Source organism: Candidatus Enterococcus murrayae, from assembly GCF_017315985.1.
In the GTDB taxonomy this organism is placed as follows: domain Bacteria; phylum Bacillota; class Bacilli; order Lactobacillales; family Enterococcaceae; genus Enterococcus_A; species Enterococcus_A murrayae.
Genome location: NZ_JAFLVR010000060.1, coordinates 1 through 41736 on the forward strand (window position 1 = coordinate 1; position 41736 = coordinate 41736).

44 protein-coding genes and 1 other annotated feature are annotated in these 41736 nt (G+C 39.8%); of the genes, 28 read left to right on the forward strand and 16 right to left on the reverse strand.

Annotation, left to right across the window (positions count from 1 at the left end):
• Nucleotides 1-125: 125 nt before the first annotated feature.
• Nucleotides 126-1496 carry a magnesium transporter gene (mgtE, locus tag JZO85_RS19320; protein ID WP_207110152.1) on the forward strand — a complete coding sequence of 457 codons (1371 nt, stop codon included), beginning with the start codon at nucleotides 126-128 and terminating at the stop codon, nucleotides 1494-1496.
• Between the two features lie 3 nt (nucleotides 1497-1499).
• Complete coding sequence (locus JZO85_RS19325) at nucleotides 1500-1985, forward strand: NUDIX hydrolase (RefSeq protein ID WP_242550451.1); 486 nt, start codon at nucleotides 1500-1502, stop codon at nucleotides 1983-1985.
• Nucleotides 1986-2006: 21 nt separating this feature from the next.
• Here JZO85_RS19325 and JZO85_RS19330 read toward each other — a convergent pair whose 3' ends face one another.
• Nucleotides 2007-2642, reverse strand: coding sequence for a copper homeostasis protein CutC (locus JZO85_RS19330; protein ID WP_207110153.1), 636 nt, complete (start codon nucleotides 2640-2642; stop codon nucleotides 2007-2009).
• 134 nt (nucleotides 2643-2776) lie between these two features.
• On the opposite strand from JZO85_RS19330, the gene JZO85_RS19335 reads away from it, so the two are divergent.
• From JZO85_RS19335 to recD2, 4 genes are all read left to right on the forward strand, one after another.
• Complete coding sequence (locus JZO85_RS19335; protein ID WP_207110154.1) at nucleotides 2777-3604, forward strand: methyltransferase domain-containing protein; 828 nt, start codon at nucleotides 2777-2779, stop codon at nucleotides 3602-3604.
• A gap of 383 nt (nucleotides 3605-3987) precedes the next feature.
• Nucleotides 3988-4494 carry a tRNA (uridine(34)/cytosine(34)/5-carboxymethylaminomethyluridine(34)-2'-O)-methyltransferase TrmL gene (gene trmL, locus JZO85_RS19340; protein WP_207110155.1) on the forward strand — a complete coding sequence of 169 codons (507 nt, stop codon included), beginning with the start codon at nucleotides 3988-3990 and terminating at the stop codon, nucleotides 4492-4494.
• A gap of 28 nt (nucleotides 4495-4522) precedes the next feature.
• Nucleotides 4523-5179, forward strand: coding sequence for a histidine phosphatase family protein (locus tag JZO85_RS19345; protein WP_207110156.1), 657 nt, complete (start codon nucleotides 4523-4525; stop codon nucleotides 5177-5179).
• 19 nt (nucleotides 5180-5198) lie between these two features.
• Nucleotides 5199-7604 carry an SF1B family DNA helicase RecD2 gene (gene recD2 / locus JZO85_RS19350; RefSeq protein ID WP_207110157.1) on the forward strand — a complete coding sequence of 802 codons (2406 nt, stop codon included), beginning with the start codon at nucleotides 5199-5201 and terminating at the stop codon, nucleotides 7602-7604.
• A 34-nt stretch (nucleotides 7605-7638) separates the two neighbouring features.
• Here the strand turns inward: recD2 and JZO85_RS19355 are convergent, their stop codons facing one another.
• Nucleotides 7639-8628 carry a diacylglycerol/lipid kinase family protein gene (locus tag JZO85_RS19355; protein ID WP_207110158.1) on the reverse strand — a complete coding sequence of 330 codons (990 nt, stop codon included), beginning with the start codon at nucleotides 8626-8628 and terminating at the stop codon, nucleotides 7639-7641.
• A gap of 122 nt (nucleotides 8629-8750) precedes the next feature.
• Nucleotides 8751-9050, reverse strand: coding sequence for a hypothetical protein (locus tag JZO85_RS19360; protein ID WP_207110159.1), 300 nt, complete (start codon nucleotides 9048-9050; stop codon nucleotides 8751-8753).
• Nucleotides 9051-9247: 197 nt separating this feature from the next.
• On the opposite strand from JZO85_RS19360, the gene JZO85_RS19365 reads away from it, so the two are divergent.
• Nucleotides 9248-9748: a QueT transporter family protein gene (locus JZO85_RS19365; protein ID WP_207110160.1), complete on the forward strand. Its 501-nt coding sequence runs from the start codon at nucleotides 9248-9250 to the stop codon at nucleotides 9746-9748.
• Between the two features lie 47 nt (nucleotides 9749-9795).
• On the opposite strand, the gene cbpA is transcribed toward JZO85_RS19365, so the two are convergent.
• Nucleotides 9796-10437: a cyclic di-AMP binding protein CbpA gene (gene cbpA, locus JZO85_RS19370; protein ID WP_207110161.1), complete on the reverse strand. Its 642-nt coding sequence runs from the start codon at nucleotides 10435-10437 to the stop codon at nucleotides 9796-9798.
• A gap of 278 nt (nucleotides 10438-10715) precedes the next feature.
• Between cbpA and rpmG the strand changes: the two genes are divergently transcribed.
• The 8 genes from rpmG (at nucleotide 10716) to efaA (ending at nucleotide 16733) form a co-directional block, all read left to right on the forward strand.
• Complete coding sequence (rpmG, locus tag JZO85_RS19375; protein WP_207110162.1) at nucleotides 10716-10868, forward strand: 50S ribosomal protein L33; 153 nt, start codon at nucleotides 10716-10718, stop codon at nucleotides 10866-10868.
• 24 nt (nucleotides 10869-10892) lie between these two features.
• Nucleotides 10893-11063 carry a preprotein translocase subunit SecE gene (secE, locus tag JZO85_RS19380; RefSeq protein ID WP_207110163.1) on the forward strand — a complete coding sequence of 57 codons (171 nt, stop codon included), beginning with the start codon at nucleotides 10893-10895 and terminating at the stop codon, nucleotides 11061-11063.
• Nucleotides 11064-11159: 96 nt separating this feature from the next.
• Nucleotides 11160-11702 (forward strand): transcription termination/antitermination protein NusG, encoded by a 543-nt coding sequence (gene nusG / locus JZO85_RS19385; protein ID WP_207110192.1) that lies wholly within the window; start codon nucleotides 11160-11162, stop codon nucleotides 11700-11702.
• A gap of 210 nt (nucleotides 11703-11912) precedes the next feature.
• A complete protein-coding gene (locus tag JZO85_RS19390; protein ID WP_207110164.1) occupies nucleotides 11913-12776 on the forward strand; it encodes an alpha/beta fold hydrolase in 864 nt (287 codons plus the stop codon).
• A gap of 121 nt (nucleotides 12777-12897) precedes the next feature.
• Complete coding sequence (locus JZO85_RS19395) at nucleotides 12898-14004, forward strand: lactate oxidase (RefSeq protein WP_207110165.1); 1107 nt, start codon at nucleotides 12898-12900, stop codon at nucleotides 14002-14004.
• 135 nt (nucleotides 14005-14139) lie between these two features.
• Nucleotides 14140-14889 carry a metal ABC transporter ATP-binding protein gene (locus JZO85_RS19400; RefSeq protein ID WP_207110166.1) on the forward strand — a complete coding sequence of 250 codons (750 nt, stop codon included), beginning with the start codon at nucleotides 14140-14142 and terminating at the stop codon, nucleotides 14887-14889.
• A complete protein-coding gene (locus JZO85_RS19405; protein ID WP_207110167.1) occupies nucleotides 14879-15745 on the forward strand; it encodes a metal ABC transporter permease in 867 nt (288 codons plus the stop codon). Before JZO85_RS19400 ends, JZO85_RS19405 begins: the two co-directional genes overlap by 11 nt.
• A 58-nt stretch (nucleotides 15746-15803) precedes the next feature.
• The gene (gene efaA, locus JZO85_RS19410) at nucleotides 15804-16733 is read left to right on the forward strand and encodes an Mn/Fe ABC transporter substrate-binding lipoprotein EfaA (protein WP_207110168.1); all 930 of its coding nucleotides are present in this window, start codon (nucleotides 15804-15806) and stop codon (nucleotides 16731-16733) included.
• Between the two features lie 39 nt (nucleotides 16734-16772).
• On the opposite strand, the gene sdaAA is transcribed toward efaA, so the two are convergent.
• Both sdaAA and sdaAB read right to left on the reverse strand, forming a co-directional pair.
• Entirely contained in the window at nucleotides 16773-17657 is an 885-nt protein-coding gene (gene sdaAA / locus JZO85_RS19415) for an L-serine ammonia-lyase, iron-sulfur-dependent, subunit alpha (protein WP_207110169.1), read from the reverse strand.
• A 58-nt stretch (nucleotides 17658-17715) separates the two neighbouring features.
• Nucleotides 17716-18390 (reverse strand): L-serine ammonia-lyase, iron-sulfur-dependent subunit beta, encoded by a 675-nt coding sequence (gene sdaAB, locus JZO85_RS19420; protein WP_207110170.1) that lies wholly within the window; start codon nucleotides 18388-18390, stop codon nucleotides 17716-17718.
• A 457-nt stretch (nucleotides 18391-18847) separates the two neighbouring features.
• On the opposite strand from sdaAB, the gene rplK reads away from it, so the two are divergent.
• The 4 genes from rplK (at nucleotide 18848) to rplL (ending at nucleotide 21217) form a co-directional block, all read left to right on the forward strand.
• Complete coding sequence (gene rplK, locus JZO85_RS19425) at nucleotides 18848-19270, forward strand: 50S ribosomal protein L11 (RefSeq protein WP_207110171.1); 423 nt, start codon at nucleotides 18848-18850, stop codon at nucleotides 19268-19270.
• A gap of 111 nt (nucleotides 19271-19381) precedes the next feature.
• On the forward strand, nucleotides 19382-20071 hold the full coding sequence (gene rplA, locus JZO85_RS19430; RefSeq protein WP_207110172.1) for a 50S ribosomal protein L1: 690 nt from the start codon (nucleotides 19382-19384) through the stop codon (nucleotides 20069-20071).
• Between the two features lie 55 nt (nucleotides 20072-20126).
• Nucleotides 20127-20253, forward strand: a sequence feature (ribosomal protein L10 leader region).
• A 44-nt stretch (nucleotides 20254-20297) separates the two neighbouring features.
• Complete coding sequence (gene rplJ, locus JZO85_RS19435; protein ID WP_207110173.1) at nucleotides 20298-20798, forward strand: 50S ribosomal protein L10; 501 nt, start codon at nucleotides 20298-20300, stop codon at nucleotides 20796-20798.
• A gap of 50 nt (nucleotides 20799-20848) precedes the next feature.
• Nucleotides 20849-21217: a 50S ribosomal protein L7/L12 gene (gene rplL / locus JZO85_RS19440; RefSeq protein ID WP_010781344.1), complete on the forward strand. Its 369-nt coding sequence runs from the start codon at nucleotides 20849-20851 to the stop codon at nucleotides 21215-21217.
• A 110-nt stretch (nucleotides 21218-21327) separates the two neighbouring features.
• Here the strand turns inward: rplL and JZO85_RS19445 are convergent, their stop codons facing one another.
• On the reverse strand, nucleotides 21328-21933 hold the full coding sequence (locus tag JZO85_RS19445) for a hypothetical protein (protein ID WP_207110174.1): 606 nt from the start codon (nucleotides 21931-21933) through the stop codon (nucleotides 21328-21330).
• A gap of 189 nt (nucleotides 21934-22122) precedes the next feature.
• On the opposite strand from JZO85_RS19445, the gene JZO85_RS19450 reads away from it, so the two are divergent.
• Nucleotides 22123-22524 (forward strand): organic hydroperoxide resistance protein, encoded by a 402-nt coding sequence (locus JZO85_RS19450; protein ID WP_123863975.1) that lies wholly within the window; start codon nucleotides 22123-22125, stop codon nucleotides 22522-22524.
• Between the two features lie 235 nt (nucleotides 22525-22759).
• Nucleotides 22760-23413 (forward strand): MIP/aquaporin family protein, encoded by a 654-nt coding sequence (locus JZO85_RS19455; RefSeq protein WP_429957190.1) that lies wholly within the window; start codon nucleotides 22760-22762, stop codon nucleotides 23411-23413.
• 169 nt (nucleotides 23414-23582) lie between these two features.
• Here JZO85_RS19455 and JZO85_RS19460 read toward each other — a convergent pair whose 3' ends face one another.
• The 3 genes from JZO85_RS19460 to JZO85_RS19470 form a co-directional block, all read right to left on the reverse strand.
• Nucleotides 23583-24011, reverse strand: a complete 429-nt coding sequence (locus JZO85_RS19460) for a hypothetical protein (RefSeq protein ID WP_207110176.1) — start codon at nucleotides 24009-24011, stop codon at nucleotides 23583-23585.
• Nucleotides 24008-24211: a helix-turn-helix transcriptional regulator gene (locus JZO85_RS19465; protein ID WP_207110177.1), complete on the reverse strand. Its 204-nt coding sequence runs from the start codon at nucleotides 24209-24211 to the stop codon at nucleotides 24008-24010. The genes JZO85_RS19460 and JZO85_RS19465 overlap by 4 nt, the downstream gene beginning before the upstream one ends.
• A gap of 139 nt (nucleotides 24212-24350) precedes the next feature.
• Complete coding sequence (locus JZO85_RS19470) at nucleotides 24351-25685, reverse strand: amino acid permease (protein WP_207110178.1); 1335 nt, start codon at nucleotides 25683-25685, stop codon at nucleotides 24351-24353.
• Nucleotides 25686-26140: 455 nt separating this feature from the next.
• On the opposite strand from JZO85_RS19470, the gene JZO85_RS19475 reads away from it, so the two are divergent.
• Nucleotides 26141-26383: a GlsB/YeaQ/YmgE family stress response membrane protein gene (locus tag JZO85_RS19475; protein ID WP_016181535.1), complete on the forward strand. Its 243-nt coding sequence runs from the start codon at nucleotides 26141-26143 to the stop codon at nucleotides 26381-26383.
• A gap of 38 nt (nucleotides 26384-26421) precedes the next feature.
• Here JZO85_RS19475 and JZO85_RS19480 read toward each other — a convergent pair whose 3' ends face one another.
• Entirely contained in the window at nucleotides 26422-27363 is a 942-nt protein-coding gene (locus tag JZO85_RS19480; protein WP_207110179.1) for a 2-dehydropantoate 2-reductase, read from the reverse strand.
• Nucleotides 27364-27577: 214 nt separating this feature from the next.
• Between JZO85_RS19480 and JZO85_RS19485 the strand changes: the two genes are divergently transcribed.
• From JZO85_RS19485 to JZO85_RS19495, 3 genes are read left to right on the forward strand one after another with little or no spacing between them, the layout of a single operon-like run.
• Complete coding sequence (locus tag JZO85_RS19485; protein ID WP_207110180.1) at nucleotides 27578-28636, forward strand: DUF871 domain-containing protein; 1059 nt, start codon at nucleotides 27578-27580, stop codon at nucleotides 28634-28636.
• Nucleotides 28629-29519, forward strand: coding sequence for an N-acetylmuramic acid 6-phosphate etherase (gene murQ / locus JZO85_RS19490; RefSeq protein ID WP_207110181.1), 891 nt, complete (start codon nucleotides 28629-28631; stop codon nucleotides 29517-29519). The genes JZO85_RS19485 and murQ overlap by 8 nt, the downstream gene beginning before the upstream one ends.
• 12 nt (nucleotides 29520-29531) lie before the next feature.
• Entirely contained in the window at nucleotides 29532-31481 is a 1950-nt protein-coding gene (locus JZO85_RS19495) for a glucose PTS transporter subunit IIA (protein ID WP_207110182.1), read from the forward strand.
• Between the two features lie 210 nt (nucleotides 31482-31691).
• Here the strand turns inward: JZO85_RS19495 and JZO85_RS19500 are convergent, their stop codons facing one another.
• Nucleotides 31692-32543, reverse strand: a complete 852-nt coding sequence (locus tag JZO85_RS19500) for a MurR/RpiR family transcriptional regulator (RefSeq protein ID WP_207110183.1) — start codon at nucleotides 32541-32543, stop codon at nucleotides 31692-31694.
• A 142-nt stretch (nucleotides 32544-32685) separates the two neighbouring features.
• Between JZO85_RS19500 and JZO85_RS19505 the strand changes: the two genes are divergently transcribed.
• The gene (locus JZO85_RS19505; RefSeq protein WP_207110184.1) at nucleotides 32686-33321 is read left to right on the forward strand and encodes a VTT domain-containing protein; all 636 of its coding nucleotides are present in this window, start codon (nucleotides 32686-32688) and stop codon (nucleotides 33319-33321) included.
• Between the two features lie 48 nt (nucleotides 33322-33369).
• Here the strand turns inward: JZO85_RS19505 and JZO85_RS19510 are convergent, their stop codons facing one another.
• The 4 genes from JZO85_RS19510 to JZO85_RS19525 all read right to left on the reverse strand — a co-directional run bounded on the left by JZO85_RS19510 (nucleotide 33370) and on the right by JZO85_RS19525 (nucleotide 38220).
• Nucleotides 33370-34164 (reverse strand): metallophosphoesterase, encoded by a 795-nt coding sequence (locus JZO85_RS19510; protein ID WP_207110185.1) that lies wholly within the window; start codon nucleotides 34162-34164, stop codon nucleotides 33370-33372.
• 84 nt (nucleotides 34165-34248) lie between these two features.
• Nucleotides 34249-35256, reverse strand: coding sequence for a LacI family DNA-binding transcriptional regulator (locus tag JZO85_RS19515; protein ID WP_207110186.1), 1008 nt, complete (start codon nucleotides 35254-35256; stop codon nucleotides 34249-34251).
• 26 nt (nucleotides 35257-35282) lie between these two features.
• Complete coding sequence (gene pgmB, locus JZO85_RS19520) at nucleotides 35283-35942, reverse strand: beta-phosphoglucomutase (protein WP_207110187.1); 660 nt, start codon at nucleotides 35940-35942, stop codon at nucleotides 35283-35285.
• The gene (locus JZO85_RS19525; RefSeq protein ID WP_207110188.1) at nucleotides 35935-38220 is read right to left on the reverse strand and encodes a glycoside hydrolase family 65 protein; all 2286 of its coding nucleotides are present in this window, start codon (nucleotides 38218-38220) and stop codon (nucleotides 35935-35937) included. Before JZO85_RS19525 ends, pgmB begins: the two co-directional genes overlap by 8 nt.
• Before the next feature lie 222 nt (nucleotides 38221-38442).
• Here JZO85_RS19525 and JZO85_RS19530 point away from each other — a divergent pair, with 222 nt between their 5' ends.
• Together JZO85_RS19530 and JZO85_RS19535 are read left to right on the forward strand one after the other, a co-directional pair.
• Entirely contained in the window at nucleotides 38443-40626 is a 2184-nt protein-coding gene (locus JZO85_RS19530) for a PTS transporter subunit IIBC (RefSeq protein WP_207110189.1), read from the forward strand.
• A gap of 48 nt (nucleotides 40627-40674) precedes the next feature.
• Nucleotides 40675-41466 (forward strand): endonuclease/exonuclease/phosphatase family protein, encoded by a 792-nt coding sequence (locus JZO85_RS19535; protein ID WP_207110190.1) that lies wholly within the window; start codon nucleotides 40675-40677, stop codon nucleotides 41464-41466.
• Nucleotides 41467-41736 lie beyond the last annotated feature (270 nt).

Below are 41736 nucleotides of genomic sequence, written 5' to 3' on the forward strand. Positions count from 1 at the left end.
AACCGTCAAATAATTTAAATGAAAAAAAGAGTCGGGCAGAATAGCAGAATGATATCCGAATCGATAATAAACTATTTTTTTGCTTTATAAAAAAATAGTACATAATTCAGAGGTAGGTGAGATTGATGGATGAAAACCAAGAAGAGCTAGAGATACATTTCCAACAATTACGGGAGGAGCTGGATCAGAATGATTTGCCAGCGTTTCGGGATCATTTTTTGGAGATGCATTTTTACGATCAGGGACAATTTTATCAATCGCTGAATCAAGAAGAACGGCAGCTCGTTTATTCTTATTTATCACCCAAAGAAATTGCGGACATGTTTGATGTCATCGAAGAAGACGATGAGCACGTGGACGAATACCTAAATGAGATGCGTCCACAATATGCAGCAGACATGTTGTCTGAGATGTATACCGATAACGCAGTGGACTTGCTGAATGAGTTGGATAAAAAGCCGGTAGCCAAATATTTAAGCTTGATGGATTCTGAACACGCCAATGAAATTCGCGATTTGCTTCACTATGAAGATGATACTGCCGGATCATTGATGACGACGGAGTACGTCTCGATTGTAGCGAATCAAACGGTTCGTTCTGCGATGTATGTTTTGAAAAGAGAGGCCCAAATTGCGGAGACGATCTATTATACTTATGTAGTGAATGATGACAATCAGCTTGTAGGTGTTATTTCCCTACGTGATTTGATCGTTAATGATGATGATACGATGGTCTCTGATGTGATGAGTGAACGGGTGATCTCTGTCCACGTTGGTGATGACCAAGAGGATGTGGCGCAAACCTTTCGTGATTATGATTTCCTTGCGTTGCCAGTAACCGATTATGACGATCATTTATTGGGAATCGTGACTGTTGATGATATCATTGACGTAATTGATGATGAAGCTGCCAGCGATTACTCTGGTTTGGCCGGTGTTAACGTGGAAGAAGTCAATGAAAATCCTGTCAAAGCTGCTTCGCGGCGGCTGCCTTGGCTGATTACGCTGCTCTTTCTGGGGATGACGACAGCAACGCTAATCAATCATTATGAGGAATTAGTCAGCAAGGCAAGTATTTTAGCTGTTTTCATTTCTCTGATCACTGGGACTGCCGGCAATGCAGGAACACAATCTTTGGCCGTAGCGGTGAGACGTTTAGCCGTTTCAGATGACAACGAAAAGAATTTCGGGAAATTGATCATTGGTGAAGTGCTGACCGGATTAGTGACGGGTTTAGTGACAGGTGTAACGATCTTTTTCATCGTTGGTATTTGGAAGCATAATTTTATATTAGGATTCGTTATTGGTGCGGCTATGATGGCGGCGATCACGGTCGCAAATCTAGCTGGAAGTTTTATTCCGATGCTGATGGAAAAATTAGGTTTTGACCCGGCTGTTGCTAGCGGACCATTCATTACCACCTTGAGTGATTTGACTAGTGTGCTGATTTATTTCAATATTGCCAGTCTCTTTATGGAACGTTTTATTGGACAATGATCGATGCTTCAAAAGACATATGCTGAAAGTAGTGAGAAAATTTTGAAAAAAGCTTATGCCGTTATTATCCGCAATGGATTGATTCTTTTAGTCCGGCGTCAGGGAATGCCTGTATGGGACTTGCCTGGAGGAGAACTTCTTCCAAATGAGAACGAACGTGAGGGAATGCAGCGCTTGATTAAGGAGTTGCTTTCTTTCGATAGCAAAGTAGAGGATCTAATTGGAATTTATACAAAAGAGTATCATGATGAGATCACCTATGTTTACAAGGTACAAGAAACGATTTCGCAAAGTAAAATGGAATCACAGGATTACGTGGCCTTCAATTTCTTTGATATTCATAATCTGCCGCTGAATGTTTTTCCAGATCGACATCGTCAGATCAAAGACTATAAAACTGGACGTTATCCAGTACGTTTGCGGTTTAAACAAAATCGAATTCTGATTCGAATTGAAAATTTCATCAAGCAACGAAAAAAAGAGAAGTGACTCAAATGAGTCCTTCTCTTTTTATAATGGAACGATTTTTGTGCCATGAAGTTCATTTACACCCAAGGCCGCAGCAATGCTTTCGGCGTTTTCTGCATTGATCCCACCACCAGGTAAGATGATGATCCGCCCAGCAGCGTAATCGATCAATTCCTTTAGGTGAGTCAGGTTGTCTTCAATGGTGGTAGATAATGGACCACCGTGGGTTAAAATCCGATCAATTCCTAGTTGAACGAACCAATCAATAGTTTTAAATTGTTCCTCTTTTGACAATTCATCGAAAGCCATATGGAAAGTTGTCATTATTCCTTCGCTATTTCCTACCAGCATTTCTAAGGCTTCTTCATCTACTTCGTTATCTTCCGTCAAGCAGCCAAATACGACACCATCAGTTCCGGCATTTTTCGCATGAATCAAATCATTCTCCATGATTTTCAGCTCAATATCATTATAGACAAAGTTTCCGCCACGAGGACGAATCATCGTCATGATTGGGACATGTTTTTCATTGGCGTATGCCAAGGTTTCTTCAATCACACCCATACTTGGTGTTGTACCGCCCACAGCTAAGTTGTCACATAGTTCAATCCGCCCGGCCCCAGCTTGGATTGCTTTTGGAATATCCGTATAATTTTCAGCACAAAATTCTTTAATCAAGCGTTTATCCTCCAATTTCATAGTAAGTTTTAAATGAAATAAATAGTGATCTCGACGTATAGTTTAGCATATCTTGGCAATAGTAGGAATAGAAGAACTATGCTATGATAAGATAGCGAAAAAGGGGTGAAAAGATGCTAAAAAAAATTGATCGGAGCGCGCTATTTTTGGTTGAGCAGCAACAACTCTTTCGCTGTCCGAAATGCCACCGTGAAATGACACAACAAGAAAAAAGCTTGATTTGTGAGAATGGGCACCGTTTTGACTTAGCGAAGAAGGGGACGCTTTATTTTTTAGATCATCAAATCAAAACGGATTATGATAAAGAAATGTTTGTACCACGAGGTCGAATGATCCGCTCAGGGATGTATCAGCCTGTGATTGAGAAAATAGCCAGTTTGATGCAAAACGGCAATGTATTGGACGTTGGTTGTGGTGAGGGCAGCTTTTTGCAGCAACTTAATCAAATAAACGAAAATCCTGTCTCAATCGGGTTTGATATTGCTAAAGAGGGCATCTATCTGGCTAGTAATCAACCAATTGAAGCATTTTGGTGTGTCGCGGATTTGACCAATCTGCCGTTTGCCAACGAGTCTTTTGATACGATCCTAAACATTTTCTCACCGTCACAGTATCGGGAGTTCAAACGTGTGATGAAGCCAGACGGTTGTGTAGTAAAAGTAGTTCCTCAATCGGGTTATTTACAGGAATTGCGTGCAATCTATCATCCAGATGGCGATACTTATTCAAACGAAGCAGTCATTCAACGTTTCACAGAGGAGCTTTCCCTCGACTATCGTGAACGAGTGACGTATGATTTTGAAATACCGGAAGAAAATCGATTAGATCTTTTAGAGATGTCTCCGCTGGAATGGAAGGTTCCAGCAGATATAAAAGCCAAATTGGCCGAGAATCCTTTGAAGAAAATAACGATTGATATCGAAATATTAAAAGGGCATTAGAGTAATCGTTTTCATTCAAATTCCTGAAAAGAGAAGGTTGCATTTGTGACTTCGTGATGTTATAGTACTAACAAGTTGTTTTTCATTGGTTTTTATCAGGTTCCTGTTCTGATAAAAGTTAGTGAAAAGTGCTTCACTAACGTAGCGACTCGCCGTGCTAGACACCGAGTTGGTACGTTTTTTTTTTGCGAGTTCTGCCGTGCGGACTATAGGGCCATTCGTGAAAATCATATGTGAGGCTAGAAACAAGCATTTTTTCAATTTTAGAAAAAACGAACTTTTATAATGAAATAACTGTCTGTTTTCATCCTGCGCTGCAGCAGGTTAGAAAAGTGAATAGGCTGTGTAAAATAAATATTGAAATAAGAACGAGGGAAACTATCATGACAAACCATATCGTATTATTTGAACCGCAAATCCCGGCAAATACGGGAAACATTGCACGAACTTGTGCGGCTACGAACTCTCCGCTGCATTTGATTGAACCATTAGGTTTTTCTACCGATGATAAGCATTTGAAGCGAGCAGGCCTTGATTACTGGAATGATGTAAACATTACCTATCATGAGGATTTAGCTGCGTTTTTAGACTATTTAGGAGATCAACCGCTGCATCTGATCACTAAGTTTGCCAATGCGACTTATTCAGAAGTGGATTATACTGATGATGGGAATCATTTCTTTATGTTTGGCAAAGAAACAACAGGGCTGCCGGAAGAATTTATGCGGGAAAATGAGGATAAATGTTTACGCATCCCGATGAATGATGAACATGTTCGCTCATTAAATCTATCCAATACAGTGGCTTTAGTTGTTTACGAAGCGCTGCGTCAACAAAATTTTCCTAAGTTGGAATTGACGCATCACTACGAACACGATAAGTTAGACTAGACACTACGTACTTGGAGAGGGATTTTTTATGAAACTTTATTTTACTCGTCACGGAAAAACTCGCTGGAATCAAGAAAAACGTTTCCAAGGCATGATGGGAGATTCGCCATTACTGCCTGAAAGCTTGGAGGCGATCAGCGCTTTAGGAAAAGAAATAAAGGATGTGCCATTTGAAACAATTTACACCAGCACGTTAAAACGGGCGTATTTAACGGCGGAGGGAATCAACAAGCAATTAGCACATCCAACTGAAATCGTTCGTTCAGAAGACTTGCGGGAACTTGGGTTAGGAACACTAGAGGGACAATTGATCCCTGTAATTGAAGAGCGTTATCCTAAAGATATGGTCAACTTGCGTCATCATTTAGAATCATATGATCCAACACCGTTTGAGGGAGAAAAAATCGAAGACATGCTGAAACGAATCAATGATCTAGTTGAAAAAGCGGTGGCTGATGCCAAGGAAGGTCCGCTTCTTTTTGTCGGTCACGGAGCAGCGTTGACTGCAGCTATTCAAGCATTAACCGGGAAGCCCTTGAGTGAGCTAAGGGAGATGGGCGGATTATTCAACAACAGCTTAACGATTTTAGAAGCGGAAAACAGCAAACCGCCGTATCGAATGATTCAATGGAATGATGTCAGCTTTTTAGAAGGAACAGGCTCGAAGCCGGATTCATTACTTTAGTAGAGGAGGGAGGAGCGAAATGTCAGAAGAACAGTTATACATCGTAGGAACATTAAAGGTGATCTTTTTTCAAAACCCTAGTAATTTTTATAAGGTTCTGCTGATCAAGGTCAGCGAGACAAACAGTGATTATCTTGAACAGGAAATTGTTGTCACGGGAAGCTTTGGCGATATGCAAGAAGATGAAGACTATCGCTTCTTCGGACATTTTGTCGATCATCCTCGTTATGGCAAGCAATTCTTAGTGGAAAGCTATGAACAAGCCCATCCAACATCAGCGAATGGGTTGATCAATTACTTGTCCAGTGAAAAATTTCCTGGAATAGGCAAGATAACCGCGGAGAAGATAATTGAAGTGCTGGGGGAAGAAGCGATTGATCAAATTATGGAAAATCCCGCGGTGCTGGCGAAGGTACCCAATCTAAATGTGAAAAAGCAGAAGGTGATTGTGGAGACGATCCGGCAAAATCATGGGATGGAGCAAATCATTGTCGGCTTAAGCCGTTATGGCTTTGGCAGCCATTTATCCTTTGCGATTTTCCAAACATACCGAAATGAAGCATTGGAGATCATCGCTGAAAATCCCTATCAGCTGGTGGAAGATATTGAGGGAATCGGCTTTAAAAAGGCGGATAGTTTAGCAGAACAATTAGGGATTGCAGCAGATAGTCCACAACGAATTCGGGCAGCAATTTTTCATCAGGTCAATGAAGATGCAAATCAAAGCGGTGATACCTATGTGGAGGCACAACAGCTGTTGACCGAAGTCTTGCAGCTTTTAGAAACAACCAGGCCAGTTGAAATTGCTCCTGATCAAATCGCAAATATGATTATCCAATTAGTCGAAGAAGAAAAAATTCAGCAAGAAGCAACAAAAATCTATGAAAACACATTGTTTTATAGTGAATGGGGGATTGCTTCTTCGATTGAGCGATTATTGGCTCGAAAAAAGGAAATCAACTACCCGCAGGAAGCAATTGATAAGAAGCTGCGAATCATTGAGAAGCAATTGAAGATTACCTATGGTGATTCCCAAGATCAAGCAATCAAAGAAGCCATTCGTTCCCCGCTGTTCATTTTGACTGGCGGACCCGGAACAGGGAAAACAACGGTGATCAACGGAATCGTTAAACTATTTGCAGAGTTGAACGATCTGTCATTAGATCTGAAAGATTATACGAAGGCCATCTTTCCCATTTTGCTGGCAGCGCCAACTGGTCGAGCGGCTAAACGCATGAATGAAACAACAGGATTGCCAGCTAGTACGATCCACCGATTATTAGGTCTCAATGCCAATGATGACACGCCTGATATTGAGGCGAAGGAGTTAGATGGCGGGTTACTGATCGTTGATGAAATGTCGATGGTAGATACTTGGTTGGCGAATACTTTGCTGAAGGCTATTCCTGATAACATGCAGGTGATTTTTGTAGGAGACAAGGATCAACTGCCATCTGTTGGTCCGGGTCAAGTTTTCCATGATCTGCTGCAGATTGAAGAGATACCAAAGATGGAGCTGACAGATATTTATCGGCAAGGCGACGGCTCATCTATCATTCCGTTGGCGCACGAAATCAAAGATGGAAAACTACCGCAAGATTTTAGAAAAAATCAAGAGGATCGGTCCTTCATTGCTTGTCACGCTTTTCAAATGGAGGAGGTCGTGAAGCAGATTGTTGAGCGGGCGAAGAAAAAAGGGTACACCGCTCAAGATGTTCAGGTTTTAGCACCGATGTATCGCGGTCCGGCAGGGATCGATGCGATCAATAAAATGATGCAGGAAATTTTTAATCCCAATGATGGACGGAAAAAGGAAGTTCAGTGGAACGATGTCGTTTATCGAATTGGAGATAAGGTTCTGCAATTAGTCAATAATCCAGAACTAAATGTTTTTAACGGGGACATGGGGATTATTGTTGGGATCATTCCAGCGAAAGAGTCGGAAGATAAAGTGGATGAATTGGTAATCCAGTTTGACAGCAATGAGATCAGCTATAAACGCTCAGAATGGAATAAGATAAAACTTTCCTATTGCTGTTCGATCCACAAGGCGCAGGGGAGCGAATTTAAAATGGTCCTTTTGCCGATGGTCAAGCAGTATTCCCGGATGCTTCAGCGAAATCTCTTGTATACAGCGGTGACACGAAGCAAAGACCTGCTGATTCTATTAGGCGAAGAAGAAGCGTTCCAGGCCTGTGTAGATCGTGAATCAGCAGTGCGGAAAACAACATTGATTGAGCGTATCATGAAGGGAACGGATGATGTTGGGCCTAAGCGGCCTAAAGTAGAACCCTTTAAAGCCGTTGAAGAAAAACAAAAACCAGCAGCTAATGAACCAACTATTTTGACTCCAAAATTAATTGCGGCGCAATCGATCGATCCGATGATCGGAATGGAAGATATCACGCCAGCGATGTTTATGTAATAGCTTAAAAGGACTGAAAAATAAATCCGCGGATTTATTTTTCAGTCCTTTTGTCTGCATACCAGATATATTGCGTCGCAGTGGAGAAGCTCATATCAAATGATCGTTCGCCCATGTTTTCGCCATCAGCTTGACCATGCTGCGGAACAACCGAAACAATCCGGATTTTACTGCTGGTAAAATGCTTGTAGTGCTTGTTTTCAGTATGTTTCTTTCGAAGAAGCTGAATCAGAAAACGTAAAATCGCTGCCAGATTCGGCTTTTCTACAACAACAAGATCGATCGTCTCTTTTTTTGGATCAGCCATTGGTGCGATCGCTATCCCTCCGCCAAAATAAGGAATATTTGTGGTAGTACATAAAAAAGTTCGTTCAAAGCTCAATGATTGTCCATTTAACTCAACAAGAATTGGAAAAGTTTTTTGAGTAAAGATGGCCTTCACCAGGTATATCGCGTAAGAAGCTGAACCCAAATGATACTTATTCAATACTTTTTTCGAAGAAGATGCATTTGTCGTTGCAACAATCAAGGCATCCAAACCGATCCCAACATTGTTCAAAATGACTCCGCGCTCTTCACGGATTTTTTCATCGTAGTGAAAAACATTGATCGGCTGTGGTCTTAAAGCAGAGGTAATCTGCTCAAAGGCCTTTTCCGGGTCTCGGGACAGACCGATCCCCCGAGCGAAATCATTTCCTGATCCGGCAGGAATATAACTAACGGGAAACTGACGATCCAAAACATAAAGCTGATTGACCACTTCATGCAGCGTTCCGTCACCGCCAATCACTACTAGCAGGTGAAATGAATTATCGACATGGTCCTTTTCGCAGGTTTCTGACCAAGGGCTAAGCAGATCTACCAGGCGTTCCACAATTTCTCTTTCGTCGCCAGGCTGCTCAGTGTAATAAGGTGTGTATGTATAGTCACCGTCATCCAGTAATTGAATGATTGTTTCTGCTGTTTTCGCCGCGTTGCCGCTGCCGGCAGCGGGATTGATTAAAATATGATAATGAAAATTCATGTCCTCGATCCTTTCAAAGACTGATTATAACAGAGTGACAATGGGAACTGTAGAAAATTGTTTGATTGCACGAATAAAAAATCCCTCTTCTATGCAGGGAGGGAGATGATTTTATTAATAGATTAGAGATTAATTGCTTTCTGGATAAACCAATCAATCGTTTTTTGGTCATAATTTGAGGCCCGATAGTCCTTGTTTATACTAGCGGATCGGGAGGACCGATCCATTGAAACAGCTAGGAACCCCCAAATATAAAAGAGGCATTCACGATCGTTTATTTCGATTCTGTATTTTTCCACTAGCGGCGCACGTGTACTACAGCACCCGTAGTTTCCGCGAGCCCACCGATCCTTGATGACAGCCTGACCATTCTGCTGAGCTTTTAGAAATAATTGCTCTAATTCGTTGTCGATTCCTATCATGCTCAAACACCTTTTCTTTTGATAAAGATACTTAATACAAAAGAATTATATCACTAGAAGTTCTGGTGGTTCAATGTTGAGGTGTTTGCTGAAAAACTTGAGTTGACTTACATTCTGAAAAAACGTATGCTGTAAAAGGTTCACAGCGGTTCATCAACCATCCCGCTTTAAAAAAACTCGGAGAAAGAAGGACAATTATGAATATGGTAGAAGGAAAACGAGTCAATGTCGTAGTGACCAATGGAATCATCATGGCGCTTTATTTGGCTCTAACGATTTTAGTTACACCTGTAGCATCAGGAGCGATCCAATTTCGTATTTCGGAAAGCTTGAATCACTTAGTTGTATTTAATCGAAAATATTTGTGGGGGATCTTTGGCGGAGTCGTTGTCTATAATGCGATTTTCGGAATGGGTTGGCTCGATGTCGTTTTTGGCGGAGGGCAGACGCTGCTGGCTTTATCTTTGACAGCGATCTTGCAAAATGTCGTAAAAAATACAAAGGTTCGCCTAGCTTTGAACGTGGTGTTCTTTAGTGCAAGTATGTTTCTGATTGCACTGATGCTGAATTTAACAGCACAATGGCCTTTTTGGCCAACTTATGGCTGGACAGCATTGAGTGAGGCGATTATTATGACCGTTTCAGCACCGATCATGTATTACCTAAATCAACGTTTGCATTTTGCAAAACAAATATAAAAAATGGCGGGCCTAATTATTTAGGACCGCCATTTTTGCTAGAGCGATTAGTCTTGCATTGAGAGCGATTCGACTTCTTGAATCTCAAAATGTTTCCGTTCAAGATAGTCAATGATTTGATTCAGCTTGTTTTCATCAACACCGGCCGGCAGGGTAAATAGTGTACGACGCCCTTTGAGATCGTGACCGACATCTAAGGTGATGCAGCTGGCGATAGTGGTGAATTTAGAAATGATCTTCGACATTGCAGCTAAATCACCGCGTTTTCCAGTTGAAACAACCGTTATCACGTAGCTGCCAGTTTGGATATTCCAAGATTGAGATAACATATTCAATAAAGTACTGTGAGTCAAGATACCATAAAAATGGTGATCCTCATCTAAAACAGTAATGTATGGTAATTCTTTAATCGTAAAAAAGATCTTAAAAAAAGAAGTATCTAATGAAATGAATTTTGTTGCATTTTTCAGCAAATGAGTGACTGGTAAATCCATGTCTCCGCCATTCGCTTTGTGCCGGTAAATATGCATTTTGTAGATATTGCCTCGGAAAATTTGGTCGCTTTCATCAAGAATCGGAACACAACGAAAACCTGTGCCTTCTAAAATATCCAACGCCTCTTGCAATGTCGTCGATTCATTGATCGTCGTCAAATTCTCTTTGGGATAAACGAGACTTTTTAATAACATCCAATAACCCTCCAATAAAGCTATTCATTCTTTCATCATATTATCATATTCTCTAGGATAAAGAAATTCATTTTAGAAACAATTCAAATTGATTGCCTAAGTACTAAAGAAAGAATTACAGCCTCTGACAAATGTTGACAGTTAAACGGATTGATGATAATGTTAGTCTGTGACTTTTTGAGGTTGTTCATTCGCTTTTAGCGAAGAGTAAACAATATGAAGTTTTTCGCGAGAAAAATGAATACATTAATATTAATAGGAATTAGGAGTAGATCGCTATGGCATCAAAAAAAGCGGCTCTGGCCTGCACGGTTTGTGGTTCAAGAAACTACACAAAATCAGTGAGCGAAGGCAAACGCGGCGAGCGTTTAGAGATCAATAAGTTTTGCAAACATTGTAATCAGTATACGATACATAAAGAAACAAAATAATTAACAAACTAGGGGGATAATCAATTGAACTTTTTACGCAGTGTCAGAGAGGAAATGAAGCTTGTTTCATGGCCTTCAAAAAAACAATTGCGCCATGATTCGCTAGTCGTAATCGAAACAGCAATCATTTTTGCTTTGATGTTTTTCATCATGGATACAGCGATTCAAGCATTGATCAATTTGGTCATTCGCTAGTAGCCAATTCAAAAAAAGCATGTTATACTATTTGAGAGAAAAAACCTTGGTACTGCTGAGGTTTTTTTATTTTAGAACGAGGAGCCGATGGCAAAAATGGAATCTTTTGAAAAACAATGGTATGTATTGCATACTTATTCCGGCTATGAAAACAAAGTAAAAGCAAACATAGAATCACGTGCACAAAGTATGCGGATGGAAGACTACATTTTCCGTGTAGTTGTCCCGGAAGAAACAGAAATGGAAGTTAAAGGCGGTAAAGAAAAAGAAATCGTCCATAAGACGTTTCCTGGGTATGTGTTAGTAGAAATGGTCATGACAGATGATTCTTGGTATGTTGTTCGTAATACACCAGGTGTAACTGGTTTCGTCGGTTCACATGGTGCCGGAAGCAAGCCAGCGCCATTGATGCCTGAGGAAATCAACCATATCTTGCGTTCATTAGGTATGAGCACTCGTCAACACGAGCTAGAAGTAGAAGTTGGAGAAACAGTGAAAATCATCGAAGGGGCTTTTGCCGGTCTTGAAGGTGTGATCACTGAAATCGATGAAGAGCGCGATAAGATCAAGGCGAACATCGATATGTTCGGTCGTGAAACAAGTACCGAATTAGATTTTGATCAAATCGATAAAATTTAATTTGCTAAGCATGCCGAGACGAGCTGTCTCGGTTTTTCTTTTGCATTTTTCTCGAAGTGAAAGAAACGGTGCAGAGTTGGTAAACAGCTTTAAAAAAAGTTCATACGCTTTTGTTGAGTTACCGATCATCTGTGACTATAGTAGAGGATATAAAATCAAAAGTGAGCTTGACTCATTTGAAAAGAAGTTAAGAAGCGGAGAGTACAACATATGAAAAAAATAATTTTAAGCTTATTTTTCATGACGGCAATTTTTGCACTGATTGGATGCGGATCAGGTGAGTCAAAGCAAACAGAAAAAACGGAAAAATCCCCTGCAGCGGCGACGTCCAAGGAAAAAAATGCCTTGACAAAAAGTGCGGTACCGACCGTGTTCATTCATGGATATGGCGGGACGGTCAATTCTTTTGGTGGAATGATCCAGCGCTTTTCCAATGAGTGGAAAACCAAAAAAGAAATGCTGATTACCGTTCAAGCAGATGGCACATTAACTGTCGATGGTCAACTTAGCAAAGAAAAAAGCAACCCTAGTGTGCAAGTTTTATTTGCGGCAAATAAAGACAATGAATGGAATCAAACTGAATGGATCTATACTGTTTTAAAATATTTGAAGCAGCAGGGTGTGGCGCAAGTGAATTTAGTCGGACACTCGATGGGTGGAGTCAGTTCATTACGATATTTGACGACATACGGCCAACCAAGCGATGCATCGAAAATCAATAAGTTCATTTCTATCGGTGCACCGTTCAATGATTTTACCGAATCATCTGAATCTATTGAGGACGTATTAAAAAGCGGTCGAGAAACAAAAGCTAGTCGTTACGTAGATTACGAGAATGGTATTTCCAATGTACCGAATGACCTTCCCATCTTTTTAGTTGCAGGGAAATTAGATGAAAAGACTGATTCGGACGGTACAGTGCCACTTAACAGTGCATTAGCTACTTATTCCTTATTAAAAGATCATGGTAATCCAATCAGCTACCAAATTTTTACTGGTTCAAATGCTCAACATAGCCAACTGCACGAAAACACAGGTGTTGATCAGGCAATTGCAAACTTTTTGTGGAAGTAAGACGACATAGGATTTAAACAGCGATTTCGTCTTTGCAGGAAGATTAGAAGACAATTTGCTTGCTTACTTTTTGTAAGAGTATTAAGATAACTCATGTATTCAAAAGAAAGAAGGATTTATCATGACTTATCAGGCAAGTAACGAAGAGCATCCAATTGAAATTATAAATATTGCTTCATTAGAAGGACGCGTAAAAGAGCGCATGGAAAAAGGAGCGTTCGGTTACATTCGCGGCGGTTCTGAAGACGAATGGACAATGAAAGAAAATACTTCTTCATTTCATAATAAAACGATTATGCCGCGTGTATTAAGAGGAATCGATCATGCTGATCTCCACACAAAGCTTTGGGATATTGATTTAGCCACACCGATTATTCAAGCCCCATCCGCTGCTCAAGGCTTAGCTCATGAAAAGGGTGAAGCCGATACAGCTAAGGGTGTTGCTGCTGCCGGATCGATTTTTTCAATCAGTACGTATGCCAATACAACGATCGAAGATGCCGCAGCAGCTGCACCAAATGCACCGCAATTTTTCCAATTGTATATGAGTAAAGACGACGGATTTAATGCATTTATCTTAGAAAAAGCAGTTAAAGCCGGAGCGAAAGCCGTCATTTTGACTGCGGATTCAACACTTGGCGGTTATCGAGAGGAAGACATCGTCAATAAATTTCAATTTCCGCTGCCAATGCCAAACTTAGCCGCTTATAGTGCAGAAAGCGATAGCGGCGATGGTGAAGGAAAAGGAATTGCGGAAATTTATGCGGCAGCCAAGCAAGGCTTAGTTCCTGAAGATATTAAGAAAATCAAAGATTTAACGAGTTTACCTGTTTTTGTTAAGGGAATCCAATCACCTGAGGATGCTGAAGTTGCGATTGCAGCAGGTGCCGATGGTATCTGGATATCAAACCATGGTGGTCGTCAGTTAGACGGCGGCCCAGCATCATTTGATGTACTGCCATTAATTGCCGGTGTTGTGAATAAACGTGTGCCGATTGTTTTTGACAGCGGTGTACGTCGCGGTGAACATGTTTTTAAAGCTTTAGCTAGTGGAGCTGACTTGGTCGCAATTGGACGGCCGGTAATTTACGGGTTAAACCTTGGGGGCGCTGAAGGAGTTACTTCTGTTTTTAATCATTTAAACAAAGAGCTCTCAATCACAATGCAGCTTGCCGGCACAAGGACCATTGATGAAGTGAAGAATACAAGACTATATGACGCTAAATAATTAGATAATTGATACTGCACTAAGAAGATTTTTTTCTTGGTGCAGTTTTTTTGCGTTTTTCTTGCACACGGTTTCTTTTTAGTTTATTATTAACTAATAAATTAGGTGAACCTAAAATAAGAAAGAGGGGTATCTATGCAAACAATTCGTGTAGAAAATTTATCGGTTGCTTATCGTGGAAAAATCGCTTTGCAACGGGTTAATTTGGAACTATCTGCAGGGAAATTGACTGGAATCGTTGGTCCTAATGGTGCTGGTAAGTCCACGTTAATGAAAGGAATAATGCAGCTGATAAAAACACAATCAGGAAAAATTTTTTATGGCGAACAGCCGCTTAATAGGCAAAGGCAAAAAATTGCTTATGTCGAACAACGACAAGACATCGATTTGAGTTTTCCAATAGATGTATTTGGTGTTGTGTTGTTTGGAACATATTCGCATCTTAAGCTGTTTCAACGACCAGGGAAAAAAGAGAAAAAACTTGCGTCCAAGTGCTTGGAGGAAGTGGGACTGTCAGAATTTGCTAATCGGCAAATAAGCGAATTGTCTGGAGGACAGCTGCAGCGTGTGTTTATTGCACGGGCATTGGCGCAGCGAGCAGAGTGGATTTTACTGGATGAGCCCTTTGCTGGTATCGACGCCGCAAGCGAAAAAATCATTATTGAGTTATTGAAGAAATTACGAGATGAAGGGAAGTCAATCGTGATCGTCCATCATGATCTTCATAAAGTCACGGATTATTTCGATGAAGTGATTTTATTAAATAAAGACCTAATTGCTTCAGGTCCAGTTGCTCAAACATATACAACGAAAAATATGGAAAAAACTTATGGCAGCGAAATTACTCAGATGTTGGGAGTAGGAGGTGCTGGCTTTGCTACATGATTTTCTTCAAGGGTTAATCGACTATCAGTTTTTACAAAATGCCTTAATCACTTCTGTCATGGTAGGAGTATCAGCTGGTGTAATAGGTTCCTTTATCATTTTACGCGGGATGTCGTTGATGGGAGATGCCATCTCTCATGCGGTACTACCTGGGGTGGCGATCTCTTACATGTTAGGAAGCAGCTATATTATCGGAGCAACTTTTTTTGGGCTATTTTCCGCGGCTTTGATTGGTTTTATCAGCAAACACAGTCGCTTAAAAAATGATACAGCGATTGGGATCGTGTTTAGTTCCTTTTTCGCACTAGGGATTATATTAATTTCATTTGCTCGCAGTGCAACGGATCTTTATCATATCCTTTTTGGAAATGTTTTGGCGGTTCGCGATTCAGACATGTATTTAACGGCGATCGTAATGGTTATTGTCGTATTCGTTGTTTTACTTTTTTATAAACAATTGAAATTGACATCATTTGCGCCAACGATGGCTCAGTCGTACGGCTGGAATATTGGTCTAATTAATTATGGCTTGATGTTTCTATTGACGCTAGTAGCAGTGACCTCCTTGCAAACTGTAGGGACAATTCTTGTGATTGCTATGTTGATTACCCCTGCGGCTGCAGCCTATCAATTAACTAATAAGCTGTCAGTCATGGTGGGATTGTCCACATTATTTGGTGTGTTAAGTGCGATTATCGGTCTGTATTTTAGCTATAGTTACAATCTTCCTTCAGGAGCGACGATCGTGATGACGGCGGCAGTAATTTTCATTGCAGCCTTTCTTTTTTCACCTACTAAAGGGCTGATTCAACAGCTGCGAAAGGATGCTCAGTCTGCTGCTTCAAGTGTGAAGTAGACGAGATGTATAAATATGACAGCTAACGAGTAATTATAATCGAAAAGGAAGTGAAGGCATGAAGCGTAAAAAACTGATTATTGCAGGGATCATCGGATTAATCATGCTCACAGGTTGTGGGGCAAAAAGCAAAGAGTCATCTGACACCAAGACTTCAAAGAAAGTAGAAGTGGTTGCGACCAATTCAATCATTGCAGATATGGTCAAGGAAGTAGGAAAAGATCAGGTGAGTATTCATAGTATTGTGCCGGTTGGGACAGACCCCCATGAATATGAGCCATTACCTGAGGATATAAAAAAAGCCAGTGAAGCGGAAATCGTTTTTTACAATGGCTTGAATTTAGAGACTGGTAACGGCTGGTTTAACAAGCTGATGGAAACGGCAAAGAAGAAGGAAAATGAAGATTATTTTGCAGTGAGTAAAGAGGTTGAACCGATTCATCTGATCAGTAACAGCAAACAAGCAGATCCGCATGCATGGCTGGATATTTCTAACGGTGTTTTATATGTACATCAGATTCAGTCCATTTTAAGTAAAAAAGATCCAAGTAACAAAGAAAATTATCAGAAGCATGCAGAAACATATATCAATAAACTAAAAAAATTGGATGCTTCAGCAAAAAAAGAATTCGCCGATATTCCAATTGAGAAAAAACTATTAGTAACAAGCGAAGGAGCCTTCAACTACTTTTCTAAGGCATATGACATACCAGCTGCGTATATCTGGGAAATCAATACGGAAAGTCAAGGAACACCAGAGCAAATGAAACAGATAATTAAAAAGGTTCGAGCATCACAAGTTCCTTCTTTGTTTGTTGAGACAAGCGTCGACAAACGCAGTATGGAGCGCTTATCTAAGGAAGCAAGTCTGCCGATTTATAGTGATTTGTTTACCGACTCACTAGCAAAAGCGGGAAGTAATGGTGACAGCTATTACAAAATGATGAAGTGGAATCTCGATAAGATCCATGAAGGTCTGACGAAATAATAAAAGCAGCTGACTTCTGATCAGCTGCTTTTTGTTCGATTAAACGGTAGCTTTTTTTGGTTCGCCGAAGACCTGCTTTTGCAAACGCAAACCAGTTGGAGTAGTGGCTACACCGCCTTCTGCCGTTTCTTTGAAAATTTGCGGCATTGCGCGGCCTACTTTATACATTGCTTCCACGACTTCATCTGGCGGGATGACACTGCGAATTCCGGCCAAAGCCATATCTGCTGAGATAAACGCTTGTGAAGCTCCCATCGCGTTACGCTTCACACAAGGCACTTCAACTAAACCAGCAACAGGATCACAAATCAGTCCCATGACATTTTTTAAAGTAATGGCCAAGGCATTTGCGGCCATTTCAGGAGTACCGCCGTTTGCCGAAACCAAGGCAGCCGCTGACATTGCGCTAGCAGAACCAACTTCAGCCTGACAGCCGCCTTCAGCGCCAGATATTGAGGCATTATTTGCCATTACTAAGCCAAAAGCGCCTGCAGTAAATAAGAAATCAATCTGTTCCTCATGCGTTAAATCCAATTTTTCACGGGCAGCCATCAAGACGCCGGGTAATACGCCGGCACTACCAGCAGTAGGTGTAGCACAAACCAATCCCATTTTGGCATTGACTTCATTTACAGCGATCCCATTACGTACCGCCTTTAAAATCGTATCGCCACTCATAAATTTGCCACTTTCGATATAATCGTTCATGCGCTTAGCATCTCCGCCAGTGATTCCTGTAACAGAGGTGACTCCTTGAATCCCTTCTTCAATTGAGCTTTCCATTACTTCCAAATTGCGTTCCATCAACGCAATGATTTCTTCACGAGTACGATCAGTTAATTCCATTTCAGTCGTGATCATCAATTCACCGACAGTGGGATAATCCTTTGCTTGTTCTACAAGCTCTTGGATTGAGTAAAACATGACAATTCCTCCTCATTAATAATACGTAGCAGTGTGAGTATCTTCATTTAAGCAACAGCTATTTGAAATAAGTCACACTCAAGACATCGTCTTCGCCTTTGATTTCTTGTCTCAAACCTTCTGGATCATCTGGTGTATCATCGATCTCTAAAAGTACAATCCCGTTTTCACCTCTAGTTTTACGAGTCATGGTTACTTTACCAATATTTAGGCCATGCTTCATAAAAATAGTAGACACACGAGAGAGCAGACCAGGAACGTCTTTGTTAATAATGATGTATGTTGGATTTCCCATACCAAGTGAGATACTATACCCATTCATTTCGGTGATCTGAATATTTCCGCCGCCAATTGAGACACCGGTGATCGACATTTCTAGATCCCCCTTAATCATACGCAGGGTCACAGTATTTGGATGATCCGCAATTTCTTTTTTCGGCACAAAGAGTACTTCCATGCCTTGTTCGTGAGCGATCTTCAAAGAGTCGGATAAACGTGGGTCATCAGGTTCCATCCCTAGAATACCGCCAACTAAAGCAATATCTGTTCCATGTCCACGATATGTCTTGGCAAATGATTCGTACAGATCAAACTCAACTGAATCGGGGCGTTCCCCGAAGATCATACGGCAAACTTTACCGATTCGTGCAGCACCGGCTGTGTGTGAACTGCTTGGCCCCACCATTACTGGACCAATAATGTCAAAAACACTTCGATATTTTAAAACTTCCATTATTTTAAACCTCCCCAATTTATCCGATGAAAATCCTCATCAAGTCGACCATAGTGTAACATATACGCTTTCTGAAAATAGTAAGATTAATAATTTATTTTGTTATTCTCATAGTAGTTAAAGAGATTGTGAAGCGTTTTATTATTGTTGGAAAAGCATCGTGAGCGAGTCCTGCTTTTGAGCACCAGACAGATACTTGAAGAAAACTGGCTGTGTGTGCCAGCAGCCGTGCCAAAATTTGATAAAATACTTTCCCAATGTAGCTAGCTCTTGCTGATTGTTGGAAGAATTAGCTCCCTAAGCTGGACTGCAAATTTTTTCAATATTAAGAAAACCATCTTGCATTCAGACAAATATTCTGCTATGATACCAAGGTGTGTTTTGTTCACACGGTTTTAGTGGGAGGAGAAATTTTGATCTCCAATTAACCACATCACGGACCAAGGAGGTATGTCTCGTGGCAAAAAAAGTAGAAAAATTAGTTAAACTGCAAATTCCTGCAGGGAAAGCAACACCAGCTCCCCCAGTAGGTCCTGCACTAGGTCAAGCGGGTATCAACATCATGGGATTCACGAAAGAATTCAATGCTCGTACAGCTGATCAAGCAGGTTTGATCATTCCAGTTGTGATCTCTGTATATGAAGATCGTTCATTTACATTCATCACAAAAACACCGCCAGCTGCAGTATTATTGAAAAAAGCGGCTAAAATTGACAAAGGTTCTGGCGAACCAAACAAAAACAAAGTTGCAAAAGTTACTAGCGATCAAGTAAAAGAAATCGCTGAGTTGAAAATGCAAGACCTAAACGCAGCTAACGTTGAGTCAGCAATGCGCATGGTTGAAGGAACTGCACGAAGCATGGGTATCACTGTCGAATAATTTTTTGAATTTCGATGACCCAAGAAAGTAGCTTCTCAGTTGGCTCCCTATCTAAAGATACGGAACACGTGGGAGGTTCTACCGTTATAACCACATCAAGGAGGAAACAAAATGGCTAAAAAGAGCAAAAAAATGCAAGATGCATTAAAAAAAGTTGATACTACTAAAGCTTACCCAGTTGCGGAAGCAGTAGCACTAGCAAAAGAAATTAACTTCGCGAAATTTGACGCAACTGTAGAAGTTGCATACAAATTGAACGTAGACCCTAAAAAAGCAGACCAACAAATCCGTGGAGCAGTTGTGCTTCCAAACGGAACTGGTAAAACTCAAACTGTTTTAGTATTCGCTAAAGGCGAAAAAGCAAAAGAAGCAGAAGCTGCTGGCGCTGACTTCGTTGGTGATGACGACATGGTTGCAAAAATCCAAGGCGGATGGTTCGACTTTGACGTTGTTGTAGCGACACCTGATATGATGGCTACAGTTGGTAAATTAGGACGTGTGCTTGGACCTAAAGGTTTAATGCCAAACCCTAAAACTGGTACTGTGACAATGGATGTTACGAAAGCTGTTGAAGAAGTAAAAGCTGGTAAAGTAACTTACCGTGTTGACAAAGCTGGTAACGTTCATGTTCCAATCGGTAAAGTATCATTTGATGATGCTAAATTGGTTGAAAACTTCAACACTATCAATGAAACTTTAGTTAAAGCAAAACCTGCAACAGCTAAAGGTCAATACATCAAAAATATTTCTATGACAACAACATTTGGACCTGGTATCCATGTTGAACAATCTGCTATCTAATTAATTTTTAGAAAAGCACTTGACTCGGCTAGCTTATCTATGGTAAGTTAGTCGAGGTTAAATATTAACTGTACCGAAGACAGTAGGTGGCGCAAGTCTTAATTTCCTACCGAGGACGTTTATTGAGAACATTCAATAGTCCCTCTATGTCTACGGTGGCATAGGGTATTTTTTTGCTTTTTGCAAAAAGATTCTCTTCCATCAAAATCAGGAGGTGAAATATATAATGAGTGAAGTAGCAATCGCTAAAAAAGCCGCTATCGTTGAGGAAGTCACTGAAAAATTCAGCGCAGCAGCTTCAGCCGTTATCGTCGATTACCGTGGTTTAACTGTAGATCAAGTGACTGAATTACGTAAACAATTACGCGACGCTAACATTGAAATGAAAGTTATCAAAAATTCTATCTTAGTTCGTGCAGCTGAAAAAGCTGGTTTGAATGGATTAGAAGAAGTCTTCACAGGACCTACTGCTGTAGCGTTCAGTAACGAAGACGTTGTTGCCCCAGCTAAAATTATCGACGAGTTCGCTAGTAAAGCTGACAAACTAGAAATCAAAGGCGGTATCATTGAAGGAAAAGTAGCTTCTATCGAAGAAATTACTGCTCTTGCAAAACTACCGAACCGCGATGGACTTCTTTCTATGCTATTATCTGTTCTTCAAGCGCCAGTCCGCAACGTGGCTTACGCTGTGAAAGCAGTCGCAGAAAAAGAAGAAGAAGTAGCTTAATTGCTGCATAATATAAAATAAAAAACTTACCTAAACGGAGGAAATTTAAAATGGCATTGAACATTGAAAACATTGTCGAAGAACTTAAAGGCGCGACAATCTTAGAATTAAACGACTTAGTTAAAGCTATCGAAGACGAATTTGGCGTAACTGCTGCTGCTCCTGTAGCTGCTGCTGGCGCTGCTGCAGGTCCTGCTGCTGAAGAACAAACTGAATTTACAGTTGAATTAACAGCTGTAGGTGACCAAAAAGTTAAAGTTATCAAAGCAGTTCGTGAAGCAACTGGCTTAGGCTTGAAAGAAGCTAAAGCTGTAGTTGATGGCGCTCCTGCACCAGTTAAAGAAGATGTATCTAAAGAAGACGCTGAAGCACTTAAAGCTGCTTTAGAAGAAGTTGGCGCATCTGTAACATTAAAATAATCATTTTTGATTATTCAAACAAGGATCTGATTTCAGATCCTTGTTTTTTGTATTTTTTAGATAAATAAAATCCCGAGCAAATGACACTTGTTCGGGATTATTTTTTTATTCTATTGTAGTACTTCTAGCATGACATCTGTTTCGTTCTCAGAAACATTTCCAGCATAATTCGGGGTCGCTAAGGATAAGCCGCCTTGCTTGTTATGGAATAAATAGAGATCTCCGGATTGATTATTTGAATTGAATGTGCCAGAGAGTTGGTCACCAATAGAAAGCTTCGTGCTTACTATAACCGTGCGGATTTCATTCGTATGAGCTGAAAAAAATCGAATAGTTTTAGCTGGTATATTTTGCATTGAGAGAGTGTAAATGGCTTCGTTTGAAGTGTCGACATTAAAAGTAATCTGGTCAGTGTTTGTGTTGATATTTATCGAATCTGGTACATTCATTCCATTAAAATAGAAAGTTGCATAACCACCAAACTCACTGCTTGAGACTGTATCAGCAGTTTGCTGTTCAGTCGGTGAGGTAGAGGAATGGTTGGATGATGATAAAGAAGAGGTTTGTGTGCTACTTGATAGATCTTCGTAAGGTGTTGAACTTTCTTCAATAGTTGAATCACTAATTGGTGTATCTGTTGAATTATCTGATGAATCACTATGACATCCCGCTAGTAAAAAAGATGCAGCTAAGCAGATCATAAAGATTTTTTTCAATGACAATTCCTCCTTTGGAATAAATTATAGCAAAATAACAGCCTTTTGTAATCGGTTACAAAAACTTGTTGGCTTGCATATCAGAATGCTTGAATCAAGCAATCCGATTTTTTTGTGAGCAATATCTTTGTATACTTAATTGATAACGCGTAGACTATTAATCAAGAAGAAGAAAAGGACTGATTTATTTTGAAGAAAATGTATGAAACAGCGATGATCAATCACGGTGGGCGTACTGGTGATGTACAGGCACCGAACGGAAGTATGAAAATGAAGATTGAGCCACCTTCAATTCATGCGGAAGGAACGAATCCAGAACAACTATTTGCAGCTGGTTATGCTTCATGTTTCAACGGTGCAGTTCATCATATGCTAAAAGAGCATAATTTAGAATCTGATGCGGAAGTTAAAGCACGTGTCTCATTGTATCAGCTTGATGATGGCGGCTATCAAATCGGAGTGATTCTAGAAACGTCACTGCCGGGAGTCGAAAAAGAAGAAGCACAGAAGATCGTTGAAGAAGCACATGAGTTCTGTCCATATTCAAAAGCAACACGCGGAAACATCGATGTAGAAGTTGAATTGGTATAGTTGGTAAAACCCTCAAATTTTTTGAGGGTTTTTCTTTTCAGTGGTTTTCATCATAATATGAAAATTAATGAAAATGACAAATTGAAGATGATGATAGCACTCGTTATCCAAAAAAATATTTTTGTCAATTAGCAAAAAAGAGAGGAAAATAAGAGAAATTGCATATCACTTTACAAAAAAAGAAGAGTTAAATAAACTGAAAACTCAATCATTTTGTAAAGGATGTGCAATGAAAATGAAAAAATATTTAGCAGAATTTCTAGGTACCTTTATGCTTGTTTTTCTTGGAACTGGTACAGTGGTTGTTGCTAAAGGTGATACGTTAACAATTGGTTTAGCGTTTGGTTTAGCGATCACGATCATGGCTTATGCAGTGGGAGGTATTTCTGGAGGAAACTTCAATCCAGGCGTATCCATTGCAATGATGATCAATAAGCGTTTAGAAGTAAAAGATGGGATATTTTATATTATCGCCCAAGCATTAGGTTCAATCGCAGCTTCAGCTATTTTATATGTTTATATTCATGCGTTAAAATTACCTAGCGACGGCTTTGGCCAAAATGATTTTCCTGCTATCAGTGCGGCTCAAGCATTTGGTGTAGAAACATTGATCACATTTCTATTTGTATTCGTAATTTTAATGGTTACTAGCAAAAAATACGGCAATGCACAAATGGCTCCACTTGCAATTGGTGTTACATTAGCGTTCTTGATAATAGTAGCGTTAAATTTGACTGGCGGCTCATTAAATGCAGCCCGCAGCTTGGGTCCAGCAATTTTTGCTGGCGGTAGTGCACTCTCTCATTATTGGGTCTACTTGTTAGCTCCAACATTGGGAGCCATTATCGCTGCGTTTGCTGCTAAGTTTATGGGTAGCGAAGAAAAATAAATTTTTTACTGGGATGGACGTTAGACTCATCCTACACTGTAGACAAATCCGGATTGACTTTCAACAAGCGAGAGTCAATCCGGATTTTTTTAAATGAAATGAGAAATATAGGTGATAGCACAAAGAAGCAGAACCTCGTTGTTCTGCTCCTTTATTATTTGAAAGATGATTAAAATGTTTTTTCGATTTTCGAACGATAATAGATAGAGTAACCAACGACGAAAAGATAAGCGATCACCATCGGAATTAAGATATTAAAGGAAGTACCCATCAGTGAAAAGGTTAATAATAAAGCTGCGTACACATACAGCATCATATCGAAACCTTTGGCTTTTGCCATATTTCCAATCATAACGTTTCGTTCATCCTTCGTATCGATTTCAATCTGCTTAGCCAGTTTAGGATTGTTTTCAATCGATTTTTTACTTAAATATTCTCCAAGACCATTTCCAAATAACCCGCATCCTAAACCAATACAAAGATAGGGCAGAGTTCTCAAATTATTATGCGGATCCTCGATGACTTTTATCAAGTAAAAACCTACAAGTATTAATACTATGCCAAACAGGATAATAAACAAATCTTTTGTTTTTTTCATTGTTCTTCCTCCTCATAAATAAATATCTCTTCGATCGTCATATTGAAATACTTGGCAATTTTAAATGCTAATAAAATAGATGGATTATACCGATCATTCTCCAAAGATCCGATCGTCTGACGGGATACTTCTAGGGCAGCAGCTAAATCTTCCTGTTTAATGCCTTTTTCCTTGCGAATTTTTTCTAAACGATTTTTCATGTGGACCTCCCGAAGGAAAGTTTACTTTCCATCTATAGTATAAATGGAACCGTCATATATGTAAAGCGTACTTTCCTTTTTTGGACAAAATACCTAAAAAACAGCCGAATCAATACACTGTACGAATCCGGCTGTTTATCTATAACAGTTCGCTAACTGTATCAGCTTGTTTTTTACGATAGCTGATGAGGATAATGAGATATACACATGCAGTGAAAAGCGTTACTCCGATCGGGTTATTCATAAGAATTCCCACGAAAATCAATCCTAATACTAGAATGACTAGTCCGCTAAAAAATTGTTCCACTTTGCTTCCTTTTTTCAATGCTAAGACAAATGCTGCTATGCTGATCAACAGCCAAGTCAATAATACAGAGTATGACAGTGAGCCAACTAAATAGTTGAATAATTTATTCCCTAGGAAATAGGACAAGACGACTCCAAGATACAGTGTACCGGTACAAAATAATACTGCTCGTTGCGGAACCTGATGTTTGTTTAAAGCAGCAAGCTTAGAGGTGAAGCCGTTATTATTTTTTACACGGAAGTACAATGTTCGAGAGGAAGCATAGACACCAGAATTAATAGAAGAAAATAGAGCCAATACAATAACGAAATTCACAATATCCGTAGCAAAGGGAATATGCATTTTTTGAAAGACCATTACAAATGGACTAGCAGTTGTTGCAGCTAAGGTATCCCAACGGTAAATGATCAAAAGCAAAGCCATTGGTACGATATAAAATGAAATGATTCTGCCCATAACGCCTTTGATAGCTTTTGGAATAGCTGTTTTAGGATCTTCTGCTTCACTGACTGTAATAGCAATTAGTTCAGAACCGCCGTAAGAATAAATTACAACTAAAAGAGAATTTACCAGTCCGTGAAGACCATGGGGAGTAAAGCCGCCATGGCTGTTCATTCGAGAAATGGTATCAATAAAGCCGATAGCAATGATTTCATGTCCAACGAGATAAGCGCTAAAAATAATCAAGACAATGATGACAGCAATTTTAATAAATGCCAGCCAATACTCTGTTTCGGCGAATAGACGAACGGAGTATAAATTGATAACCGTCGTTAATATTGCCAAAATCAACACGAAGATCCAAGAAGGGATATGTGGAAACCATAATTGCATAAAGCTAGCGGCAGCTACTGCTTCTGCAATAATATTAATCATCCATAGTGACCAGTACAGCCAATCAATAAAATCCGCCGTACGTTCACCAAGAAAGGGTTTAATGATCCCAGAAAGACCTTGAACATTGTCACTGCTTAATACTAAACGGCCTAACCCATTCATAACGATGAAAAGTACCAAGCCGCCAAGCAGAAAAGCAAGAATGACGGAAGGGCCGGCGATCCCAATTGCCTCCCCGCTTCCTTTGAATAGGCCGGCACCGATTGCTCCACCAAGTGCCAGCATCATAATGTGGCGAGAAGTCATTTGTTTCTGTAATTTATTTTCCATAGAGATGCCTCATTTCTAAATAGAGAGAATAGTATGTAGATTTAAAATATTCTGATAATTATTTGTCCATAATAGCAGAATGTTCTGACAATTCAATTATCGTGAAAAACTTTTCATACTGTTTTCACCAAAAAGCTATAATCCCATAGTGTTTGTTATATTAAGATAATTTTTTTCTTCTTTTTGACGATAACAAGCTAAAAAATAAAATTCATTAATCAATTAAGATAAAAGTCTTCCTTTAATAGTAAAAAAATGTTTTTTAGCTTCAGAAATTTCTTTGTTCAAGAAATTTTTGAAGTGCGCTGAATATTTGCGTATAATCCCGTTGTAATAGTGTTTTGAGCAATTATTTTAGAAAATACAGGCGATAACTGAGCAGAATAATAGAAAAAAATGAAGCTTATTTGTAACATGATAATGTAATTATTTTATATAGAAAGAGGGAGAGAAGAATGAGTTGGTTATGGACATTAATCATTGGTGCATTGATCGGTGTGATTGCGGGTGCGATTACTAAAAAAGGCGGTTCAATGGGCTGGATAGCAAATATTGTTGCTGGTTTAGTCGGTTCTGCAATTGGTCAAGCGTTACTTGGCTCATGGGGCCCTAGCTTAGCAGGCATGGCACTGGTTCCTTCTATTATTGGTGCCGTCATTGTTGTTGCAGTGGTTTCATTCTTTATTGGAAGAAAGTAGAAATTATTCCTGATAAAAAAAGCGCCTAGGCGCTTTTTTTATTTTGCTTCTAATAGCTCTTCTTTAGCATGAATCAATTGAGTCAAAAAGGCACAGTAGGGTGTACTGATTTGGTAATTCATTCCTTTTTGCCAAACAGCTCCATTAATATAGTCAATCTCGGTTTTTCGATGGTTACGAATCAGGTCTTGGTACATAGAAGGAAAATGCAACCCCTGAGCTTTAACATCATAAGTAGCTTCAATTGCTTGTATCACTTGTGGTTGATCAAGTATAATTCCCTCTACTTCAGCCACCGAGGCGAATTCTCCTACAATTGTTTCAATCAAGTCTCCAGCAATACTCAATGAACCAAAGTCGGCGATGTTGCAATCCAAGATGGTACATAAGCCATTTAAAGTTCCATTGATGCATGCTTTTTTCCAAATGGAGTAACGTACATTATTGCTGTAGACCGGGTTTAGCCCTGCTTTTTGGAAAACCTCTAATACCTCTAGCGTGAAAGCTTTCCCTGATGGGTCTAAATTTTCCATCTCAATACTGCCTGTTCCAACTAAACTTGCGTGTCCAGGCCCTGCAAGTCCTGCAGTCCAAGTTGTTGTCCCAAAAATAATATTTTCTCTTGGAATAAATTCTGACAAGGTTTCATCATGACCTAAACCATTTAATAGACAAAAGACGAAGGTTTTTTCACTGATAATTGGTTGAATATCTTGAAACATTGCTCTGAGCTGCATGGATTTAGTTAGTGCAACAACTAAATCAACACTAGTATGGTCTTCTACGATTTCTTCTGGTGAATAAATTGGCAGGTGAGCCACTACCTTATGATCCTCAAACTCGCCAATTAAGCCGTTTTCTCGAATAGCCTTGATATGATCAGGCCAACGATCGATCAGAATCACTTCATTACCTGCCTGATGGAGCATCAATCCGATGCGACTCCCCATGGCACCTGCTCCAGCAATTGCAATTTTCATATAGACGGATCCCCTTTCCAGTTCCATTAAACAGTATACATAAAAAGAGGAAAAAAACCGGAATACTTGCTCATTTAAGAAATGTAATTTCATGCGAATGTATTTAATCGTGAAATGTTGTTGCATTTTCTGCTGTTAGCGTTTATAATCATCTCGTAAAGATGAAATGGTTTTCATTTAGCAGGTATTGTTTGGAATGAGAGGGAGGAAGCAGATGTTTGGATTTTCAATATTCTTAAATGAAGGTTTAACCAATGAAACCAAAAAGTATATAGAAGAAATGGCGCAAAATGGATTTTCTGGTATTTTTACTTCTTTGCATATTCCAGAAGATGATGCCGCTCAATATCGTAAGCGCTTGACGGACCTTGGCTCTGTTGCAAAAGAGCATCACTTGGAGCTGATGGTAGATATTTCAGGTGAAGCTTTAGAACGAGCAGGATTTTCTTTTGATCGAGCAGACGAGCTTATTGAGATCGGCGTAACTGGGTTAAGAATGGACTATCACATTAGCAACAATCAAATCGCCAGGCTGTCACAAAAAATGCCAATTGCTTTGAACGCTTCGACAATTACTGATGGAGATATTAAGGAATTGCAGGAGGCTGAAGCAAACTTCAAACATTTGGAAGCTTGGCACAACTACTATCCGAGACCTGAAACAGCAATAGATAAAAACTGGTATCGCCAAAAAAATCAATGGTTGAAATCATATGGATTTACAATCCAAGGCTTTGTTCCTGGAGATGATAAATTGCGAGGCCCTTTATTCAATGGTTTACCTACATTAGAAGAGCATCGTGGAATGCATCCCTTAGCGGCAGCGCTAGATTTACTAGAAGATACGGATAAAGTATACATCGGAGATAGCGGGTTATCGAAAGAAGTATTGAAGCAATTTTCTTTGTATCTAAAAGAAGAAAAGATAAAGCTGAATGTCAAAGAGCTCGATAAGCAGGTCGAATATGTTTTGGGAGATCACATCAATCGTCAAGATGAGGCTCGTGATGTGATTCGCAGTGCAGAAGCGCGGTTTAAAGACATTCCGAATATCGAACCGTTACCAGTCAGGAAACGAGATTTAGGGGCAGTTACGATTGATAACAAGAACTATTTGCGATATATGGGTGAGATTCAGGTGGTTAAGCAATGTTTGCCAGCCGATGAAAAGGTGAATGTCGTCGGACAGGTAATAGAAAAGGATCAAGCATTGATTAAACATATAAAAGCAGGACAGAAATTTAGTTTAGAGAGTGTGGAAAAGAATGATTAATTTAGAAAACTTAACGACAGAGCGACGAAATGAAACAACTTTTGGCCTAGATGAAATGAGTGTTGCAGAAGCTGTAAAACTGATGAATCATGAGGACCACAAAGTACCGGATGCGGTCGCGGAACAATTACCTCAAATTGAAAAAGTCGTTAAAGCGACCATCTCGGCCTTTAAAAAAGGTGGTCGATTAATTTATATGGGTGCTGGAACCAGCGGACGTCTAGGTGTATTAGATGCAGCGGAATGTGTGCCGACTTTTGGAGTCGAGCCTGAAATGGTTATTGGTCTAATAGCTGGCGGCGAACAAGCCATGACTGTCGCAGTGGAAGGTGCGGAAGATGACGCTGAATTAGGGGCGCAAGATTTAAAAGAGTTGCATTTAAATGAAAATGATATGGTTATTGGAATTGCAGCAAGCGGACGCACGCCTTATGTAATTGGCGGATTAGACTATGCTCGTGCAAATGGCGCAGCAACAGGAACGATTTCCTGCAACAAAGGAGCCGAAATCAGTAAGCATGCTGAATTGCCAATTGAAGTCGATTGCGGACCCGAGTTTTTGACAGGATCTACTCGTTTGAAATCAGGGACAGCTCAAAAATTGATCTTAAATATGATTTCGACGATCAGCATGATTGGAATCGGAAAAGTTTATAACAATTTAATGGTAGATGTAAAGCCTACCAATGAAAAGCTTGTTGAACGTTCAAAACGCATAATCATGCAAGCAACAGAAGCTGACTATGAGACAGCCGCTTATTATTTTGAAAAAGCGGATCAGAATGTTAAATTAGCAATCGTGATGATTTTGACGAACAGTACGAAAGAACAAGCCGCTGAGAAATTAATCCAAGCTGATGGATTTGTTAAAAAGACAATTTAGGAGGGAAGAACTATGGCGAAAGAAGAATTAACCTTAAACCAAATTGCTAAAGAAATCTATGATGGTGCCGGAGGGATGGAGAACGTTCAGAGTGTCGTTCATTGTATGACACGTGTGCGGATGAGCGTTCGTGATGACAGTAAAGTTGATCAAGCGAAATTAAAAAGCATACCAGGTGTACTTGGAGTAGTGGATGATGAACAACTACAGGTAATCATTGGACCTGGTAAAGTTAACAAAGTTGCCAAAGAAATGGTCGACATTGCTGGTGTTGAATTGGGAGAAGAATTGCCGCAGGGTTCTGGTAAAGAAAAAGTCAATGCCAAAGCGGCTGAAATGAAGGCCGCTCAAAAAGCCAAGCAAAAAAATTCACCTCTTAAAGCAGTTTTAAAAGATATTTCTAATATTTTTGTACCAATGATTCCAGCGTTTGTGGGGTCAGGTTTAATCGCTGGTGTCGCAGCAGTTATGACGAACTTAATTACGGCTGGTACAATCGATGCTGCGACATGGCAGCAATTTGTCGATGTTTTAAACATTTTGAAAAATGGAATGTTTAGCTATTTAGTTATCTTTACCGGCGTGAATGCTGCACAAGTTTTCGGTGCGACTCCTACACTTGGTGGTGTTATCGGAGCAGTTGTTCTATTAACGGGAATGAATCCCGAGGCTCCAATCAAAAATTTATTTACAGGTGATGCCTTAGCCGCTGGTCAAGGCGGAATTATTGGAGTTATCTTTGCTGTTTGGTTACTATCGATCATTGAAAAGAAATTGCATCGAATCATTCCAGATGCAGTGGATATCATCATTACTCCAATGCTTTCCTTGCTAGTGATCGGTCTGCTTGAAATCTTTTTGATTATGCCATTAGCAGGCTTCATTTCCAACGGCATGGTTGGCGGAATCAACTGGGTACTGTCGGTTGGTGGAGCTTTCTCTGGTTTTGTATTAGGAGCGCTATTCTTGCCGATGGTTATGTTTGGGCTTCATCAAATTTTGACACCGATCCATATTCAAATGATCGGTGAAACTGGAAAAACGTTGTTGTTGCCAATTTTGGCAATGGCTGGCGCAGGTCAGGTCGGGGCTGCTTTTGCCTTGTGGATCAAATTACGCAAGGACAAGGAATTAACTGAAATGATCAAAGGCGCTCTGCCGGTTGGTATCTTAGGGATTGGCGAACCGTTGATTTATGGTGTGACATTGCCATTGGGACGTCCATTCATCACTGCCTGTGTAGGCGGTGGTATCGGTGGTGCTGTGATCGGCGCGATTGGCGGTGTTGGTGCAATTGCAATTGGACCATCGGGTGCAGCATTGATCCCATTGATCGCTAACGGTCGTTGGTGGGGCTATGTCCTTGGCCTACTCGCTGCTTATATCGGCGGATTTATTGCTACTTATTTCTTTGGTATCCCCAAAGATAAATTAGCTGAACAAGAATTGGCAGAGGCAACGTTTGAAACAGCAGAAGCAGTAAATACACCCGTCATTGCTCATACAGCAAATATCTTCACAGCAGTAGCCGCTGGTTCGGTTCATCCGTTAGAAGAAGCGGCAGATCCTGTGTTTGCAGAAAAAATGATGGGAGAAGGCTACTTCGTTGAACCGACTGATGGTGCGATTTTTGCCCCAGTGGCTGGTAAAATCTCAACTATTTTTCCAACGAAGCATGCGATCGGCATTACAACCGAAAGTGGGTTAGAAGTTCTGCTTCATATGGGGATCAATACAGTAGAGCTAGACGGGAAGCCATTTGAGGTGCTTGTAACAGAAGGTCAAAGCGTTACTACTGAAACACAGGTAGCTACAGTTGATCTAGCAGCAATCAAGGAAGCTGGTAAGGGGACATCAATGATGGTGTTGATTACCAATATGAATGATGTAGAAACACATGTGCTTGAAAAAACTGGGACAGTGAAAGCTTCTGAGGAAGTCTTCAAAGCGACAACAAAATAGAAAAATAGTAAAGAGCGGGCCAAGTCGGCACCGCTCTTTACTATTTTCACAATACGGGGAGAAGAGAGTTGCTTCTTCCAAATAGCTGTAAGATAACTGATTTTTTAGAGTGGTAATTAAAAAGTGAAAGAATCACTCGTGATGATGATCTCTTGATTCATATATGAATCAAGAAGGACATGAAAGAAATTATTTCTTCCACGTCCTTTTCTAGAAGTATTTTTTTCGATATTCCTGCACGATTGCTCTTGTCGTATATATTTTTTCAGCGTTTTCTTTGTTGCGGCTGATATAGACATAAAACAATAAATCGATCGTAATGAATTGAGCTAAGATTGAATCTGTTGCAGCGCTGCGGTATGTGGCTTCGGTAGGGCGCGAAGTCTGGAGACAAACATCTGCTAACTTCGCCAGTGGGTTTTGCCCGAATTGAGTTAAGGTAATAATCGGGATTCCTAAATCCTTTGCCGTCTCGGCCAGTGCGATTAATTCGGAGGTTAAGCCCGAATTAGATACTAACCAAATGACAGACTCCTTTTGATGTAAAATCAGCTGCGGCAGAATAGTATTGTAATCTGGTTCGCTGATAACATTTTTTCCTAAACGACTCCATTTTTGCACAATATCAGTGGCCGCCAGATTAGAAGCACCAATACCTAAAACATAGCAAAATTCCTTTTCTTCTAGTAGTGTACAGGCTTCTAGAAACTCTCCCTCATTGAATAGAGCTGTTGTTTCATCGATCGTATAGCGGGCGTTACTAGCCAATTTATTTTTTAAGCTGTGAAAGGATTCGTCGTGATCGACATCGCTGTACGTATTATTTCTGCGTTCCTGCATTGTTTCTGCAGAAAGCTCTATTTTTAAATCTGTTAGACTATTAAATCCCATCTTCTTTGAGAATCGAACGACTGTGGGTGCACTAGCTCCAGATGCCTCTGCGATTTCATTCGCCGTCATACTCGCAGCTTTTTCACTATTGTCGCGAATAAAGCAATAAATTTTTTTTTCGGATGCAGACATTTCCTTCTGCATGCTTTTCATATGAGAAAGAACGCTCATTGATTACTCCTTTTGATCTTTTTTATTATTATACCATTTTCCAAATAAAATTTATTTTTTCTATAGAACAGTGAATCAATCTTTCCTTTTTCTTGAAAAGTCGTATGATAAGAAAGAAGTCTTTTCAGAAGGAGTATGGTGTATGGCTTTAATTGATTTTATTTTGCACATTGATGCCCATATGGTGTCAATGGTTCAACAATACGGAGTGGGGATTTATCCAATTTTATTCGCAATTATTTTTATTGAAACAGGAGTCGTTATTTTTCCGTTCTTACCGGGGGATTCCTTTTTATTTGCGGCAGGGGCATTAACGGCCTTAGGGGGAGATGTACTCTATTTGCCCTATGTAATCGGAATTTGTATAATTGCTGCGATTTTGGGTGATATGATGAATTACTGGATTGGGCATACGATCGGGGTCAAAGCATTGTATCATAGTCCGATTTCTCGTTTTATAAAGGAAGATAAGGTAAGAGAAGCGGAAACCTTTTTCAATGAACGTGGAAAATGGACGATCTTTTTAGGACGTTTCATGCCGTTTGTTCGTACGTTCATTCCATTTATTGCCGGCTCTAGTAAAATGAATTGGGGCATTTTTTCAAGCTTCAATATTTTCGGAGCAATTGTTTGGGCAACCGTTGTTAGCTTAGCTGGTTATTTTTTAGGAAATATTCCGGTTGTCAGTGAGCATTTTTCTCTGATCATGCTGCTGATTGTCTTTGTTTCATTAGTACCGATCATGCTTCCTTATCTCAAACAAAAAATTCGTGCATAAAAAAGAGTTTGGAGAATTTCCCAAAAGGAATGACTCCGAACTCTTTTTCTATAGATGAAAATATAAAATTTCAGGAATTACTCTGAAACGCAGGGGAGGTCCCGTCGTACCTAAACCAGTATTAACGACTAAATTGGTTTGAGGTGTCAACGCATAGATGCCTTGATCATAAAGCTTTGATCCGAAATTTTTATAAGGAAAGATCGGAAAACGAATTTGTCCGCCATGGCTGTGCCCAGATAGAATTAAATCGAAATGTTCCAGCTGCGGCAGATGCCTGACTTGATCAGGCTCATGAACCATTAATATGGAGAAGTCAGCGTCTGCGGGACATATGGAATAGTTGGGAGTTCCTTCTTGTCCATCATCTATCCCCGTTAAGCTTAACTTATCCACCTTCATACTTTGATTATTCAACAGGATGAATTCACCATCTATCAGCATTTTTTCAACAGCTTCCTGCCCATTAGAACGGTAATCATGATTTCCTAAAATAGCGAATTTTCCTTTTGTTGCAGTGATTCTAGCTAATTGTTGACTGATTGTCGTGCAATCCCGTGCTTGCAAATACTGATAGTTCTCGATCAAATCACCAGTAAACAGAACGATATCAGGTTTTTCTTGATTTAGTTTATTAATAATTTTATCAAACCGTTTGGGAGAGTAAAAAGGGGAGAAGTGGCTATCACTAATTTGAGCGATTGTTAATCCTGTTTTTTTACCAGCATTAATAGTCAGTTGTTCATTTTTGATAATTTGAAAGTGCTTTTCGATCAATTGGTAGGTAGAGTAGCGACAATAGATCAGAAAGAGCACTAAGAGTAGACCAAAGATTAGAATCATCTATCCACTTTCTTTCTGATTTTTCGTCAGTATATACAAAAAAACGACCTGTCACAAGTTGGACAGACCGCATTTAATGATTATTTAAATCGTACGAACAGTTTCTCTTTGGATCAGATGGTGCGGTACAACTAGCTGAACACCGCTAGATTGTTTCTGATCAATTTGCTCCATCAATTTCTGTGTACCTAGACGGCCAAGATCAGAAATATCAATATCAATCGTCGTCAAGTAAGGATGGACTAACGTTGCGAAAATTGAATTATTGAAGCTGATGACTGAAAGATCATCGGGGACTTTATATCCATGCAATGTCGCCAGCTGAATCATACGTAAAGCAAAAATATCATCAATCACAACTAGTGCTGTGGCACCCGTTTCTTTGATCACCTCAGGAAATTGTGTATAGTCTTCGGGCTGAAGCATCGCTAATGGGGAGTGGGTAGGATAGCCCTTTAACATCATAGCCTCTTGATAACCAAAATAGCGTTCAAAGAATATAACTTCTTGATTGACGTTTGAAACGAATAGAATATTTTTGTGACCTTTATCGATTAAATACTCAGTCGCTTGTTTTCCAAGCAGCTGATTGTCATTGTCAACGTAAACGATATCAGCTTCTCTTTTTGGTGGACGACCAATCAATGTAAAGGGCACTTGGTTTTGGTATAAATACTCTGCTACTGGATCGTCTTTTTCAGAATAGGCTAAGATGAAGCCGTCGACTTGTTTTTGCCGGTGCATCCGGGTAACATTTTCTAACAAAGTCTCGCTGTTATTAGCTGAAGCGACAGCAGTGGTAATTTGAAATTCTGCTGCCGTTTCGTTGACTGCGTTTAATAATTCCAAATAAAGCGGATTGCCTAAGCGCTCACGAGAATCAAGCGGCGGTAAAATAACGCCAAAGGAGTTCGCCCGTTGCTTGCCAAGATTTCGCGCAGTAACATTCGGAAAGTAGCCCATTTCATCCATAATCTTACGAACGCGTTGCTTTGTTTCAATAGAAATACTAGGATGATCGTTGATTACGCGTGAAACAGTAGAAGGAGAGACTTTTGCTTTTTTAGCCACGTCTTTAACTGTAGATACCATCTTTTGCTCTCCTTTCTCATTTATAATTACTTATTCCATTGTTTTTCTAAAAATTCTAAAGTGAGTTCAGCTGTAGAAGCCACCAATGCAATATCATTACCCAGTTGTTCGGAGGTTCCTACTCCTATCGGTAATGCCCCGCTAGCTTTAATAGCAGAAATTCCTGCTTGTGCATCCTCGATCCCAATACATTCCTCAGGCTTTAGTCCAACGATTTGTGCAGCTAAAATGAAAATATCCGGAGCTGGTTTTCCAGCGTTGACCGCTGCCGGATCAGCGATGCCGTCGAAATAGTCGCTCAGACCCATTTGCTTCAATAAAAAAGGACCATTCTTACTCGCTGATGCTAAAGAAATTTTGATGTCAGCATTTTTCAATGCTTTCAGCAAGTCTAAGATGCCAGGATATACATCTTGTGGCGAAACAGCTTGGATCATTTCTACATAATGATCATTTTTTGATTTTGCTAACTGCTTAAATTCTACATCAGAAAAATCTTTTTCGCGACCGCCATAGTTGAGAATCAGCCGCAAAGAATCTTCACGACTAACGCCCTTCAATTTTTCATTAAATTGACGATCAATTGAAATCCCGAGATCATCTGCTAACTTTTTCCATGCTAAGTAATGATATTCTGCAGTATCAGTGATCACACCATCCAGATCGAACAAAACGCCTTTAAACATTTGCTTCCTCCTGTTCCAGTGGGACTGTCAGTGAATCTTCCAAAGAAATTTCCTTCCCATAGAGCATCATAGCTAAGGCAGAACCATCTTTCAAGTCGATTTTCACTTCTTCTTTATTTACGGAGACAAAGATTAGTCTTCCGCGATAATTGATATGGAAGGAATACTGATTCCATTCCTTAGGCAGCAATGGTGCAAAGCTTAAATTACCGCCAGTTGTTTTCATCTGTGCGAAGCCTTGGACGATAGTTAACCAGCTGCCTGTCATGGAAGTAATATGCAATCCGTCATCAGTATCATTATTATAGTTGTCCAAGTCCAAGCGCGCAGTTCGTTGGTACATCTCCATTGATTTATCAATCAACCCAAGCTCTGCGGCTAAAATAGCGTGGATCGAAGGAGAAAGAGAAGATTCATGGACCGTCATCGGCTCGTAAAATTCAAAGTTCTTGCGTTTTTCTTCTTTAGTGAAATGATCTCCGAAGAAATAAATCCCTTGTAAAACGTCTGCTTGTTTAATAAAACAAGAGCGTAGAATCTTATCCCAAGACCAGTTTTGATTTAGCGGGCGGTCTTCTGGAGACAAATCATTCGCTGACATCAACTCTTTGTCTAAGAAAGTATCGTGTTGAACAAAAATACCTAATTCCTCATCTGCAGGGAAGTACATATGCTCAACTATGTCTTGCCATTTCTCTTGTTCTTTTGAGGAAATAGAGACACTGGTTTGATTTTGGTGTTTTTGATAGCTTTCTAAAGTATATGATAGAACCCAAGCTGCCAGATAGTTGGTATACCAATTATTATTAATATTATTTTCATATTCATTAGGGCCCGTTACACCATGAATCATATATTTTTGCTGACGCTTAGAATAGTGTACACGATCTGCCCAGAAACGAGCAATTTCAGTCAATACTTCTAAGCCTTCATTTTGAATATAGCTGTCATCACCAGTATAAGTCGTATAATTATAAATCGCATATGCAATTGCGCCATTTCGATGGATTTCTTCGAAAGTAATCTCCCATTCATTGTGGCATTCGACACCAGTAAAGGTAACCATTGGATATAATGCTCCATTAAGTCCCTGTTGGCGAGCATTATGTTGCGCTTGCGGTAACTGATTGTGGCGGTATTTTAGTAAATTTTTAGTTATTCCTGGATCAGAAATTCCTAAATACATTGGGACAGCGTATGCTTCAGTATCCCAATAAGTTGCCCCACCGTATTTCTCACCAGTGAAACCTTTTGGCCCAATATTTAACCGTTCATCTTCACCATAATAAGTAGAAAACAGTTGGAAGATGTTAAACCGGATACCCTGCTGTGCTTCATCGTCTCCGCCAATCAAGACATCTGCTAAGGCCCAACGATTTGCCCAAGCGGCATTTTGTTCAGCTAAAAGTTCTTCAAAGGAATCGTTGTATTCCGTTAATAATGCGATAGCCTTTTTACCTTGTTCTGATTCAGGGATATCTCGACTGGTCAATACCACCACTCGTTTTTCTAATTGAATTGATTGTTGAGGCTTCAAGTCATACGTGAAAGTCTCAGAAACTTCCAAATTATCGTCCTGCTGCAGACCGATTGAAGGACCAATATGTTTCATTGCACCTGTAACTGAAAATTGTTCGATTCCAAAATTATTGGGAATTGTTTGAGCTGTTAAAAAACTGCTCTCTTCTTGATGTCCACGGCCTTTTTCTAACCAAAACATTTCTTCATAATTACTGTCTTCATTCTGTACATTGTTATCAAGCTTGGAAACGACTTTTAGTTCAGCCTCGCCAGATAAGCTCTCAGCAGTCAGTTTTATCACAGCGAGTTCTTGTTTTACGATACTCAAAAAGCGTTCAAAAGTAAAACGAACCTTTGTGGCACCAACTATTGCCACGAAAGAGCGAGTAAGAACCCCATTTTCCATATTTAACTCTAAATCAAAATCCTCAAATTGCGTGGTTGTCAGGTCGATCTCGTGTCCATTCACAAATAACTTCATTTGAATAAAATCAAGAGCGTTGATGACTTTTCCAAAATATTCCGGATAGCCATTTTTCCACCAGCCGACACGAGTTTTATCAGGGTACCAAATTCCGGCCAAGTAGGTTCCTTGATGATGATCTCCGCTATAGCTTTCCTCAAAATTACCACGCATACCCATGTAGCCATTACCTATACTAGTTAATGATTCCTGAAGACGACGATTTTCTTTATCTAGCTTAGTAGTTCGAATTTTCCAAGGGTCAATTTCAAAAAGACGTTGCACTTTTTTCATGATAGTCCTCCTTATGTTTTCTTAGCACCATCATATACGCAACCGATTGCACAAGTCAAGCGTTAGAGATAAAAAAATACAAATCAACAGATATAGAGAGAAAAACTATTTTTTAAATAAAATCGTTGAAAGAGTTTACAAGAAAAGAAATTGAGTATATAATGCAAATCAGCGAAACCGATTGCGCAAATTATGTGAATCAAAATTTAGGAGGAAGAAAGTATGAAGGGAATCAAAAAGATTTTTAGTTTTGAGTTTTGGCAAAAATTTGGGAAAGCGTTGATGGTGGTAATTGCGGTAATGCCAGCAGCAGGTTTAATGATCAGTATTGGTAAGTCCTTACCATTGATTAACGAAAATCTAGGATGGCTAGTTACCACTGGTGGCGTCGTCGAGAATATTGGTTGGGCTATCATTGGTAATCTGCATTTGCTTTTTGCATTGGCAATTGGGGGAAGCTGGGCGAAAGAACGAGCTGGGGGCGCTTTTGCGGCCGGGCTATCATTTATTCTAATTAATCGAATCACTGGCTCGATCTTCGGCATCACTTCAGAAATGTTAGCTGATCCAAATGCAATGACGCACACGCTATTTGGCCAAAAAATCATGGTCAATGGTTATTTTACGAGTGTATTAGAAGCACCTGCGTTGAATATGGGTGTATTTGTTGGGATTATAGCTGGATTTGTCGGAGCGACAGCTTACAATAAATATTACAATTTCCGGAAGCTGCCAGAAGTATTGACTTTCTTCAATGGAAAACGATTTGTTCCTTTTGTAGTAATTTTGCGTTCAGTTATCGTAGCTTTAGTATTGGCACTAATTTGGCCTGTTATTCAAACAGGGATCAACGATTTTGGTAAATGGATTGCGAATTCTCAAGATACTGCACCAGTATTGGCGCCATTCTTATATGGTACACTTGAACGATTACTTTTGCCGTTCGGACTGCATCATATGTTGACCATCCCAATGAATTATACGCAATTGGGCGGAACTTACGATATCTTGACAGGGGCACAGGCAGGAAGCCAAGTGTTTGGTCAAGATCCATTATGGTTAGCATGGGCAACTGACTTAGTCAATTTAAAGAATGGCGGAGACATGTCTCAGTATAAAGAAGTATTGACTCAGTGGACACCAGCACGTTTCAAAGTCGGACAAATGATTGGTTCTTCCGGGATTTTGATGGGATTAACTTTGGCGATGTATCGTAATGTCGACCCAGACAAAAAGAAAAAATATAAATCAATGTTTCTTTCTGCGGCAGTAGCGGTATTCCTTACAGGAGTAACGGAACCTTTAGAATTTATGTTTATGTTTGTTGCAGTGCCACTGTATGCTTGCTACGCAGTGATTCAAGGGGCTGCCTTTGCGATGGCTGACTTGATCAATTTAAGAGTGCATTCATTTGGGAACATTGAGCTACTGACTCGAGTGCCTATGGCATTACGTGCAGGATTAGGTAATGACTTGCTCAATTTCGTATTAACGAGTATTGCTTTTGGTGTATTTACTTATTTCTTTGCAAATTTCATGATCAAAAAATTCAATTATGCAACACCAGGAAGAAATGGGAATTATGAGGTTGATAGTGAAGAGGCCGTAAGTGGAACAACAGACGGAACGGTTTCAGCGGATTCACAAATCGTGAAGATCATCAACTTATTAGGTGGACCACAAAATATTACGGATGTTGATGCATGTATGACTCGCTTGCGGGTAACGGTGGCAGATAAAAATGTCGTTGGCGGCGAAGAAGACTGGAAAAAAGCTGGAGCAATGGGACTTTTGGTTAAGGATAATGGAGTGCAGGCAGTTTATGGTCCTAAGGCAGATATTTTAAAATCCGATATTCAGGATTTATTGGATTCGGGTGTAGCGATACCTTCAAGTGCGCTTCAAAATGATTCATCTGAAGTAGAAAAAGCAAGAGCAGTTTTTAAAGGAGTGCACGCTGATTTTGTTGCGCCAGCCAATGGTGAGCTGATTCCGATCGATCAAGTACAAGATGAAGTGTTCTCACAAAAAATGATGGGAGAAGGTTTCGCGGTTGTTCCAGAAAACGGAGAGATAGCAAGCCCGATTACAGGAACGATTGCTTCGATCTTCCCAACGAAGCACGCTATCGGAATAAAAACAGAGGATGAGATTGAAGTGTTGCTTCACATGGGAATCGACACGGTCAATCTAGGAGGCGAAGCTTTTGAGATCAAAGTTCGTGAAGGCGAAAAGGTAAAAGCGGGTAAAATTGTGGCAACTGCCGATTTGGCGAAGATTCGAGAATCAGGTAAACTAACAACAATGATTGTGGTGTTTACAAATGGTGATAAGATTGAAGATTATCATTATGATAAAACAGGACTCGTTTCTCGCGGGGAAACAGTTGGGACAATCGATTATTAAAGTGAGGCGAGAACGATCAAAGTACTAACCTTAAACACGCATAGCTGGATGGAAGAAGATGGTCAAAAGCAAATTGAAGTTTTGGCAAAAAAAATCATTAAGGAAAAATATGATTTTATTGGTTTGCAAGAGGTGAATCAGCTAATAACGAGTTCTGTGGCAAAGCTAGATAATCATTTTCAACCGACGATAGAACAACAGGCTATTCATCAGGATAATTTTTTGTTTTGCTTAACTGAACGGCTAAAGGAGTTAGGCTGTCACTATTATTGGAGTTGGGGCTACAACCATATTGGTTATGATATTTATCATGAAGGGATTGGGTTGTTGTCGAAGACGCCATTAAAGGTGGAAAATCACTTGATCTCGGAAAGCTCTGATCCGGCAGATTATCATACGAGAAGTCTAGTGATTGGTGAAACTAAGATTAACGGGCGAAAAATAAGAATAGTAAGTAGTCATTTTTCATGGTGGCAGGATGATGAAAAAGCCTTTGCTTTTGAGTGGCAGGCATTAGAAGAAATATTGATGGAAAAGCAAAGCTCTCTTATACTTATGGGCGATTTCAATAATGATGCTAAAATAAATGATGAAGGTTATGACCTAGTGAAAGAAAGCTCGTTGAAACTGCAAGATGCTTTTGTTGTGGCTGAAAATACAGTCAATGAATATACAGTAGAAGAAGCAATTGATGGATGGGCCGGGAATGTTGCTAAACTACGGATCGACTATGTTTTTACATCTCATGATTTTAAGGTGGAGAGCTACAAAATAGTTTTTGATAATGAAAATGAACCTATGATCAGTGATCATTATGGAGTGGAAGTAGTGATGGACTAGCATTTTGCTAGTCCATTTTCTGTTTATATGAAATTTGACTGAAAAAACCTGAAAAGTGTTTGACATTATTTTTCAATATGGTAATATCAATAACGTTGCTGAAACATGTTGATTTGACAACGAAAATAATTGTTGACAAGTGTTTTTTTGAATGTTATTATTTCGAAGTTGTCATTTAAGTTTCAAAACTTTTTCAAGAATTAATGAAAAAGTTATTGACATTCACTCGGCAACCTGTTAAGATATAAAAATTGCTGAAACAAAGCAACA

Excerpts from the sequence above, each read along its gene's own strand:
- mgtE (WP_207110152.1), top strand. The coding sequence starts at position 126 with ATGGATGAAAACCAAGAAGAGCTAGAGATACATTTCCAACAATTACGG.
- JZO85_RS19325 (WP_242550451.1), top strand. The coding sequence starts at position 1,500 with ATGCTTCAAAAGACATATGCTGAAAGTAGTGAGAAAATTTTGAAAAAA.
- JZO85_RS19335 (WP_207110154.1), top strand. The coding sequence starts at position 2,777 with ATGCTAAAAAAAATTGATCGGAGCGCGCTATTTTTGGTTGAGCAGCAA.
- trmL (WP_207110155.1), top strand. The coding sequence starts at position 3,988 with ATGACAAACCATATCGTATTATTTGAACCGCAAATCCCGGCAAATACG.
- JZO85_RS19345 (WP_207110156.1), top strand. The coding sequence starts at position 4,523 with ATGAAACTTTATTTTACTCGTCACGGAAAAACTCGCTGGAATCAAGAA.
- recD2 (WP_207110157.1), top strand. The coding sequence starts at position 5,199 with ATGTCAGAAGAACAGTTATACATCGTAGGAACATTAAAGGTGATCTTT.
- JZO85_RS19355 (WP_207110158.1), bottom strand. The coding sequence starts at position 8,628 with ATGAATTTTCATTATCATATTTTAATCAATCCCGCTGCCGGCAGCGGC.
- JZO85_RS19360 (WP_207110159.1), bottom strand. The coding sequence starts at position 9,050 with ATGATAGGAATCGACAACGAATTAGAGCAATTATTTCTAAAAGCTCAG.
- JZO85_RS19365 (WP_207110160.1), top strand. The coding sequence starts at position 9,248 with ATGAATATGGTAGAAGGAAAACGAGTCAATGTCGTAGTGACCAATGGA.
- cbpA (WP_207110161.1), bottom strand. The coding sequence starts at position 10,437 with ATGTTATTAAAAAGTCTCGTTTATCCCAAAGAGAATTTGACGACGATC.
- rpmG (WP_207110162.1), top strand. The coding sequence starts at position 10,716 with ATGGCATCAAAAAAAGCGGCTCTGGCCTGCACGGTTTGTGGTTCAAGA.
- nusG (WP_207110192.1), top strand. The coding sequence starts at position 11,160 with ATGGAATCTTTTGAAAAACAATGGTATGTATTGCATACTTATTCCGGC.
- JZO85_RS19390 (WP_207110164.1), top strand. The coding sequence starts at position 11,913 with ATGAAAAAAATAATTTTAAGCTTATTTTTCATGACGGCAATTTTTGCA.
- JZO85_RS19395 (WP_207110165.1), top strand. The coding sequence starts at position 12,898 with ATGACTTATCAGGCAAGTAACGAAGAGCATCCAATTGAAATTATAAAT.
- JZO85_RS19400 (WP_207110166.1), top strand. The coding sequence starts at position 14,140 with ATGCAAACAATTCGTGTAGAAAATTTATCGGTTGCTTATCGTGGAAAA.
- efaA (WP_207110168.1), top strand. The coding sequence starts at position 15,804 with ATGAAGCGTAAAAAACTGATTATTGCAGGGATCATCGGATTAATCATG.
- sdaAA (WP_207110169.1), bottom strand. The coding sequence starts at position 17,657 with ATGTTTTACTCAATCCAAGAGCTTGTAGAACAAGCAAAGGATTATCCC.
- sdaAB (WP_207110170.1), bottom strand. The coding sequence starts at position 18,390 with ATGGAAGTTTTAAAATATCGAAGTGTTTTTGACATTATTGGTCCAGTA.
- rplA (WP_207110172.1), top strand. The coding sequence starts at position 19,382 with ATGGCTAAAAAGAGCAAAAAAATGCAAGATGCATTAAAAAAAGTTGAT.
- rplJ (WP_207110173.1), top strand. The coding sequence starts at position 20,298 with ATGAGTGAAGTAGCAATCGCTAAAAAAGCCGCTATCGTTGAGGAAGTC.
- rplL (WP_010781344.1), top strand. The coding sequence starts at position 20,849 with ATGGCATTGAACATTGAAAACATTGTCGAAGAACTTAAAGGCGCGACA.
- JZO85_RS19455 (WP_429957190.1), top strand. The coding sequence starts at position 22,760 with ATGAAAAAATATTTAGCAGAATTTCTAGGTACCTTTATGCTTGTTTTT.
- JZO85_RS19460 (WP_207110176.1), bottom strand. The coding sequence starts at position 24,011 with ATGAAAAAAACAAAAGATTTGTTTATTATCCTGTTTGGCATAGTATTA.
- JZO85_RS19465 (WP_207110177.1), bottom strand. The coding sequence starts at position 24,211 with ATGAAAAATCGTTTAGAAAAAATTCGCAAGGAAAAAGGCATTAAACAG.
- JZO85_RS19470 (WP_207110178.1), bottom strand. The coding sequence starts at position 25,685 with ATGGAAAATAAATTACAGAAACAAATGACTTCTCGCCACATTATGATG.
- JZO85_RS19475 (WP_016181535.1), top strand. The coding sequence starts at position 26,141 with ATGAGTTGGTTATGGACATTAATCATTGGTGCATTGATCGGTGTGATT.
- JZO85_RS19480 (WP_207110179.1), bottom strand. The coding sequence starts at position 27,363 with ATGAAAATTGCAATTGCTGGAGCAGGTGCCATGGGGAGTCGCATCGGA.
- JZO85_RS19485 (WP_207110180.1), top strand. The coding sequence starts at position 27,578 with ATGTTTGGATTTTCAATATTCTTAAATGAAGGTTTAACCAATGAAACC.
- murQ (WP_207110181.1), top strand. The coding sequence starts at position 28,629 with ATGATTAATTTAGAAAACTTAACGACAGAGCGACGAAATGAAACAACT.
- JZO85_RS19495 (WP_207110182.1), top strand. The coding sequence starts at position 29,532 with ATGGCGAAAGAAGAATTAACCTTAAACCAAATTGCTAAAGAAATCTAT.
- JZO85_RS19500 (WP_207110183.1), bottom strand. The coding sequence starts at position 32,543 with ATGAGCGTTCTTTCTCATATGAAAAGCATGCAGAAGGAAATGTCTGCA.
- JZO85_RS19505 (WP_207110184.1), top strand. The coding sequence starts at position 32,686 with ATGGCTTTAATTGATTTTATTTTGCACATTGATGCCCATATGGTGTCA.
- JZO85_RS19510 (WP_207110185.1), bottom strand. The coding sequence starts at position 34,164 with ATGATTCTAATCTTTGGTCTACTCTTAGTGCTCTTTCTGATCTATTGT.
- JZO85_RS19515 (WP_207110186.1), bottom strand. The coding sequence starts at position 35,256 with ATGGTATCTACAGTTAAAGACGTGGCTAAAAAAGCAAAAGTCTCTCCT.
- pgmB (WP_207110187.1), bottom strand. The coding sequence starts at position 35,942 with ATGTTTAAAGGCGTTTTGTTCGATCTGGATGGTGTGATCACTGATACT.
- JZO85_RS19525 (WP_207110188.1), bottom strand. The coding sequence starts at position 38,220 with ATGAAAAAAGTGCAACGTCTTTTTGAAATTGACCCTTGGAAAATTCGA.
- JZO85_RS19530 (WP_207110189.1), top strand. The coding sequence starts at position 38,443 with ATGAAGGGAATCAAAAAGATTTTTAGTTTTGAGTTTTGGCAAAAATTT.
- JZO85_RS19535 (WP_207110190.1), top strand. The coding sequence starts at position 40,675 with ATGGAAGAAGATGGTCAAAAGCAAATTGAAGTTTTGGCAAAAAAAATC.